Below are 40,601 nucleotides of genomic sequence, written 5' to 3' on the forward strand. Positions count from 1 at the left end.
AAGCCAGAGCGGAGAACCGTCGGAAGGCGGCGTACAAGGCAAAGTTGACGCGGTCGCTGAAGAAGGCCGGAAAGACGAAGAAGGACAAGGAAGAGAAATCGGACGAGCCCGCTTCGAACCTTCGCGGTTGGGAAGAGTTCGACATCGACCCTGGCCGAAACCATGTTGGACAATGCCATTTTTGAAGGATGTCGCCCTCAAAAAAATGGTGACGCCCGATGTGAAGCGGGACGCTGTGGCTCATGCCTGCAAGCAGCATAGGGTGAGCCAGCGTCGGGCGTGCGAGGTTTTGTCCATCGACCGGTCGAGCGTGCGATACCTCAGCGTCCGGCCTGATGACGCTGATATCCGTGAGGCTATGAAGGCGGTCGCATCCAACGATGACGGGGAAAAAGTGCCCATCGGTATCATGAACGCGAAGCAGCCGTTGTCGCTTCCGGAAGACATGGACGTTTCAGTTTCCCATCCCGATCACGATCTTGGACCAACCGACGAGTTTATCGGGCGGGATGAGTTGAGAACACTGACGGAACCCTGGATAGAGCCAGTCCGCATAATCTTCCCGCACCCATCAGTGAACACACTTCTGTCCGTTTGGATGAGGCGAAGGCCTCGGCTGGAGGAAATAATGGCATCTGCCATCGAGGCCGGCTGGGCGACGAGGGAAGTCGCGATCGCTCTCATCGCAGCAGCCAATTCGTTGAACCATGCCAATGGGGCCGACCCGGATCCAGCAGACGATCCTAACCTCATCGACGCGAGAAAAGTGTCGAGCCATAACGCATTGGTTGCAGACATTCGGAGCGAGTGATCGCGAAAGCGCGTCGGAAAAGGGCGGCGGCCAGTTCCCCTCCGTTGGCGGTCGAACTAAATGGAAGCCGGTGTCAGTTGCCTTGGATCACAAAGCAATCGTGGTGAAGCGGTGTTTGAAAGATCGAGTTGCTGCCAAGGGACAGCCAGCACCTCGCCCGAGCGGAAGCCGATGGACTCGAGAACGACACGGGCGAATGAAGAAGACGCCAGGCTCTCCAGATACGCAAAGATCCCGACGCGAAATTCGACAATTAAAAGCTCGTCGCCCTGCGCTTCCGCAATGACTTCCTCGATCCGCCCCACCACCTCGTTCTGCGGTCCAAGCACGCGTGTACCCAGCAGATCCTGGAGATACAGCCCGCTCATGATAGCCCTCCGGGGATCCATCGCAGCACCCTTTGACGAAGCCACTGCTGCCACCGCTCCAATGGCAAGTCTCGACGATCGACGTCGACGGTTATATCGACGCCGACTTGGCCGACCTGAGACCAGGCGATGTGATATCCATGGGCTCGATCGCGAGCGAGTCTGCGAAGACCTACGCCTGTCCACAACCGCCTGACGAGCGTCGACTTGCCGAGTTCGATCGCTACGACTTTGGGAGGCCCCGGCATGTCGAGGCGCAGCACGACGCCGTCAACTCTTCCGACCCGGATCCTGTCCTTGTCGACAAGCTGCTTGTCGAGAACGTCTCGTACTAGGTGCATGTCAGCCTCCCCAGATTTGCAGCGGTACCGTGACGATCGCGAGAACGAAGGCGAGTCCGATGATGAAGAGGACGACCGCGTTCCCAATCCAGCCATTGGTGTGTTCGCCAACGTAAGCCTTGTCGTTCATAAGAAACAAAAACGGGACGACGCCGAGCGGAAGGCTCAAGGCGGTGATTGCCATCGAGAATATGGTGACTCGCAACGGATCGAGACCGGCGGCGATGGGAATGACGGCTAGCACGATCGCGACGGTGTAGACGAGGCTGAAGGCGGGATCGGTCTTCGGTTTTGCGTCTTCTGACCAGTTCCACCCGAACCCCTGGGCGGTGATGTATGCCTGCGCCAGACTGAGCTCCAGTGCGGCGCCGAAGCAAGTGATCAGAAGCGAAAGGGAAAAGATGTAGATGCCCCAGCCGCCGAAGGCCGGTGTCAGAATCATGGCGATCTGCTCGTAGCCTTCGATGTCCGCGATGCCGCGGGGAGGGTAGGTCATGGCGGCGACGACGATGATGGCGACGGAGAGCGTCGCCCCAAACGTCATGCCGAGGGTCGCGGTGATCCTGTTGATTCCGAAATACGATTTGTCCCATTTTTCTTCGATCGTTCCGGATGAGTAAAAGAAGAACAGATAGTTGGAAATCGTGGCCCCGAGTATGCTTACGGCCATGAAGGCGTAATGAAGTCCGTCCCTGTCCGGTAGCGATGGCAGTGCGCCCCATGCTACCTCGCGCCACGGCGGTCCCATGACGAACATCGCGACGACGAACGACAACGCGATCAGCCCGAGGGCGGACACGCCCTTCTCGATCGTTCCGAAGGTGCCGCGCCATAGCAGCAGCCAGACGCCGAAGGCGACCGGCAGCGCCCACCATTGAAAGCTCCAGCCGGTCAGAAACTGCAGGCCCAGCGCGACGCCGCCGATCTCGGCGGCCAGCACCATAAGGTTTACGAGCGAGATCACCACGAAGACGAGGAGGAACAGATTGGAGCCGAAGCGGTCGCGGATGCCGTCGGCAATCGTGTAGTGACTGGCAATGGCGAAACGCCCGGACATTTCCACCAGAAAGATCAGACAGCCGGTTCCAAGAACGACGGCCCAGATGAGAGCGAAACCGTAGGTCGCACCTGCCTGTGCGGAGGTCGCGATCGACCCCGTCTCCAGAAAACCGCCGACGCTGGTAACGACGCCAAGCGAAACTTCGAGCAGCTTCTTCATGGCGTCTCCGTGGCGCGATCAAGATCGCCCCGTGCGCGTTGGAGCGCCGAGACGACACGTGCGGTTCGCGTACGATCTCTGCTAAAGGCGGCGTCCGCAGCTTCTGCGAGAAGCGATGGAAGTTCGGCCATGGCCCCGGATTGGGTCGCCGACAGTTCGGTTTTGTTCAGTTGCTTTGCTAGAGTCGCGATCTCGCGGCGGCATCGCTCCAGCGCCGGGCCGCTGAACACATCGGGAACAAGCCCTACCGCACGGGCGTCGGCGAGCATCTCCGTGCTTGCGATCCAAGACGTCATCTGCTGAAGAAGCCGCCTTTGTTGCTCGGCCTCGCTTGAACATGAAGCGAGCCATACGGCCGTCACAAGCAAGCAGGCCCTACGCACCGAGAACTGCAGGGGAACCTCCTCCGGTAGTTCGGCTCGCGCTGATCACGCGTCCGGTTCTAAGGAGGAAAGCCACTGCAAACGGCAGGCTGGCTGGAACCCAAACGAGAAGTCCCGCCAGTTGCTGGTCTTGCAAGGCCGACAGGCCGTACAGTTCTGTTGTTGCGAAATGTGGCGCGAAGATTGGATGGGGTGCGAAGGTCAGCCATGCGCCGAGCACGGTCATCTGCAGCATGGTTGCGAGGCACAGCACCAGCGCGGCCCCCGCAGGCCTGTCCGGATCGAGAATTTCCCGCCAAAGCCACAGGGCGGAAAGTAAAAGCGGGATCTCCATAGTCCAATATTGCACGCTACCCGACAGCGCGAACGAATAGACGACGGGAACGTGCCACAACCAGAGTGCGCTCGTGTGAGCCGCGAAAGGTAGAATGGCAGGGCAGCGATTCAACCATCCAACCTTCATCACCTGCCATATCAGCGGGGCGGCCAGCGAGGTCAACAGGAGATGATGTACTGCCCTTGCGCTGAAGAGGGCGGAACTCAATGCACACAGGGGCGAGAAGAAGCATGCTGCCAAAATCGCGACTCCTGCAATACGGCAACGCATCTCACTGCTAGTGCCGGAGCGACGCATCGCCCATAGCGCGCAAATTCCAAACACCCCGAGGAGCCATGGATCAAAGTTCCAGGCATGGACAAGACCTGCCGGGGATGGAGCGTGACCGCAATATGGATCAAGGCGAAAGAGCATCAGGCGTTCCCGTCCTTTCCAGTGAAGATGGCGCCCGGCCCGGACAAATCAACACAGTCAGGCAGCTACAGGTGCGAGCCTTAACGCTCAACATGGCGGTGAGCGGCATATGCCGCCCACGTCATGGAACCGCGCGTCATTTCCGTGGTTTCCCATTCAGCACATCAGGAGATCACTCATGTCGAATGTTAGCCGCGTCGGCGATAGCCCGAGCAACAACGCTACCAGCAACACCCAGTTTGGCAAATCCGTCGAAAGCCAAGCTCAGATTTCGGATGCAGCGGTAATGGCCTCAGGTGGTCCGACAGGAGAACCTTTGAACGTTTATCGGCTCGAGCCAATTGCTTCAGACAACGATCCGCGTTGGGATAACGACCCTAGCCATGGCGTCGTGGTCGTAGCGGCGCGCACCGCCGGAGACGCACGCATCGTCGCCGCCGGCCGCGAACTCGATTTCATGGAAATTGACGCGGCGCCCGCCGAAGGCGTCACGACTTCGAACGCCAGCGCCTTTAGGGACGACAAGCTCTACACCGTCGTCGAGATTGAGCACGGACGGCTGGATCTGTCGCGGAACGTTCTTGAGGGCGACATTCTGTAGCCACCGAAAAGCCGAAGAAGTCTGAGGGCTGCGGCGACAGTTCACGATCGGAGCAAGCAATGGACGACCTAAAGACCGAAGCCGCGAAACTCGCTGAAGAATACGTGCGTCTCGGCGGCACGCGGCGCGCCAAGATTGATGACAACATCGTCAGCATCAGGAAATGGCAGGAGGAGCCCCCTGAAGCGCAGGTGTTCTGGAATGAGAAGATCGCGCCGCTTTCCAAGAAGCGCCAAGAGGAACTCGTGACCCTTCTTCCAACCATCAATTCGGTCTGAGCCCAGGCACGTGTCGTTCAGGGAGCGGGTTCTTCGGCCATCCCTCGAAAGCGGGGCTTCAAAGGTGAGGTGGATTGCAAGTCTTATAGCCGGCACCGTGGTCCTTGCGATTGCCGTCGTATGGTGGGCGACGACAGCTCGCGCGCCTTTTCCTCCTGGCGATCCATCGTTGGCTGCGGCCGGCGATGCCCAACGGGGCAGAGTCATATTTGCGGCCGGCGACTGTTCGTCCTGCCACGCGACTCCAGGCCAATCAGACAGACTGCGCCTCGGCGGAGGGCTTGCGCTGGCCTCTCCCTTCGGCACCTTCCGACCGCCGAACATCTCGTCCGATCCGAAGGATGGGATCGGTTCATGGACCGTCGCGGACCTGGCCAACGCCCTGATCGGCGGTGTTTCCCCTCGCGCCCAACATTACTATCCGGTCTTTCCCTATCCGAGCTACACCGCGATGAACCTTGAGGACGTGGAGGATCTGTTCGCTTTCCTGCGGACGTTGCCTGCTGTCGAGGGGAGGCCGCCGCCGCACGACATCCCACTCGTCTTCAGGGTGCGGCGTTTCCTTGGGTTCTGGAAGCTCCTGTTTTTTCGCCAGGGCAGGTTTGATGGGGCTTTGACGGTTGATGCAACTCACGACCGCGGCGCCTACCTTGTCGAGGCCGTAGGACATTGCGCAGAGTGCCATTCGTCGCGAAATCTTCTAGGCGCCGTCATTCCGGAGACCCGCTTCGCCGGCGGTCCGGATCCAGAAGGCACGGGCTTCGTCCCCAACATCACCCCGGCGCGCATCGGCGGATGGACCCCGGCCGAGGTGGCGGAAGTTCTGAAGAGCGGCAACACGCCAAATCATGGACGTGTTGGCTCCTCGATGGCCGATGTGGTCTCGAATACCGCCATGCTGCCGCAGTCTGACCGGGACGCGATCGCCGCCTATGTGACGTCGCTGCCGGCGCGTCCAACGCCCCATCCCTGATGCTATCAATGGGCATAGAGATAGGCGGCGACGTCGCGAGCCTCAGTCTTCGATATACCCGTCTCGGGCATCGCCGTCCCGGCCGAAAATGTCGGGGGCGAGGCGATCCATCGAGCGAGGTTGTCAGGGGTGTTATTCAGAACGCCCGCCACGTAGACACGCCGCCGCAGACCGGAGAGCGATCCGCCGACCTTACCGTCGGCGCCCGAAACACCCGGTATCGTGTGGCAACCTGCGCAACCGTATGTGCGCATCACGGCAGGCGCGCGCTCCGGATCGCCCCCGGTCAGGAGCCGCGCCGTCTCCGTTCGGGTTATGCGCTCTTTCACCATCTGTGTGGCGACGAGGGCCGCGAGCATACTCGAAACGATGATCGCGGCTCCCGCAACAATCCATTTGAGTTCCGGCTGGGTGGACCGACGTTCGAGCGGCAGGGCGGTTTCAGTTTCCTGTCGGGGGATCATAAGCGTGGAACCCAGTAGAGGCAGAGATAGAGGGGAAGCCAGGTGATGACCACAAAGTTCCAATACATCGCATTGTCCTGGACGTCCCCGTAGCGCCGGGCGTTGTCGGCGTGGCGGCTGAACATCAACGCTGTGAGAACAAGCGTGTCGACGACGTCGGTGATAATATGAGTCGTGTGCAGTCCCAATAGCACCCAGACGATCGAGCCGTAGGCGTTCGTATCCCAGCGCACGTGCGTGGCAGGAAATTCGAAGACCCTCGCCACCAGCGGAAGAAGCCCTGCCACCGACATCACGACCATGCCAACTCGGACACGAGCCAAGCTCTTCTGCCGTGCCCATCGGGACACGATGATGTTTGGGATCACGCTTGCGATGAGAATTGCGGTCAGAACGGTGCCCGGCAGAAGATCCGGCGGTGGCGCGTCCGTCGGCCAATGCTGCGCGACGCTCGCCAAATAGAGGTAGACCGCTATTCCCAGCGCGAAGCCGGACCCTTCTATCAGCATGAACGCCAAGGTCCCCCACCAGCTCAGGCTTGCGGTTCCGAGACCATGCAGGGGCAGGTGGGAGACGTCGAGGGCAGGGCGTGTCGTCATGCTTCGTCCTCCGCGTCGCCTTTCGGCCAGAACCATCCGATCAGGGTGACTGCAATAGGAATCGATCCCCACACGACGGCCCAGGGCGAGAATATCGACCAGATCAACATCGCCGACGTCGCGAGCGCGGCCAGCAGCGGCCATATGGAATTCGTGGGCGAGGATTCGCGGGCTTCCGGGGTGCCTTCGACAACGGTGGTGACCAGAAGTTCACGACGGTCGGTGCGCATGCCCGTCACGACCGGCAGATCCAAGGTTTGCCGCCAAAGTGGCTCGCGGGAATCTACCACCGGAATTCTGCGGAAGTTGTATGACGCCGGGGGCGACGACGTCGCCCATTCGAGAGTGAAACCGTTCCAAGGATTCGGCTCCGCCAATCGACCGTTATGCGCGCTGCGCAGAGCGTCGAGGAAGAACAGCAGGAAGCCGCTGGCCAATATGACCGAGCTGGCGCTTACGAAAAGATTGAGCGTCCCCCACGGCATCTCCGGCTGATATGTGTAGATGCGCCGGGGCATCCCGATTAGCCCGAGGATATGCATGGGAAAAAACGTGAGATGAAAACCGCAAAACACCAGTCCGAACACCCAACGCCCTAAGCGTTCGCTCATCATTCGGCCGGTCATCTTCGGGAACCAGTAGTAGATCGCGCCCATCAAGGGAAAGACGGCGCCGCCGATCAGCACGTAGTGAAAGTGGGCGACGACAAAATACGTGTCATGAACCTGCGTGTCGAACGGCACCGAGGCCACCATGACGCCCGTCAGGCCGCCCATTACGAAGGTGATAATGAAGCCGATAACGAAGAGCATCGGCGTTGCCAGACGAGGCTTTCCGTCCCAGATCGTGGCGAGCCAGCAAAATATCTGCACCCCTGCGGGAATGGCGATCGCCATGCTTGAGGCGGTGAAGAAGCTTTCTCCGAGGTTAGGCAGCCCGACGACGAACATGTGATGCACCCAAAGTCCGAACGCCAGAATGCCGGTCGCGACCAGCGCCAGCACCAGCGGGATGTAGCCGAAGACCGGCCGTCCGGTGAAGGTCGAGACGATCGTCGAGACCATGCCGACGGCCGGGAGAAAAACGATGTAGACCTCAGGATGGCCGAAGAACCAAAACAGATGCTGCCACAATAGTACGTCGCCGCCCTTCGCGGGATTGAAGAAATGGGTTCCGACCAGCCGGTCGAGGATCAGCGATGAGCTCGCGAACATTATGGCCGGCATCGCCAGCATGACCAGGAAGGACGTCACCAGCATCGACCACACGAACAGCGGAATGCGGTCCAAGGTCATTCCCGGCGCCCGCTGCTTAAAGACCGTCACGACGATCTCCACGGAAATGGCGAGTGCAGAAACCTCCGTGAATGTGATCATCTGGGCCCAGACGTCCGCTCTCTTTCCCGCTCCGTACTGTGGCCCGGACAACGGAACGTAGGCGAACCAACCGACGTCGGGCCCAACGTCCAGTGCAAAGGACACCCACAGCAGAATCCCACCTCCGAGGAAGATCCAATACGAGAAGGCGTTGAGCCGCGGAAACGCGATGTTGCGGGTCCCTACCATGAGGGGCACCAGATAGACTCCCATTGCCTCCATCACCGGGACGGCGAACAGGAACATCATATTCGACCCGTGCATGGTGAAGATCTGGTTGAAGCGATCGGGGGATATCAACCGCGCTTCAGGAGTTGCGAGTTGCGCCCGCATGGCGAGCGCGAGGACGCCGCCCATGGCCATGTAGATGAAGGCGGTGACAATGTAGCGGCGGCCAATGATTTTGTGATCGACTGTCGAAAGGGCCTTCCAAAGGCCGGACCCCGTGCTCCACGTGCGGTCCAGGCGCGCATCGAGATCGTGGTCGTCGAGCCCTGCATCTGAACTTGGAAAAGAGCTGTTGGTCATTTTAGCTCCGTCAGATAGGCGGACACCTGCTGCAACTCGTCGCTGGAAAGCGGCACGACGGGCATGTTGTTTCCCGGTTTCAGCGTCTGGGGATCGGCGATCCAGGCCGCGGCGCTCCCCCGTGTGTTCGGTAGAATGTCGGCGGCGATGGCTGCGCGGCTTCCGAAATGCGTCAGGTCGGGACCCGATTTCCCGGATGCTGCCGTTCCCCGGATGGTATGGCATGCCGCGCACGGCTTGCTCTGAAACACGGTCTCGCCCTTGGCGGATACGGCGTCCTGCGGTGGTCTTCTATCGAGCTTCTGAGCTTCGAACCAGCGTTCATAGTCCGCCTGGTTTTCGGCGACCACCAAGAGTGCCATATGGCCATGCTGGAGACCGCAGAATTCCGCGCATTGACCCCGATAGACGCCTGGGCGATCGGCGTGGATCGTGAGATAGTTCGTGCGACCGGGGATCAGATCCTTCTTCCCGGCAAGGCTAGGCACCCAGAATGAATGAATGACGTCCGGGCTTTGAAGTTGCAGCCTGACGTCCCGCCCGACCGGCAGATGAAGCTCATTCGCCGCCTCGAACGACGATCCGGACTTTGGATCTTCGTAGGTGAATCTCCACCACCATTGCTCACCCTGCACCCGAATAGTCGGCGCTTCTTCCGACGCGCTAGGCAGACGCCATTCGGCCAGAAAGCTCATGGCCGTAAGCACCGCAATAACCAGCACCGTTGCCGTCGAAGCGATCATGACGATGCCGCCGATCCGCCGTTCGGAGCCGGCATCGCCAACTGGACGCTCGCGCCAGAGAAGCGAAAGAAAGAGAAACCCAATCACGAGCAGCCAGACCGCTGTGCAGACGCCGACCATGATCAGAATAAGGTCATTCAGGACAGACGCCGACAGTCCCTCTGGATGCAGCGCCGACTGTGAGCCCGTATAGCCGGAAATCTCGAGTTCGGCGCCGAGCAGCGTGAGGGCGGTGGGGGGACTCATGGACTGGGTCCTTGATCCGGCCGCATCCCAGCCGGTCCTTCATCGAAAAGTATGGCAGCCGGAGCGCGGTTCTCCGCCGGCCGGGACGTTGCATCGTCGTTCCGGGAGGGAGCGGTCGAAGCGGCCGAAAGAGCACCGATGGTCCTTACGTATCCGGCAAGCTGCCAGATCTCGTCGATGGTCATCCGGTCGCGAAAGGCCGGCATTCCATGGGGGCGGCCGTCTCTGATCGATGCGACGATAGAAACCATCTCGGGGCCGTAGAACCACCAGCCATCCATGAACGACGGGCCGGCGCCGCCCCTACCGTCGCCGTGGCAAGCGACGCAGCCGAACCACGCATACAGTCGCTTGCCCTGGCTGAGGTCGAAAGCCGTCCTCTCGTATGGTTTCCCGATCGCGAAGTAGACTTCCGGGGGCGCGCCGCCGATCCCGTTCGGCATCAGCCGAATTTCCTCGAGCCCGGCCGCAATGGGCGGATCGAGGCGGTAGGTCCGGCCCTCTCGGACCCAGCCGACGAACGCTCCAGAGGCGACCGCCACGCCGGCGGCAGCGGCCGATGTCAGGACAACTGCCAAATCACGGCGTTTCCCCCAAACCCAAGTCACATCCTAGTCTCCCTAGTCGATCGGCCGATGTTGCGAACGAGTGACGAAAACGGGCAGAAGCTTGTAGGAGGGTGTCTTCGACTTTTCGTCATGATGGTTCAGTGGAAACAGTGGATTGCATTCTGGATAGTAAGCGGCGCAGCATCCTGTCGGAATGCCGTACTCAACGATGCGGAGGCCGAGGACGCTGCGCTCAGTCGCTTGATCTATCGCCGTGATAAGGTCCGCGACGTCGCCGTCGACGAAATCCAGGCGCTGCATGTCCTCGGCGTTCATGAAGAGCACTTTTCGTGTACCCTCGACGCCGCGAAATCGGTCGCTGTAGCCATAGATGGTAGTATTGAACTGGTCATTGGAACGCAGCGTCGACAGATGTAGGATGCGGCTTGTGTCGCCTTCTACATGAAACTCTGGAAACAGTCGCGACGGAGTGATGAAATTAGCCTTGCCGGAGGGCGTGACCCACTTCCGCTCGCGAGCGGGCAACGGGCGCGCGAAGCCTCCAGGCTGAAACAGCCGCTTGTTGAAGTCCTTGAATGTCTCCGGATAGGTGCTCTCGATAGCGTTCCGGATCTCTTCGTAGTCCGAAACCCAGCGGTCCCACGGGACAGCAACCGTTCTAAGAGCTGCTTTTGCCATCCCGGCGATGATCGCGGGTTCTGAAAGTAGGTGAGGGCTCGCCGGCTTGGCCCGGCCCTTCGAGCCATGGAAATGCGCGATCGACGTCTCGATCGATACGGCCTGTGGGCCTGTATCCTGTTCGTCGATCTCCGTTCGCCCAAGGCAGGGAAGAAGATACGCGACCTCGCCATGGACGACATGGGTCCGATTGAGTTTCGTCGCCACTTGGACAGTCAATCGTAGCTTTTTCCAAGCAGCTTCCATGGCCTGGGTTTCCGGCACCGCCCGAAGGAAGTTGCCGCCGAGACCTATGAACGCCCGGCATTCTCCGTTCATGATGGCTTCGCACGTCTCCACGGTGGAATGTCCCGTCCATTTCGGAGGGTCGAATGAATAGAGCTTTGCAAGCTTGTCGAGCGGCGCGAGGCCCGGCTTCTCGGTGATGCCGACCGTTCTCTGTCCCTGCACGTTCGAGTGTCCGCGCACGGAGCATATGTTCGCTCCCGGCTTTCCAATGTTGCCTCGCAACAGGGCCAGATTGGCGATCATGTGAACGTTGTCGACGCCCATTAGATGCTGGGTCACTCCCATGCCATAGGCGATGACCACGGCCTGCGCGTTTGCATAGGTGCGCGCAGCCTGCTCCATGTCCCGGCGACTGAGACCGGACACACGTTCGAGTTCGGGCCACGCATGGGCTCTGGCAACCGAGGCGAATTCCTCGAATCCTTTGGTGTGATCGCTGATGAAGTCGTGATCCAGCACGTGTTTCTTGTCGGCGGCCGCCATCGAGGCGGCGAAGGCGACCTCCCCGGCGTTGGAAAGGTCCAACGGTTCGTCGTCCTTTCCGGAGACCTTGCTTGCGCCCGTCAGCGTGAGCGCGTCGTCGGTCTCGATCAGCGCCTTGCAGATGCCGAAGAGGGCGGCGACGTCCCCGCCGCTTTTCACCTGGTAGTATTCGGTGGAAATCTTGGTTTCATTGCCCGACAGCATCTCGCTCGGCGATTGCGGGTTCTTGAAGCGTTCGAGGCCCCGCTCATGCAGCAAATTGATGGAGACGATCGGAACGCCGCGGGCTGCGGCGTCCTGCAGGTCGTGCAGGAGGCGAGGGGAGGACGTGCCAACGTTCTGCGCAATGTAGAAGATACAGTCGCAGTTTTGAAAATCTGAGAGGATCGCGGTTCCGACGGCAGCGCCGATGCTTTCGGGAAGGCCGACAGAGGTGCTTTCGTGGCACATATTCGAACAGTCTGGCAGATGGTTGCTGCCATACATGCGGGCGAAGAGCTGGTACATGTAGGCAGCTTCCAGCGACGCCCGGCCCGAGGTATAGAAGTCGACCTGTTGAGGGGAAAGAGACTTAAGTTCGCTGCCGATGTCCGCGAATGCCTGCTCCCATTCGACGGGTTCATATCTGTCGGTCGCCGAATTCCAACGCATCGGCTGGGTCAGGCGCCCCTGTTCTTCCAGATCGTGGTCCCTCCACAGCTCCAGCTCGGACAAAGTGTGGCTCGCGAAGAACGCGGCGTCCGCCTTTCGGTCGGTGATCTCCCAAGCGGTCGCCTTGGCGCCGTTCTCGCAGAATTCGAGGGGGCGAGGTTTCGCCGGCTTGGCCCATGCGCAACTGACGCACATGAAGCCGTCGGGCTTGTTTTGATGCGCGAGAAGCGAAGGGCCTTCGACCGGAACATGCTCTCGCAGGAGAACCTGCCCCACCGACTTGGCAGATCCCCAACCACCTGCCGGCCCAGAATATTTCCCTATCGCCGGGTGCTGCTTTGGTTTTCCAGACATGACGCCTCGCGAAACGTTCAATAGCGCTCCTGGGATTTGGTTCCCCGTGCCGCTCAGCCCGACCCGGCCACAAGGGCTGGATCGGGATGATGGTGCGCCAGAGACTGAGCGGCGCCTGATCAACTGGCGGACTACGAGAAAGTTCCGGCAGCTCGTGCCTAGTACCCGCCTACGATAGGCAGGATCTCACCGGTGATGTAGCTGTACGTCTGCGGTGACGCCAAGAACACATACGCCGGCGCAATCTCTTAAGGTTGGGCGGCTCGATTCACTGGCGTTTGCGATCCGAATTTCGGCCACGTCTTCGGCTTGCTTGTCGGAAGGATTGAGCGGCGTCCACACCGGTCCTGGCGTTGAAGCGAATGTCCTTCGCCGGCGAGGGCTCGCGTGAAGGCATGGATGCCACCCTTCGTTATTGAATAGTCAAGCAGTTCCTTCGACCCCTCAAGACCTGTGACGGACCGGTGTTGGTGATGGCCGATCCGTTCTTCAGATTCGGAACGGCCACCTTTCGCCACATAAATCCTTCCAAAGAATCCGCCGGTACTTCTTGATGTCGCTATGGCATTGGGAATCTCCCTGAAATCCGGAACTCATCTTCCGCCAACGGGCGCGATCCCGATCGCCGTGCGCACGAAACAAAAGTGTGCGGCGCGCAGTTAACAAGGCAGCGCTTAGCGGCATAAGCCGATTCACGTGAGGGCCAAAATGCCAATTCTTGAGAACATCAAGGAGTTTATCGAACGCGGTACCGGATTGGCCGTCCTGGCGGACAGAAGGCGACGCAACTTGGGCGCACCAGAAAACCGCGCGCAGTGCTGTTCACCGACGACGGCCTTGTACCGAACCATCCGCGATGGCCGCTGATCATCTACCGAGCCGCAGTCGAATTTGAGGGCCGGCTCGATCCCGCAGCCGTAATGGAGGATCTGTTCGAGGCTAACGGCTGGGGCGACACCTGGCGCGACGGGATCTACGACTATGTGCACTACCACTCTCGGATCCACGAAGCGCTTGGCGTCGTGCGAGGAACGGCGCGCGTCCGGTTCGGCGGTAGCAAAGGCCCGATCTTCAAACTGAAGGCCGGGGACGTCGCAATACTCCAGACGGGAACAGGCCATCAGCGCCTATCCGCGGACGACCCGTTCCTGGTTGTCGGCGCCTATCCGGCGACGGGCAAGTATGACGAATGCACGGGCGTAGAGGAGCGCTCGCGGGCCCTGAAGACCATTCCAAAAGTGCCTCGGCCGCGAAAGGATCCGGTCTACGGGTCAAGCGGCCCTCTACGCTCTCTCTGGTCGAACGATAAGTGATGGGTCTGCCAAAAGGACGCAGCCCTTGACGCCGCCGAAGTTCGCGGCGCAACTCCTCGACATTGCGGTAGAGACAAATACAGCGCAGGCGCTGCAGCCGCACCCAAACTATCGAACCCTTGACGGGTCGCTCCTGCAAAAATACGCAGTGGCCGCGACACGGTCGCGCCAAACACGATTGCCGAATGAGTTCACACGGAGACAACCGTCGAGATTTGCTTCAGATCCTCGATGAATAGTCTCTTGTTGAGTTGGGCCTCCTCTCTGTCCCGTATCCGAAGCAAGTATGAAGGATGGATTGTGATCAGGACCGGAAGGCCGCTCGGCGAATCCAGTGTTCTTCCTCGCTCTTTCTTCAATCCGATCGAGCTGCCTAACAAGGATTGCAGCGCAGTGGCTCCGAGCGCAACGATAAGTTCGGGCTTCAGCACGTCGATCTCGCCGCCCAACCACCATGCACATCGCTGGATTTCGCCGGCGTTCGGCTTCGCGTGAAGACGACGTTTGCCGCGCTGTTCAAACTTGAAATGCTTGACTGTGTTCGTCACGTAGCAAAGCGAGCGATCGACGCCCGCCGCGGCCAGGCACTCATCCAGGATCGTGCCTGCGGGTCCGACGAATGGTCTGCCTGCAATATCCTCTTTGTCCCCAGGCTGCTCGCCCACGAGCATCACCTTCGCTTGAGCGTCCCCCTCTCCAAACACGGTTTGCGTTGCGTTCCTATAAAGATCGCAGCGTTCGCAAGACTCCGCCTGATGGCGCAGGTCCAAGAGGGAGCGGCCTTCCGCGTGCGATTCCTGGAAGGCTACCGGATAAGCTGCCTGTGTCGGCATGAGGGGTTACTCCGTCAATCCTGGGAGCGAAAACCTCTGCGCGAAAGGAATGTTCCCCGCAGCGGATCGTCTGAATTTGTCGATGTGGCCTCTCGCGGAAGTCGCATTGACGCATCGAGGGGCCGAGCTCGCGTTTCGGCGCGCGGCCATGGGAACATCTGAGCGCAATCGCAGTTTTGTTTTCTTCACGAGATTAAAAGGAGACTATCGATGCCCCAAGGTGACAAGTCCGCTTACACCGATAAACAAAAACGCAAGGCCGAGCATATCGAGGAAGGATATGAGCATCGCGGCGTCGGCGAAAAGGAAGCCGAGCGCCGTGCCTGGGCAACGGTCAATAAGGAACGGCGGAGGCAAGAAGTCCGGCTCGGGCCGTGGCCACGCTGAAAACCATTCATCCTCCGAAAAAGGCGGCCGGAAGGGTGGTGCTGCTGCATCACGATCGAAGGAGGAGCGATCCGCCTCTGGCAAGAAAGGCGCCGCGACAAGGAAACGCAACGAGCAGCGAGCTCATCACTGACAGTGTAACCACGGGTTTTAGGGCCGGTGGCTGACGGCGCTTCCCTGATGCTCCGAGGAGTAATCTTTGGAAGGGAAGTGAAGACATCGCTGGGAAGGGACCCTCAACGCTATGGGGTGGTTTCGAGCAAGCCGGCTTCGGGCCGCTGAAAACACTCGGACCTACTTCTTGTAGGGCAGAACCGCGCTGATCAACTGTCGGATAGTGCCGCGAATGACACCGCGGCCGGCCGGGTCCCCCTTTGCCAGAGCAGCAGTGAGGTTTTTGACTTGATCGAACGTAAGATGAGGTGGCAGCGGCGGCACCTCCGGATCAGTCTTAACTTCCAACACCACTGGGCGGCTGGCTGCCAAGGCTTCGTCCCAGGCGGCGCCCAGGTCCTCCGGGTTGTCTACGTAGATGCCTTGAAGGCCGATCAATTCTGCGAAGCGGTGGTATGGGACGTTTGGAATTTGTTGAGACGCGTCGAACTTCGGATCGCCCTCCATCACCCGCTGCTCCCAGGTGACCTGGTTCAGATCCTCGTTATTGAACACGCAGATCACAAAGCGCTTGTCCTCCCAGCGGTGCCAGTACTTCGCCACCGTGATCAGTTCGGCCATGTTGTTCATCTGCATGGCGCCGTCGCCTACCAGACCGATCACCGGTCTTTCGGGATGTGCAAACTTCGCCGCGATCGCGTAGGGGACCGCTGCGCCCATCGAGGCGAGCCCGCCAGAAAGCGATGCCATCATCCCGGCTCGAATCTTGATATCGCGCGCATACCAGTTGGCGCATGACCCCGAATCGCTCGTCAATATCGCATTGCTGGAGAGCCGAGGCGAAAGCTCCCACGCGACGCGTTGTGGATTGACGGGACAGGCAGCGACGCCAGCCCGCTCCTCCAATAGCTGCCACCATTCTGAGACACCCTTCGCGATCGTTTCCCGCCACTTGCCGCCCTTCTTCTGCTCAAGCAGCGGCAGAAGAGCCTTGAGCGTTTCCGCGGCCTCTCCTACCAAGTCCACGTCCATAGGATATCGTAGGGAAAGCATGCCAGGGTCGATATCGATCTGTACGGCTTTCGCCTGTCCTTCCTCGGGCAGGAATTCGGAGTAGGGGAAACCCGAACCGATCATCAACAGCGTGTCGCACTCGTTCATGAGATCCCAGGAAGGTTTTGTTCCAAGAAGGCCGATGGAACCGGTGACCCAGGGCAGTTCGTCGGGGAGAGCGGCCTTGCCGAGTAGAGCTTTTGCGGCTCCCGCGCCCAGCTTGTCGGCAACCGCAATCAATTCGTCGGTAGCGTTCAACGCGCCGGCGCCGACGAGCATCGCCACGCGGTCGCCGGCGTTCAGAATATCTGCTGCCGCTCGCAGGTCTTCGGCGTGCGGCACGACGCGCGGGGCACGGTAGCCAGGCCCGGAATGAAGCGTTCCATGCGAGCGCGTTGGCTCCTCGTAGGGCATCTCTTGAAGGTCGTTAGGGAGAATGAGAGCCGTAACGGTTCGTTTCGCGATCGCGATGCGAGCCGCCCGGTCGATGAGATGGCGAACCTGCGCCGGCGTCCCTGCCTGAAATGCGAATTCGCGTGCCACGTCCTTGAACAGAGCGGCGAGATCAACTTCCTGCTGATAGTGCCCGCCAAGAGCATCCCGAGCCTGTTGACCCACGATCGCGAGAACGGGTTGATGGTCGGCGCGGGCGTCGTAGAGTCCCGTGATCAGATGCGTGGCGCCTGGTCCGGAGGTCGCAATGCACACTCCGAGCTTTCCGGAGAACTTCGCATAGGCGCAGGCCATGAAGGCCGCCATTTCCTCATGGCGAGCCTGGAGGAAATCGATGTTGTCGCTGGCCCGATTCAGCGCACCGAAGACGCCATTTATTCCATCGCCAGGATACCCGAAGATGTGACGCACGCCCCATTCGTAGAGGCGCGCGATAATGAAATCTCCGACGGTCCTTGTCATTGGACATACCCTCCTCGCGGTTCATTGCTCAAACCCGCTATTAGAGAGCTAGTTCCACCCAGCTTCTAATCGTTACCGGGATAGGCCTGCTCGTCGAGCAGTGTCGCTAGGTGCACCGCATTGCGAGCGAGCATCTCTATCGACTGGGTCACAACGTCGGGGACCTTCTTCAGGTCGGCAAAGTTGACGCTGCCCATGGCTTCGCCAACCCAATAGGCGACCGCATTGGCGGCGATGGTAAAGCCGACGTCATTCAGTGCCTGGTAGAGTTCAGCAGAGACATGGTGCGCGCCATCCTCGTTTCCGACGACCGCAACGGCGGCTACCCGTCCATAGGATACCATTCGGCCCTCGTCGTCCGTCTCTTCAAGAAATGCATCCATCCGCTCGAGCGCACGCTTTGCGACGCTTGAGGGCTGCCCCAGCCAGATCGGTGTGCCGAGGACCAGAATGTTCGCGTCGAGGATCTTCTTGCGAATGCCGGGCCACTCGTCTTTAGGGCCTTCGTTGGATTTGACCCCCGGTAAGACATTGAAATCCGCCAAGCGGATGATTTCCGTCTTCACGCCCTGGCTCTTTAACCCAGTTGCGATCAAATCGAGCAACCGCTCTGTCGAGGAGACTTCGCCGCGAGTTGTCTTGAGGGTGCCGTTAAGGGCAATCGCTTTAAGAGCCGTCATGAATTTCTCCTATCGGTCAGGTCGACTTCGTGAGCTGACCTAGCGCGTGCCAGGCCGCTATGCCCGAACGCGCAAACCGCTTCGATGTTCGCCTGCACAGCGACGGAAGCCGCATGCCAGAAAGGCGTCTAAAACACACCGTCGTTGATGATCTGGGACGTGTTCCGCTGGAGCAAACAGCACGCGCCGAGATTTCTCAGCGGCAAGTAACTGAGGAAATCCAATGAAAAAGCTTCTGATCTGCGGCGTTTCAACCTTGGTGGCGAAGGCACCCGGCTAGATCGGAAAACGCACCCCAGGATTCCGTCGACGTAAAAGAATGGGAGCGCGGGTTGCATCCACTGCCGGCTCAGGAAACAAACTTAGCCAACCCTCAGAGGGAGAAGACAGTCCTAGCGAGCTGTCTAGCTGTTACTTCACTCTCGCCTGTCTGAGGCGGGATCCAGCCGCTACCTGTCGGCCTTCCCGCTTTGCCAGGACGCTCTCGTGCAATGTCCGGGCGGCGTTCCGGACTTCCTGCTGGATCGCTTCGTCCCTCTCGAAAGCCGGATGGTTGGTGGCATACGGCTCCCAATATCCGATATAGCGATCGACCTCTGCCAAGGCCCCGGCCGGGAGGAGTTCCATGGACTTTAGCCAATCGGAGACGCCACGCCGGACATTCTCCACGCCCTCGGTGTCTCCATGGACGATCACCGAAAAGAGCCGACCTTCGAGATGTTTTGGATATTCCCATCCCTTCATCTCGATTTCTTTTGCTTCCTTCGCATGCTTGCCATGGGTGCTGCTCGGATCCGGATTGCCGCCGTCGGCGCAGACTAGCCGATCGATCATCAGCTTCAGTGATGAAGATGTCTGGTACCAGTTCACCGGCGTCACGATCATAATGCCATGGGATTCCACCCACATCGGATAGATATCGTTCATCCAGTCGTGGATCTGGCCGAGTGAATGGTTTGGGTAGCACGAGCAGGGCCAATGACAGAGTGCGGCGGAAGTCGAAAAGCACGCTTTGCAAGGATGAATATGGCGACCGTATTCCGAAGCAATCCGACTGAGGTCCAGGACATTGACGCTTGTTCCAGGATCCTGTTCGAGCACCTGCCTTGCGATCTCGACCATCCGATAGCTTTTCGATAGTTCGCCGGGGCAGGTGTGCTCACTGCGCGACGATCCGTTGATCAGCAGGAACCGAAAAGGACCGTTCTTATCTTCGTGCCTTGCCTGCGCTTCGTTGATCGCTTGTCGCGCAGCCAGCCAGTCACTCGACAGCGCGTACTCTGGGTCCGCAAAGCCGGGGCCTGCCCTTCGGGTCTGCGGGCTTTTGCGGGAGTGGGCATACGCATCCCAGGCCGCGTCGGCTACCTTCTCAAGTTCGACCTTGAGAGGTTCATATGCGGGGTCTCGAAACTGATTGAGGAACCTCTTTCTGAACTCAGCCTCCTCCAATCGGGGACTCGGGCTACCTTTTCTCGGCTCAAGATCGCTGTTTGGCTCGTTCGACATCGGCGTCATTCCGCGAAATATAGTGGCAGGAACAAACTGCCCGACCTATGTCAAAGCGCGGGCGGCTAAAACATGTAAAGGCCTCCAACCCGAACGAAGTTCCGAGTTGTCAGTCGCCATGCCCAGTAACGTGGCTCGTGCTCTCATCTTCGCATTGCTATCGAACCGATTCGGCGTTTGGAGCTGACGCCGTTTCCAGTCGATTGCGAGAGGGTCTGGAACGGTGCAAGGAGCAATTGCGCGGCCTTTGGAGCAGGAGACCTTCGTCTACGAACTTGGTTTCGGCATCGAGGACGAAGAAACCCCATCAGAGATAGACTGGTCGAAATCACGCGCGGATCGAGAATGACTGTCTGGATGATGGATTTCGCGCACCCGCAGACGCCGGCCAACGGCAGGCGGTTCGTCGTCATCTCCGGGTCCTTCGGCTCGCGCTATTGCCTTGGCGGGCTCGCTAATCTTGGATGGTGGATCATCGTCTTCTCTAATGTTTGCAACACAGGGAGCTCGCGAAGGATTTGGCGACGATTTGGGCTGATGAAAATTCACGCTTCCCTTCTTTCCTGTATCGCCGCTAGCAAAGGGCCGAAAGCCGCTCGCTCAGAGCCGCTGGTTTCGGCGGAAAGTAGCCCGTTCGAACACGGCCGGTTGTCGTCCCAGCCGGGATGGTTCACGATCGGATACAGACATAGCCCTTCCAGAGGCACTCCACGACGCATCGCTTCTATGGCCTGTTCGTTTACATACTTGAACCACGAGGCGCGTCGATCGCCCTCGATTCCAGTTTCCGAAATTAATATTGGCTTGCCGTATAGCGCAAAAGTCTCAACCAGAATTCTGCTGAGTGGCTTGTAAAGCGGATGACCGACATCGATGGTCGGTCCCCCATGAATCCATTGGTTATTAAAATAGTAGTTCACGCCGACGATATCGAGAAAACGTTCGTTGCCGCCGATTTGGGGCCACATCCTCCCCGCGATTAGGTCCCACGCCTGATATTGCGACAGGCGGTGTCCCTGGGCAATTACCGTGTCTTCGGGCCGCGAAGGATCGGCAATGACATTTATCGCCGGCTCGCAGTGCACGAACCGTGCCCTTGCATCCACGGAAAGCACGGCATCCATGGCTGCTATAGCGGCACGGGCAAGCTGCACCTTGAGCTCGAATCCACGCCCCCTGGCGAACGGATTGACATAGCCAGCATCGCCTCCAGCCCACGAGAAAAACGAAATCTCGTTCACCGGGCAGTAAAATGGAATGTCGTCGGACTCCTCGCGCACTAGCTTGGCGGATGCACGGGCGAACCGAGCGAAACGATCAACAAAGCATGGCGACCAGATGTCGAGAGCGTCTGGCCAGCCATAATGCATCAGGTCCCAGACAACCTGCGTCTTTGCTGCCGCGGCTGCCCGGATCATCGGGCGAACGCTTGACCAGTCGTAGTCGCCTGACTTTTCAATCAGGTGCCATCGAAATCCGTCGCGGACAGTGCGTATGCCGAGGCCTTGAAGTTGACGATAGTCCTCCTCGGCATGGAGATCGTGTCGAGTGGCGGCGATCAAATCCAAGCGACGTCCCTCCGTCTCACCTTCCCTCGGCCGCAGACGGTGGGTCGAACATTCGAAACCGCCCTGTATAAACGACCGAAACACCCCGGTCGCATGAGCCTCCTTGGGCTCTTGAAGGACGTCCGTTAACAGCCGTTCCCATTGGGGCAAAACCGCATCAACGGAATATGTTTTCTCGACCTTGCGCCGCAATTCCTGGCCAAGTGCCTTCCTACGCAGCGGAGCGTCGATCAGCGACACCAACTGCTCGGCTACGGTAATAGCATCGCCGTGGGGGACGAAGATTCCTGAGACCATGTTTTCTATCTGCTGCAGCGCGCCATTGTCGGGCGTCGCAATCACAGGCAGAGCGGCTGCGCCGGCCTCTGCTATAACATGGGGCATACCCTCTCCTCGCGAAAGCCAGACAAAGATGTCAAGCGCGGCCAATAGGGCGGGGACATCCTTGCGATCACCTAGAAATCGAAGCACGTCGCCCAGCCCGAGCCCTTTGCTCAGAACTTTGAGCTGCTCCGCATACTCGGGCAGAAAGGCGTCCGGCCCCCCGACAATCAGGAACCGCGCATTCTTCCTGCTAGCGCGCACGATCGAGGCAGCCTTTATAAAATCTTCCACGTTCTTCTTAGGGTCGAGCCGACCAACCCAGCCAATTAGGGTTTGATCTTCGGTAATGCCGAGAGCCGCTCGTGTTGGCCCCCGCTGGTTCGGGTTAAACGCAGATAGATCAACCATGGAAGGGATCTCAAGCGAGTGGTCCTCGCGGCCGGGCATAAGCGATGCGGCGGCGTCACGGATGGAACGGCAAACTCCGACGTAACGCCTCGTCAAGTGCTTGGGACCCGCAAGCGCTTCCTGAACAAGGCCGCCATGCTCAATAAGGGGAGGGCGAAGATGCAGCCGCTCCAGGGCAGGATAGATGTCCGCAACGTTCTGGCAGGAGATTATAACGTCGTAGATTGGAATTTTCCCCATCAGATACTGGACAGTGTCTTCGAACGACAGTTCGTATGGGGTTGTATCTACGTCGATTCCTAACGAACGAAGCTGCTCGTGTGTCTGCTCAGGCATTCCGGCCTTTTTGAAGCAAACGACGACCTCGATACGATAGCGTCGCCGGTCGAGATTTTCAGCGAGCAGACGCACCTCGGTTTCCTCGCCGCCAACGACAAGCCACGCAAATACAAAAAGGATTCGGACTGGCGATTCTTCGATCGTCATTCGCGCACCTTGAACACCACCTGCAGGAAGTCGGGTCGATTTTCGATCAGATTGGCAAGAAAAGATGGCGCCTCCTCCATCGGGACGATGTGTGTGATCATCTGCTCGCGGATCTGAGCACCCTCTGCGGCGAGTAGAACCATCGTCGCATCGGCAAGCCTTCGCCTATTCCAGCGGGCGGCGAGTTCTCGTGGGACGCGATTGATCTGGGCACAGCGAATATTGAGGCCGTTATGATGAAATTCCTCACCTAGCCGCAATGCATCGGCGCCCTCCTGATAGAAGGCAAGGTCGATCACCGTGCCCTGCGGTCTTAGAGCCTTAAGCGCCGCGTGAAGGCTACTAGCGTATGCACGCGTCTGGAAGGCGAGGTCGGCGCCGCGATCCGTCGCACCGTCATGCCAACGCGCCTTGACGTGCTGCCAGGCCTGATCCTCCGTCATCGCGCAAAAGCCCATGGCCTCTGCCTTACCGCGTCGAAACGCCGACGGATCGGCGATCAGCACATCTGGCGCCCCGAGCGATCGTGCAAACAGCGCCGTCATCAGGCCCACGGTTCCTGCACCCAGGACAACAATTCGCCGGTCGGCGACGCCCGCTCCGAGCGCGGAGACATTTGCCCCAAATGCTTCGGCGTCGGCGTGGAGGATACCGTTAGCGGCAATCGGTCCCATCTGGGCGACAAATATGCCGAGGAGCGGGTCCATTTCCTCGGGAATTGGGATCAGTAAATCCTTAGAGGGATCCGCTGTATGGCCGGTCTTGTGGGCGTAGGTGGTCGCCAGAACCGCGCCTTCGGCAAAACCAGGCGCGCGGGACTCTGATACCCGTGCGACCTCCATGTAGCCAAGGAAAGGAACCGGGTAAGTCAAATCTGGCTCATTTCCTATAAAGACGCCGCGCGAGGCGTCGAACCGAGATCTGAAGTAAGGATTGGTGTTCTTAAAGAACGTAAGCTCCGTGCCGGCGGACAGCCCCGTGAACAGCGTGTCCAATCGCAATTGTCCTTCCTCTGGAGGACCCTCGTCATACTCGAAAAAGTAGGCGCGGCCGGGCGCCTCGATGCCGAGCGATCGTACCTTGCGATAGCCGGGCGCGGGCTCTTCGGTACCGGGAAGGTAGGGCTGGATCTGCAAGGGTGCGGGCTCGGCTCGTCTCAAGTCGGTTGGCTCGAGGTGGACCGCCGCTCCACTGCGGGCAGAAGCTACCACAGCTAAGGCAACCCGGTGCGTAGCAAGGGCATCATTGTAGGGACACCGAATCCGATTTTCGTTTCCTCGTACCGCATCAATAAAATCGCGATCCTCCCGCCAGACAGGGTCGCCTTCTGCCCTACGAACAGGCCTTCCCCGACCAACATCGACCATGATGTCACGGTCGGTTAGCTCGATCGCAAGGCGATCGGCAAAGATGTGTAATCCGACGCGGTGGTTCCAGCCGAGAAGGCATGTCGAGGCGATGTTGGCAACCGCTCCTGTTTCAAAGGTAAGACTTGCGGTTGTGACTGTCGGCACGTCAAGCCCAGGATATTCTGGTCTATCCTTGTGGCCTTTGCGACCGTAAACCTCCGCTACCTCTCCGACTAGGAACCGCGCGAGGTCAACGAGATGGGTAGCCTGCTCGACCATCTGCCCGCCCGATTTGTCCGCCTTCCACCACCATTCCGGTGGGGGCGTCGAGTCCAACCAGTATCCCGATAGTAACTGTGCCGGATTGACGGCGAGCAGGGCGCGCGCCTCGTCTACTATGTCGAGATAGCGCCAGTGATATCCGACACCAGTGATGAGTTTGGCCTTCGAAACCGCTGCAGCGATTTCTTCCGCCACATCAAGTCCGAGTGAAACAGGTTTTTCCACGAAGAAGGGAATTCCGCGTCGGATAAGATCAAGCTCTGGTTCCCCGTGCGCGAATGGGGGTATGCATACGTACACAGCATCGAGCTGCTGCGTCTCGAGCATTTCCTGGTGATGAGCGAAGGATTTCGCTCCGAAGCGCGTCGCGGCCTCATCAGCGCGGCGAAGATCGGGATCGGCAAATGCCGTGAGCTCGACGTCTTCGAAGTCAGCGAGAATGTCCAAATGCCGGCGGGCGATGCCGCCGACGCCGATGAAGCCCAGCCGTGTTTTCTGCATGGAACCAGTCCTTTGAATTTTTGACACGGCCAAGAACCGCTCATAAACGGCCCCAGTCTCCGCGGCCATCCGATCGGCGGAAAAGTTGAGTTCGAAACGGCCAAGGGCGACGCTTGCCGCTGCCATCAGTTGGCGGGGGTCCCTCAACGCCAAGTCGACAATAGAGGCCATCGAGGCCGGATTGCCGGGTTCGGCAAAGTACAGATAGTCTTCCCCGAGCGCATCCACCGCTCCACCAATCCGTGTTGCGACAACAGGAAGACCTAGCGACATTGCTTCCAAAACAGCCAGCGGTAGCCCTTCAAAAAGCGATGGAAGGACGAAGAGATCCGCGACACGCATGAGTTCCGCTACATCGCTGCGCTGTCCTAAGAACCGAACCTGTTTGAGCACGCCCAAATTCGACGCCAGATCGCGAACGTGCTCTTCCTCCGGACCTGAACCAACAAAAACCAAAACAACTAGGGGATATAAATTCAGAATATCCGGCAAAGCGCGGATCAAGGAGGCGTGGTCCTTTTGCTCAGTGAAACGGGCGACTGTGAGCAAGATGGTTTTTGCCGCCAGTCCGAGTTCCTGCCTTAGGGCAGGAGCAGATCCGATCGGTCGATGCGGCAGGATGCCATTTCGTATGACCGTCAGGCCCGACGCAGCAACACCCGCTTCCAAGTAGGTTCTCAAGGAGGATTCAGAAACGACTATGATGTGCGCCAGCCTGCGCGTCTCCCGCCGATAGTCGTCGATCTGCTCCGGGTCTGTAAGAAGATAGGGAAGGTGCTCGGTACGTATGATCGGGACACCACTCGCATCGGCGGCGGCCGCCGCCAGTTCGTGTCCTTCCCACCCGATTCCCGCATGGATGTGCACTATATCGAGGTCGGACTTTGACACCCAATGGCCAAACTCGCGGGCGTTTTCGCTCAGCTTAGCTCGAAAGCCCAACCGCGCGGCACGCGAAAGCAAGCCGGCTCGATCATCGGAGGACGCGATCGTGACATCCCAATGTTCGCTTAGTCCTCGCCCGAGAATGAGCATGTGCTCGCCCATGCCGGATGGATCCGCGCTATCGGTCGCCAAAACGACACGCCGCTTCTCACTCATTGGGAATCCAGGCCCTATTTGCGGCCTTTTTTTGCGTGTCCCGTAGGCGCCGGTACGTAGCCAGTGCCTGAGCCACGACTTGATCCATGTTGTAATATTTATAGGTGCCAAGCCGCCCCACGAACGTTACATCGTCACGCTGGCGACTAAGCAACTCATACCTCTTATAGAGTGCTTGGTTCTCGGCACGCGGAATCGGATAATATGGCTCTCCCTCAGCCCGTGCATACTCGAAGCTTATGCTAGTTTTTGGATGCACCTGTCCGGTCAGATGCTTGTATTCCGTCACGCGGGTATAGGGGACATCGATCGAAGGGTAGTTGATGACCCCCACTGGCAGCCGTCGACGGGAATCGTGGGTCTCGTGGCGAAACTCAAGACTCCGATACGGGAGGCGGCCGAAGCAATAGTCGAAGTATTCATCGATCGGCCCCGTGAAGATCGTATGCCTTGCCAGGCCCTCATGCCGGAGGTCAGCGAAATCGGTGTCGAGCATCACGGTGATGTTGTCGTGATCCAGCATCCGTTCAAACATGCGGGCATATCCATCGCGCGGCATGGCTTGAAAGCTATCCAGGAAGTAGCGGTCGTCGGTATTGGTTCGAGTGGGAATACGGGCAGTCACCGATCTATCAAGTTGAGATGGATCAAGTCCCCACTGCTTGCAGGTGTAGCCTTCGAAGAACATTCGATAGAGCTCAGTACCGACTTGCGAAACAACCGCGTCTCGCGCGGTCGTGACCCGGCCGCAAGGCTCCGCACGGGCGGCAAGGAAATGCCCGGCGTCGTCGTCCGTGGTGAGGTCAAGGTCATAAAGTAGGTTTAAGGTTGTGCGATTGATCGGTATGGGGACTTGCCGCGCGCCAACTTGCGCGAGGACTCGATGCTCATAGGGGCGCCATGTCGTGAACCGGGAAAGATAGGAAACGACGGCCTCACTGTTGGTATGGAAAATGTGCGGGCCGTATTTATGTACAAGTATCCCTGCGTCATTGTAGTGGTCGTACGCGTTCCCGCCGATATGTGCTCTCCGGTCGCAGATGAGAACCGTCTTGCCGCCATCTGCAGCGAGTCGTTCGGCAAGCACAGATCCAGCAAAACCCGCGCCGACGATCAGATAGTCGTAGTTTGCCGACGACCTCGTTGTCCCCAAGCGAAATTTCCCCGGCAGTTCGGTAGGAACGAGTTTTTGCGTCGTGGCCGCTTGCTCGACGAGCGCAGACATTCCGCGGAAGATTACGTCCCACGACGACTGCATAAGCCGCACGTCAACTAGCTTCAGCCAATCCCCGTCCCCGCGAAACATGGCTAAAGCGGCGTCGCAGGCTTCTGCGAAGGCCTGAGGGCCGTTGGCCAGAAAGACGCCGGGTAGGTCACCGTAGCTTTGGACAACGTCGGCGATGTGTGTTGTCACGACGGGGCGACCAGCAGCCAGGTATTCGGGTGTCTTGGTCGGGCTGATAAAGCGCGTTGCAGCATTTTGGGCGAATGGCATTAATGTGCCGACCCAACTCGACAGATATGCCGGTAGATCCCCGTAGGCCTTTTGACCTAGATAGTGAATATTGGCCGCTCGCGGCAATTCGTCTGGCGAAATCTTTACTACGGGCCCGACCAGGACAAAGGAAAAATTCGGCCGGGCCTCGGCGACGTCCCGAATGAGGTCCAGATCAAGCCTCTCGTCAATGACACCACAATAGCCAAACCGAGGCGGGCAAATGGCCGCCTGGTCCTGCGGTTCCGGCATTGGGCTGCGGGCCTTTCGAAAATGATCTGCATCGACACCGGAGGGGAATGCATGGATATTGTCGTGCTGCCGACGTTTGGCCTCATAGAGGCTATGGCCGCCGGTAAACACGACGTCTGCGCGGGCCATCAAGGCTTGCTCCGACGTCGCGAGGGAGGCCGGCGCAAATTTGAAGTTTGCTAGTTCATCCATACAGTCATAGACAACCGCCATGGCGTCGACATGCCGGGCGAATGAAAACATTTGGGGAGTGTAGAACCAAAGTATGGGCCGCTTCGCCCCATGCAGCGCAATCAATTCGTCAAGCAGCAAGCGAAGCGCGGCCTCTCGCTCGGCCTCTTTCCACCAGTGCGGAATGCGCGGGCGAATGGCCTTGACGCGAGTCCCAAAAAAAGGATGGATTTCAAGGTAAGCGAGATGGTGATCGGTAGGGATGAACTCTTCAAAATAGAAAATTTGGCGATCTCGCGAAAAACGCTCCATCAAATGCTGCGGCCTCTGCAGCACGAAATCCCACCGGAGATGGGAAAAGCATATTATGGGAGCTTCGTTGTATTCGCTGGTGTCGGAGAACTGAGGAAGGGTGTTAAGAAGATTCATCGTTACCTCGCGATCATCTTCTGCAAACCTGCCGCGACGATGAATGTTCCTCTGGTTTTTTTGTCTCACGATCGGCCGATGATAGAGGCAAGCCTCCCTACAGTGTGAGGCCAGGTCCAGTTGTCAAGGACTACCGGACGCGGATTGAACGTCGGAAGGTTCGCCATAACCTCGCGGAGACCCTCGGCAAACTGGCTTCCCGAAGCGACGCGTCCGGTTTGCGGCGTAATATATTGCAACCCACAGCTTAGTTGACTGTTCGCCAAGACGGGGATCCCCGCGAGCATGTACTCTGTAAGAATGGCAGGTGCGCCGTCGTTAATTCCGCAAACGACACCAATACGCGCTTGGTTTATCAGCCGGTTCACGTCGTCAAACGAGACTCCCGGAGGCCCGATAAAATCGACATTGATGGCGAGTTCTTTGACTTGCTGACGGAGAGTGTCGCCCATCTCGCCATAGCCGCAGACGCAGAGCGCCCGAAAGGTCCGGGGCAGTTTATTGAGAGCCTCAAAGAGTATGTCATGTCGCTTATATGGCTGCGCAGCCGCGACATAGACGATGTCGTAGACCTTAGGCAGGTTCAGCGGTCTAAAGGTAAGTTCGGATGCAAACTCCGGTCCAATTGGCATGATCGAAGTGCGCATGTTGGGATGTCGCTCGTGCACCGCCGCGGACTGCCACGCGGCACCGGTCAGAATCAGATCAAAATGGCGGCTCACGCTAACGGGCACCCGTAAAGCAGGTGCGTCGATCGAGTTGTAGATCTTGTAGCTGTCACGGCACGCAAGCAATATATCTTCGCTGACCCCAAGGCCCCACACACACAGGATCGAAGGCGGCCCGAATGCTAAGATGTGTCCGAGCATGTCATTTGATGCAAAGGGTGCTTCAGGCCCGTTCATCTGAAACACGCGCCGCGTTAGAAATGGGTCCCCATCGCCTGCTATCAATGGTGCCGCGCCGAAGCGATGCGTCCAGATCTCAGCACACTCGGCAAGGCCGCTCTTAAGAAGGGCAAGCGGCAGCCGTTCCAGGTAACCACCCCGCACCTCGATATATTGGTTGCGATTGGCCGCTCGGGGAGCTGGGCCACGTTTTCCGAGAAGCCATTGTGCGCGAAACCAAGAGACGGATTCAAACCTTGCGCCTTGGCCATCACCTTCTTGGAAATCGCTGATAACGACTATTCGTCGCAATGCTCTCTTCATGGGTCCAACCGGGTTCGGGCGAGGAGATGGGTTGTGCGAGAAAGGATAAAAGGTCGGTAGTCGGGTCCTGAGAGCGTCCGAGCCTTGCCATGCCTAGATCATGATTTCACCACCGGTCACCGGAACCACCGCTCCCGTCATGTAGCTGCCGAGTTCCGAAGCAAGGAGCACGTACGCGCCAGCAAGTTCGGCGGGTTGGCCAGGGCGGCCGATCAATGTCTGCTGGCCAAACTTGGTTACTTTTTCCGCTGGCATCGTTGATGGGATGAGTGGCGTCCAGATGGGGCCGGGCGCGACAGCATTCACCCGAATGCCTTTCTTGGCCAACATCTCCGCCAGCCCCGCCGTGAAGTTCGATATGGCGCCCTTCGTGGATGCGTAGGCGAGAAGATGAGAGGATGGCTGCCGGGACTGGATGGACGTCGTGTTGATGATCGCGCTTCCGGGCTTCATGTGGGGAACTGCCGCCTTCGCCAGGTAGAAGGGCGCGTAGATATTGGTCCTGAATGTTTCGTCCCACTCGTCTCCAGAGATGTCTGCTATGTGCGCATAGGTCCTCTGAAACGCGGCATTGTTGACCAGAACGTCAAGGCTGCCGAGTTCGCTCACCGTCCATTCGACTAGCGCGTTGCAGTGTTCCTCGGACTTGATGTCGCCTGGTATCACGATCGCCGCTCGGCCTGCCTCCTTCACCCATTTCGCCGTGTCCTCGGCATCGGCGTCCTCGTTTAGATAGGAGATCGCTATGTCGGCGCCTTCGCGCGCGAAGGCGATCGCCACCGCCTTTCCAATTCCGGAGTCGGCGCCGGTGATCAGGGCGACCTTTCCCTCAAGTCTACCAGCCCCCTTGTAGCTGTATTCCCCGTGATCTGGGACCGGGTTCATTTCGATCGTCGCTCCCGGTGGTTGCAGGCGCTGTTCCGGAAAAGGGGGCTCAGGTCGGCGTGCTTCATCGGTCATGGCGCTTGCTCCTTGTGAAATCACTCGGAGTCAAACACAGCGGAGCGTCCACAGTTCCCACGGTGACCGCGGACTGTTGGAGATAGTGCTCCTGAGCCCACGCCGTCGGCTGACCAGAAGGTAGGTGCGATCGCTTTCTTTGCACGGAACAAACCCTCCGATTGCCAGTTGGGTGTCGTGAACACCTACCGACAAATACCCATGGAGGTTTACATGGCGAACGAGTTTTCAGATGGCAGAGTAGAACCTGCCAGGGAGGAAATTCTCCCTAGAACCCCCTCGGTCCTGGGGAGCGAGGGAACACAATTGGCAGACCTGAAGGAGAAGGTTGTCGAAGACTTTAACGCGGCAACCACAACCGCCAAGGAGGGCGCCGCAGCCGCGATGGTCAAGGCTAAGGACGTCGTCTCCGAGCAAGCTAATTTTGCCGCTCGCCAGATAGGCGGGATCGCAACCGCACTTAAAAAGGTTGGCTCGGAACTGGAAGGATCCGATCAATCCGAAATTGGTCGTTATGCCGGTCAGATCGGCAGCACTGTTGAAAATTTCGCAAAGCGGATTGAAGGACGCGACCTTGGCGAAGTCGCAACGATGGCTGAAGACTTCGGACGCAAGCAGCCATTGGCGTTCCTCGGCATCGCGGCACTTGCTGGCTTAGCGGCCAGCCGTTTTCTGACGGCCTCGGCTACGCGGCCTGCGAATGAAAAATCCCGCGAGACGCCTGAGGCTGCGAAGTTTGACGTGTTGAAGAGCGGAGGGAATGCAAATGGCTAGCTCGTCCGAAAACATTCCGCTCTCTGAACTGGTGGGCGGCCTGGTGGCCGACGTCACCGGGCTACTCCGTAAAGAAATCGACCTTGCCAAGACTGAAGCCTCCGAGAAGCTCTCACAAGCACTCAACGGTGTTGAGATTCTCATCGTCGGAGTGGTTCTCGCTATCGGCTCCATTGGCGTTCTGCTGAGTGCACTCGTGGGCGGCGTTGCATCTTTTCTGGTCGGCCAAGGCATGACGCAACCGAACGCGAACGCGTTAGCCGCTCTTATAGTCGGTCTCGTCGTTGCAGCGATCTCTTGGGCGATGGTTTCACGAGGCTTGAGCGCACTGCGGGGAAGCAACTTGAAGCTTGATCGTACGACGAAATCGTTGCGTCGCGACGTCGACGCAGTGAAGGAGAAGATCTGATGGCCGATTTGATTGAAAAGACATCCTTCGACCTCCAGCGAGAAATAGAGGCCGACCGCCAGCGTCTTGGCGATCGAATAGAGGCCATCCAAGAAAGGATGTCGCCTGGACAACTCGTCGACGAAGTCTTGGCATATGCTAAAGGCGGCGGAGTAGGTGAATACGCCAGAAATCTTGGGCAGTCCTTGAAGGACAACCCCATACCGGTCGCCTTGATGGGCGTCAGCCTCGCTTGGCTTATTGCAAAGCAGCAGACCGGGCCTTTGCCTACCACACAGTCATCGACCGCGGATTTGTATGCCGACTTTCCACTCTATCCCGCCACGGGAGACGTGCGACGCATCGGCCCACCAGAAATCGATAACGGTGTTCGCTATAGCCATTTCGTCGATGCCTCAGGGAAGCGGCTGAAAGCCCTTACCGACGAGGCCGGACGTCGCGCCGGGCATTTCCTGGACGAGGCGGGAAAGACCTACCGGGGGTTTGCCGATGCCACCGGGAAACAAATCGAGCAGATCTCGGACGAGACCGGGGCAATGTTGGACACGGCGTCGGGATGGGCCTCAAACACTTGGGCTCAAGTTAAGGATGAAGCAAGCGATTTAGGATCTCGTGCATCGGATACAGCGTCATCGATTTCCCAACGCTCCTCTGCCGCCGGAGCGAACATGCAAGAGCAAGCTGGTAAATTAAACGCGGCAATTCTCACTCACTTCCGGGAACAGCCGCTCGTTGGCGGCGCTCTTGCATTCGCTGTGGGCGCGGCGATTGGTGCGGCTCTGCCTCATACTGAAGCTGAAGACTCGTATCTCGGCGAAGCCGCTGACTCGACAAAAGATACGGTTTCGGCTCAGGCCGCGTCGTTAGTCGATCAAGGGGCCGAGATCGCATCCGACGCCTATGACAAGGCGGTTGCCGTTGCATCGGACGTTCACGATGCAGCAAAGGATCGGGTGGTGCAGGAGGTCGACGCTTTCAAGTCGGGAGTGCTTGGAGGTGAACGTGGCTGACGCAACGAGAAAGGTCAGCGCGGTCTCGCTGCGACCGTTTTAACGTCCTCCGTAGAAGCGCGGAAGGAAAGCGATCTTGCGCACTGGGCTTCTCCTGAACTCCGCCCTGCGCGGTGTTCGAGAGCGCGTCTGATAAATTTCTTCGCCGCCGGTTCTCGCTAGTGGGAGATAACTGGCGCGAAGGCCGTTGCGTAAGACGAGTGCCGCTACTGTGCGGCGTGGCGCACACACCGAACACGGTGGAGATCTCCACAACCGTGATCTTTCCCGATAGAGGTTACGGGGAATCAAATTCGCTACGAAGAGTGCCGGACGGTACCAGAAATCAAGAAAATGAAAATGCCTTTCGCACGCTTCCATTCGAGCGGCCGCATCTCAAGTGGCGTCACCGCCGTCGTAAGATGTTGGCTGCTTTGAAGTCTTATTTCCATCCTTCTCGCGGTCTTTGATGCGTCTGTTGTCGGCTTTTTTGTCCTCATTGGTCTTGGCGCCGTCGTTGGATTGCTTTTGCATTGCCGTCTCCTTTAAAAAAAGGCCTAAATTCATCATCGCTTCCGGCTGCAGTAGGAGGCCCGATTGCACTAGCCGAGCTTAGCGCGTCCAGATGGTCGATGGGCTCCTTAACTTGGCCACGGGCCAACTTGGCGACGCTGAGATATTCGCGGTTCTGGCCAACCTTGAGATAGTCCTCCTGAATTTCTCAGAAGTTTTTTGCCCCCGAGCTGGGCGGTGACATATGCCTTGTTGAACTCGGCAGCGGACACTCTGAACTTATCGAGTGCGGCCTTGCATCGGCGTCGAGGGCTGCCTCGACCTCGGCCTCGGTCGGCGGCTTCAGGGCGCCCTCCGCTTTTGGCGTCGGTCTGCATTGACTTCAGAATATCGGCGACAGTTTCTTGTTCACCCCGTTTGGCGAATTCCTTCACCATCGTTGGCCTTTTCTAGCGCCATGCGGCTAGTTGCAAGAGAAAGCGAACCGACCACCTTTTTGCTCGGGGCGCTTTTATTCGGCCTCGCCCGGCGGCGGTGACGTTGTTTGAGCGAATGCCGAGACATAGCAAAGAAGGGCGGGGGGCTGCAGCAGCGGCTGTTTGCCGTCAGGATTGAACGACGTCTCATCGGAAACTCCACGGTGTTGGCTGCTGCATGAACCACTTGCAAGACTCGTTGTTCCGTCGGGAGTGCTTAGGCTGGGCTTCTCCAAAAGGCTTGAGGCATAAATCCCGCGATATGTGGCCCTGCCGATGGCCGATGTAATTGAAGGCGGGAAACTTGAACGGACCCGTTTAACACGGGTCCGGTGGTGACGATTTAGGCAAAGCGACGCCTGCCCCGTTACCATTGGGCCGTCATCCGATCGGCGGAGACGCCTTGCCGAGCTTGACCGATGGCTCGCGGCCCCAGACCCGCAGCTTGCCAAGCTCCTTCACAAAGGCGGCAAGGCCGTCATCTCCAGGCAGCGCGAAAACCCCTTCGTCAAGAGCGTCAGCGATCCCTGCCTTTTCAAGCAGCGGTAGCGCCGACGGGTCGTAGCCGATGAACTTGCAGTGCTGGAAAGCGTCGGCGACGAAATCTCGTGCCGCTGCCTCCTTTACCAAGTCATCGATGGCGACTGCCGAGGTGAGCAGAGCCACGGCGTCAAAGAGGACTGACGGTCCGCCGTCGATCATATGGTGGGCCGGGATCCAGCTCCCGTCAGATGCCGTCACGCCGCCCACCTTCGGCGCGATAAGCTCGAAGACAGCCTTCTCCTTGGTCACGGCGTCCCCAAGGGCCTTGAGCAGCTTGGCGTCGACGCCGTCGGTTACGAGGATGCCGAGTTTCCGTCCTTCGAAGCGTTTGGGACCACGCTCGACGATGCTGAGGGCCGGCGACGGTTTGAGGTCTTGGCGGGTGGGCATCGCCGCGTCGGCGGGCTCCGGCATGGATTGGAAACCGAGCTTCTGGGCGACGGTGGATGCAAGCGTCTCGTCTATGTTCAGGAGATGAGACACCATCCGCTCGCGGATCGCGGACGTCTCGACCTTGCTGAGCTCGAACGTCAACGCCGCTGCGATGTGGCGCTGTTCAGGCGGGGTCTGGCTGATGTAGAACTGCCGGGCCTGGCTATAGTGATCGGCGAAGCTTTCCGGTCGTAGCCGCACCTTCTCGCCTTGCTCCTCCGCCGGGAAGTGACGGTAGCCTTGTACCGAGGACTCCCTCGGCCCCTCGCTGAACGAGTTCGGCTGGTAATTCGCACGCCCGACGGGATTACGCATCGCCATATGGCCGTCCTGCTGGAAAGTGTGGAAGGGACACTTCGGCGCGTTTATCGGCAGATGCGTGAAGTTCGGCCCGCCCAGCCGCTTGAGCTGGGTGTCGAGGTAGGAGAAGTTGCGCCCTTGCAGGAGCGGATCGTTGCTGAAGTCGATGCCCGGCGGGACGTTCTGGGTCATGAAGGCGACCTGCTCTGTCTCCGCAAAGAAATTATCCGGCATGCGATCGAGAACAAGGCGACCGACTGCCTGCGGCGGCAGGATTTCCTCCGGAATGATTTTCGTCGGATCGAGGACGTCAAAGTCGAAGCTGTCGGCAAAGTCCTGATCGAAGAGCTGTACCTGCAATTCCCATTCCGGGAAATTGCCGGATTGGATCGACTGCCACAGATCGCGGCGATGGAAGTCCGGGTCGGCGCCATTGATCTTAACGGCTTCATTCCACGCCACCGACTGCAGCCCGAGCTTTGGCTTCCAGTGGAACTTGACGAACGTTGACTCCTCCTTGGCGTTGACGAACCGGAAGGTGTGGACGCCAAATCCTTCCATGAAGCGCAGAGAGCGCGGGATCGCCCGGTCCGACATCACCCACATGATCATGTGCATGCTTTCCGGCGTCAGACCGATGAAGTCCCAGAACGTGTCGTGAGCCGACTGCGCCTGCGGGAAGTCACGGTCCGGCTCGGGTTTGACGGAGTGGATGAGGTCGGGGAACTTGATGGCGTCCTGGATGAAGAAGACGGGGATGTTGTTGCCGACGAGATCCCAGTTGCCCTCCTTGGTGTACATCTTCACTGCGAAGCCGCGAACGTCGCGGGCGAGATCGGCCGATCCCTTGCTGCCCGCGACGGTCGAGAACCGGACAAAGACCGGGGTCTTTTCCCCGGCCCGCTGAAACAGGTCGGCGCGGGTGTAGGCGGCCAAAGATTCGTAGGTCTCGAAGAAGCCGTGCGCACCATAGCCGCGGGCATGAACGACGCGCTCGGGAATCCTTTCATGGTCGAAGTGAAAGATCTTTTCACGGAAATGGAAGTCGTCGACGAGGAGCGGACCGCGGGCGCCGACACGAAGCGAATTCTGGTCGTCGGCAACCGGGCCTCCTTGTGCTGTCGTCAGGATTGGCTGGCCGTCTTCGGCGAACTGGTGTAGCTCCCCACCGTCGCCGCGATGGAGCTTCTGACCGTGGATGGCGATAGTGCTCGACTGCGCAGGCTTGGGCTTCGAGGGTCTTTTGGCCATGTTTGTCCCCTGTCTATTTGAGATTGCGAAAAAGAGAAGGCCACCGAGGGTGGCCTTCTCTTTGGCGTCTACGCTGCCTTCGTGGCCTTGGCGTTGGCCTGCGCCTTTGCGAGCTGCGTCAGCTTCTTGTCCGTAGCCACCTCTTCGGCAAGGGTTGCCTGCAGAAGCGGAACGGCATCCTTCAGACCGAGCTGGCCGGCCCACGCGATCAGCGTGCCGTAGCGCGCGATCTCGTAGTGCTCCACCGCCTGCGCCGACGAAATCAGGCCGGCGTCCAGCGCCGACGACCCCTTGAAATCCTCGATGATTTCCTCGCCCTCGGAAATGATGCCCTGGATCGCTTCGCAGGTCTTGCCACGGACCGGCTTGCCTAACAGTTCGAACACCTGCTCCAGTCGTTCAACGTGGCCTTGCGTCTCGTCCCGATGCTGCAGAAAGCCAGCTTTGCCTTCCTCGGACTGCGCGGCGCGTGCCATCTTCGGCAATGCCTTGAGAATCTGCTTCTCCGCGAAATAGATGTCCTTCAGCGTATCGAGGAACAGATCGTTCAATGTCTTTTCGGTAGCCATGTTGTCCTCCTATGGCGTGAGAATGTGCGAGCCCTAAACTCCCCCGATCAGTTGATGTTCCTATAAAGGGGCGCTGCTAGGTTCATCCTCAGGTCAGAGGGAGATGACTTCGCAGCGTACCCACCTCGCGCATCGGATTTTCCGTACGCCCTTCGCTTTCTCGCCAACCCGCGCGAGAGATGTTCAGGAAGGCGAGGTCCGGCGGAACCACCGCGCAAATCTGGAGTTTTGACAAATTTATGAAATGAGGCGGGACATGCTCGGAAAGTGGATTCATTTGTGCATCGACATGCAGAGGATGTTCGCAGACGACACCCCTTGGCACGTCTCATGGATGCGCGAGGTCTCGCCCCAGATCGAGGAACTGGTCAAGCGCTATTCCGATCGGACCGTTTTCACGAGGTTCATCACGCCCGAGAGCAAACATGAACTCCCCGGCATGTGGCGGGCTTACTACGAAAAATGGAATATGATGACACGTGAACATCTTGATCCTGCCTTCTTCGACCTCGTGCCTTCGCTAAAGCGGTTCGTTCCTCCGGCACGGTGCTTCGACAAGATGACCTACTCTCCCTGGACGAGCGGCGAACTGCACCGTGTGCTGTCGGGCGAGGGCGTGGCGACGGTGGTCCTCACGGGAGGGGAGACTGACGTCTGCGTGCTGGCGGCGGCGCTCGGGGCGATCGATCTTGGCTATCGCGTGCTTGTGCTTAGGGATGCTGTGTGCAGCGGCACCGACGAAACTCACGAAGCCGCACTCGAACTCCTGAGCGAGCGCTTCTCAGTTCAGCTCGATCTCGTCGAAACTGAAGACTTTCTCAGAAGCCGCTAGGAACGCTGCGTCGTGTGGGGCGCCTTCCCAAGAGCCGCTTCCCATCTGCCTGCTCCGATGTGTAAGGATTGAGCATCGACGCATTTTAGCTACGCGCCGATTCAATTTCCCTCACGGCGGCTACGAACTCGCCCCTAGCCTGTTCAGCATCCATGCGTCCGGCAATGGCAGCACGACAGGCGGTAAGCGCTTTCACGAAACACGGTCCCCGACGGTTTGGCCATTGTGTGATAAGGCACGAAACCGCCTCATCCGGGCTGTTGACTAGGCGAAATTCGAGTTGGCCAAAAGTGAGCCTCACAGGCTCTTGCCAAGGTACGCTAGGCATATCGGCGGCCTCCGCTTTAACTTCAAGAATGCTGCGTGAACGACGAAAGTTCCTTGAGGTCGCCGCCTCATCCACGGAAAGTCCACGTTGGCGGCCAAGAGGGAACAGCGGCGGCCCTCGGCATGACGCCCGCAAAGACGGCGGCAGCCTTTGCGTGTTGATTCGGGTCTTGGCGCCGGTCGCAAACTGGAACTTACATCTGCCCGGCCGCGTTTCGTTTCGCCCAAGGCTGCTACGGAGTGCTAAATGTCCAAAATCTTCGCCAAATTCGCAACCATCATTGCAGACATGTCTGGCAAGCCCGCGACCTTCGTGATGGCTCTCGCCCTCGTCATTGTTTGGGCGGTATCCGGTCCTTATTTCGGATACTCCGAGACTTGGCAGCTCGTCATCAATACAGGCACTACGATAATAACGTTCCTTATGGTCTTCGTACTGCAGAACTCGCAAAACCGGGACGGCAAGGCGTTACAAGCCAAGCTCGACGAACTGATCCTGACGTCGCAGGCTCAGAACAAGTTCGTGGGGATCGAGAAGCTAGATGAGCAGGAGCTTCGAGACATGAGCAAAACGCTAGCCGAAAAGGCGGAATGCGCAGAAGAGGTCGCCGACGAGAAGGCTTCGAAGTTGCGGCCGCTCAGGCCTGAGGCTGCGCGTGCCTGACGACAGCAGCCGCGTCGTCCTCCTCGAGTTCATGCAAGCCGATGAGATGATTTCCGGCATCGCTCGATCGGATGAGTTCGTCCACTTTTATCTGTAGCGCCTTCATTTCGCGATTCTGGGAGTGCTGCATTAGAAGCAGGATGAGAACCGTCACCAGAGTCCCGATCATGTTGGCGTAGTTAAACCACCACATCGGAAATCCGGCCGCCACACCGATGGCCGTCCAACCCGCTGCAATCGTCCCGACGACTCCGAGGGCCCCGCCCTGACCCGCGATCGTTACCGCGGCGTCGGAAAGTCTGGGAAAGTGTTCGTCGAGCAACCGCATCGCCTTCTCCGCGGACATAAATGCGCGAACAAGTCAAGAGTTCCCAAGGCGTCTGAGCAACGCTCGACGACGCGCAGAAGCTCGTCCGGAAGACTGGCTTGCACACACCATCAATTCCGAGCGGGAGCATTGCCGAACCATCCTCGTTCCAGCCGTTATCCAGCGGTGCAAAACTATTGATCGGCATGACCAGGTATCTTTGCGAAGGGCCAGTGCTTTTGCGGCTCCATTAAAGCGGAGATGGCCGCCAAACCGTTCTGGTTAGCTTCGGTCACGACGACTGTTGTCGCGTGATCCATGCAATGTCGGCGAGGCGTTGGCGAGGATCTCGTGTAGCGAGGCATGCTTCCCGAGCTTTTTTGGAGCTGGCGCTCCGTCGCGTTGCAAATCGACCGACCGCTCTATCGAAGGGCCTTCGACGCGATTTGTCTTGAGGGTGCCATGAAGGGCAATCGCTTAACGGCCGCCATGAAATTTTCCTATTCGGATAGAGCTTTCGGGAGCTGGACGTAGCTGGTGCCAAGCCGCTATCGCCGAACGGGCAATCGCTTCGATGTTCGCCTGGAAGATGACAGAAGCCGCGTGCAAGTAAGTGGTCACAAATATTCGCCGTGTACGCGATCTGGGGAGCGCCCCCGTCGGAACAAACAGAACGCAACGCGGTTTCTCCGCGGTAGGAAACTGAGGAAATCCAATGAAAAAACTTCTGATCGGCGGCGTTGCGGTGCTTCTGGCGACGACCACTTCGTTCGCCCAAAGCCAGACCCCCACAACGTCGCAAACAACCCCCGCCATCAACACAGAAAACAATCCCGCAGCCCCCGTGGCCGGCAAGAACAGCTTCACCGAGGCGCAAGCAAAATCGCGGCTAGAAGATGCCGGCTACCAGAATATCTCGGGGCTCAAGCTCGACGATCAGGGCGTGTGGCGCGCCACCGCTGACAAGGACGGCAAGCAGACCAACGTTTCCCTGGACTTCCAGGGGAACATCACGATGGCCAAGTAACAAGAAGAAGGAATTTAACGATGAGAACCATCAGCGCTCTCTATGACACCTACGATGAGGCCCGGGCAGCCGTTGCGGCACTTGAAAACGCCGGCGTCCCCTCCGAGGAGATCAGTATCGTTTCTCATAAGACCGACGGCGCCGATGTCGAGGGCCAAGGCGATCGCGCGGCGGAAGGCGCTGGAACCGGCGCTGGAATCGGAGCGGTTGCCGGCGGCGCTGGCGGGCTGCTCGCTGGTCTCGGCCTCATGGCAATTCCGGGAGTCGGGCCTGTAGTCGCCGCCGGCTGGCTTGCCGCCACCGCGGCGGGCGCTGCGGCAGGTGCCGTGGTCGGCGGAGCCGCAGGCGGGCTAGTAGGTGCGATGGTCGAGTCCGGCGTCTCTGAGGAGGAGGCGAACGTCTACGCCGAGGGTGTCCGCCGCGGCGGATCGGTCGTGACTGCACGCGTCGACGACGCAACTCTGGCGGAGGCGCAAGCTGTTCTGGATCGCTCCCGACCGGTCGATGTTGGGCAACGCCGAACGGCATATGTCGAGCAGGGCTGGCAGCGTTTTGATGAGGCGGCGAATCCTTACACGCCCGAACAGATCGCGATTGAACGTGAGCGCTATCGCAGGGCATAGAAGAACGCTTCCCTGCTAGCGGAGATGCCGCGCGTGAGCTAGCCTCGCGTGGCATCTCGATTTCGTCGAAATGGCGTCAGCCAATAGGCGTTGCACGCGAACCTCCCGCCCTACAGCGAGCTTTCGTATCAGAACGCTTCTAAGCGCCGCAGGTCATCTGCTATTTTCTCTGAAATGAACATAACCCCGCCGATCACGCACTGCGGTCAGGGAATATCGTTCCCACCTTGGCCGTGTAATTTCAAAGTCGACGGGACATCGTCACAGCCCCCGCTGCATCCTTTGAGGAAGATGCGCGTTTACTCCGCGATGGAGCGGAGTGTCGGCGATGCAGACAGGCTTCCTGCAAAGGTTTTCGACGGTAATCGTCGTCATGGCAATGAGTGTCGGCGCGCTCTCACTGATGCGAACAAGGCATGGCGTCGGGTTCGATCGGTCGTTGCGGAATGAAGATCTGGGCGATGCTCGCGGCAGGACCGCAGGCGTTCCGGAAGACATACCCGTCAAAGGCCTTCGTGATGTC

At 58.9% G+C, this 40,601-nt stretch carries 37 protein-coding genes and 4 pseudogenes; 16 read left to right on the forward strand and 25 right to left on the reverse strand.

Features of this window, described 5'->3' with window-relative positions; genetic code table 11:
- Together AB4048_RS24775 and AB4048_RS24780 are read left to right on the forward strand one after the other, a co-directional pair.
- Positions 1-185: pseudogene (locus AB4048_RS24775) on the forward strand (hypothetical protein); the annotation flags it as partial.
- Positions 182-811: a hypothetical protein gene (locus AB4048_RS24780; protein WP_442204651.1), complete on the forward strand. Its 630-nt coding sequence runs from the start codon at positions 182-184 to the stop codon at positions 809-811. The pseudogene AB4048_RS24775 and the gene AB4048_RS24780, both read left to right, overlap by 4 nt.
- Positions 812-867: 56 nt before the next feature.
- On the opposite strand, the gene AB4048_RS24785 is transcribed toward AB4048_RS24780, so the two are convergent.
- Positions 868-1,179, reverse strand: a complete 312-nt coding sequence (locus AB4048_RS24785; RefSeq protein ID WP_442204652.1) for a hypothetical protein — start codon at positions 1,177-1,179, stop codon at positions 868-870.
- A gap of 32 nt (positions 1,180-1,211) precedes the next feature.
- Between AB4048_RS24785 and AB4048_RS24790 the strand changes: the two genes are divergently transcribed.
- A complete protein-coding gene (locus AB4048_RS24790; RefSeq protein ID WP_442204653.1) occupies positions 1,212-1,514 on the forward strand; it encodes a hypothetical protein in 303 nt (100 codons plus the stop codon).
- A 7-nt stretch (positions 1,515-1,521) separates the two neighbouring features.
- On the opposite strand, the gene AB4048_RS24795 is transcribed toward AB4048_RS24790, so the two are convergent.
- The 3 genes from AB4048_RS24795 to AB4048_RS24805 form a co-directional block, all read right to left on the reverse strand.
- Positions 1,522-2,739: an Nramp family divalent metal transporter gene (locus AB4048_RS24795; RefSeq protein ID WP_442204654.1), complete on the reverse strand. Its 1,218-nt coding sequence runs from the start codon at positions 2,737-2,739 to the stop codon at positions 1,522-1,524.
- A complete protein-coding gene (locus tag AB4048_RS24800) occupies positions 2,736-3,035 on the reverse strand; it encodes a hypothetical protein (RefSeq protein ID WP_442204655.1) in 300 nt (99 codons plus the stop codon). Before AB4048_RS24800 ends, AB4048_RS24795 begins: the two co-directional genes overlap by 4 nt.
- A 79-nt stretch (positions 3,036-3,114) precedes the next feature.
- Positions 3,115-3,873, reverse strand: a complete 759-nt coding sequence (locus tag AB4048_RS24805) for a cytochrome c oxidase assembly protein (protein WP_442204656.1) — start codon at positions 3,871-3,873, stop codon at positions 3,115-3,117.
- A gap of 178 nt (positions 3,874-4,051) precedes the next feature.
- On the opposite strand from AB4048_RS24805, the gene AB4048_RS24810 reads away from it, so the two are divergent.
- The 3 genes from AB4048_RS24810 (at position 4,052) to AB4048_RS24820 (ending at position 5,725) form a co-directional block, all read left to right on the forward strand.
- Complete coding sequence (locus AB4048_RS24810) at positions 4,052-4,474, forward strand: hypothetical protein (RefSeq protein WP_442204657.1); 423 nt, start codon at positions 4,052-4,054, stop codon at positions 4,472-4,474.
- A gap of 59 nt (positions 4,475-4,533) precedes the next feature.
- A complete protein-coding gene (locus tag AB4048_RS24815) occupies positions 4,534-4,752 on the forward strand; it encodes a hypothetical protein (protein WP_442204658.1) in 219 nt (72 codons plus the stop codon).
- A gap of 64 nt (positions 4,753-4,816) precedes the next feature.
- Complete coding sequence (locus tag AB4048_RS24820) at positions 4,817-5,725, forward strand: c-type cytochrome (RefSeq protein WP_442204659.1); 909 nt, start codon at positions 4,817-4,819, stop codon at positions 5,723-5,725.
- 5 nt (positions 5,726-5,730) lie between these two features.
- Here AB4048_RS24820 and AB4048_RS24825 read toward each other — a convergent pair whose 3' ends face one another.
- The 7 genes and pseudogenes from AB4048_RS24825 to AB4048_RS24855 all read right to left on the reverse strand — a co-directional run.
- A complete protein-coding gene (locus AB4048_RS24825; protein ID WP_442204660.1) occupies positions 5,731-6,189 on the reverse strand; it encodes a c-type cytochrome in 459 nt (152 codons plus the stop codon).
- Positions 6,186-6,788 (reverse strand): cytochrome c oxidase subunit 3, encoded by a 603-nt coding sequence (locus tag AB4048_RS24830; protein WP_442204661.1) that lies wholly within the window; start codon positions 6,786-6,788, stop codon positions 6,186-6,188. Before AB4048_RS24830 ends, AB4048_RS24825 begins: the two co-directional genes overlap by 4 nt.
- On the reverse strand, positions 6,785-8,692 hold the full coding sequence (gene ctaD, locus AB4048_RS24835) for a cytochrome c oxidase subunit I (RefSeq protein WP_442204662.1): 1,908 nt from the start codon (positions 8,690-8,692) through the stop codon (positions 6,785-6,787). Before ctaD ends, AB4048_RS24830 begins: the two co-directional genes overlap by 4 nt.
- On the reverse strand, positions 8,689-9,681 hold the full coding sequence (gene coxB, locus AB4048_RS24840) for a cytochrome c oxidase subunit II (RefSeq protein ID WP_442204663.1): 993 nt from the start codon (positions 9,679-9,681) through the stop codon (positions 8,689-8,691). Before coxB ends, ctaD begins: the two co-directional genes overlap by 4 nt.
- Positions 9,678-10,259 (reverse strand): c-type cytochrome, encoded by a 582-nt coding sequence (locus AB4048_RS24845; protein ID WP_442204664.1) that lies wholly within the window; start codon positions 10,257-10,259, stop codon positions 9,678-9,680. The genes coxB and AB4048_RS24845 overlap by 4 nt, the downstream gene beginning before the upstream one ends.
- Before the next feature lie 42 nt (positions 10,260-10,301).
- Positions 10,302-12,704 carry an FdhF/YdeP family oxidoreductase gene (locus AB4048_RS24850; RefSeq protein WP_442204665.1) on the reverse strand — a complete coding sequence of 801 codons (2,403 nt, stop codon included), beginning with the start codon at positions 12,702-12,704 and terminating at the stop codon, positions 10,302-10,304.
- A gap of 158 nt (positions 12,705-12,862) precedes the next feature.
- Positions 12,863-13,227: pseudogene (locus tag AB4048_RS24855) on the reverse strand (SDR family oxidoreductase); the annotation flags it as partial.
- Between the two features lie 292 nt (positions 13,228-13,519).
- Here AB4048_RS24855 and AB4048_RS24860 point away from each other — a divergent pair.
- Positions 13,520-14,017 (forward strand): cupin, encoded by a 498-nt coding sequence (locus tag AB4048_RS24860; RefSeq protein ID WP_442204666.1) that lies wholly within the window; start codon positions 13,520-13,522, stop codon positions 14,015-14,017.
- 191 nt (positions 14,018-14,208) lie between these two features.
- Here the strand turns inward: AB4048_RS24860 and AB4048_RS24865 are convergent, their stop codons facing one another.
- On the reverse strand, positions 14,209-14,850 hold the full coding sequence (locus AB4048_RS24865; RefSeq protein ID WP_442204667.1) for a UdgX family uracil-DNA binding protein: 642 nt from the start codon (positions 14,848-14,850) through the stop codon (positions 14,209-14,211).
- Between the two features lie 210 nt (positions 14,851-15,060).
- On the opposite strand from AB4048_RS24865, the pseudogene AB4048_RS24870 reads away from it, so the two are divergent.
- Positions 15,061-15,370 (forward strand): annotated as a pseudogene (locus tag AB4048_RS24870) (plasmid stabilization protein).
- 161 nt (positions 15,371-15,531) lie between these two features.
- Here the strand turns inward: AB4048_RS24870 and AB4048_RS24875 are convergent.
- The 8 genes from AB4048_RS24875 to AB4048_RS24910 form a co-directional block, all read right to left on the reverse strand.
- Complete coding sequence (locus AB4048_RS24875) at positions 15,532-17,319, reverse strand: thiamine pyrophosphate-requiring protein (RefSeq protein WP_442204668.1); 1,788 nt, start codon at positions 17,317-17,319, stop codon at positions 15,532-15,534.
- A 65-nt stretch (positions 17,320-17,384) separates the two neighbouring features.
- On the reverse strand, positions 17,385-17,999 hold the full coding sequence (locus AB4048_RS24880) for a flavodoxin family protein (RefSeq protein WP_442204669.1): 615 nt from the start codon (positions 17,997-17,999) through the stop codon (positions 17,385-17,387).
- 411 nt (positions 18,000-18,410) lie between these two features.
- Positions 18,411-19,505: a flavodoxin family protein gene (locus AB4048_RS24885; RefSeq protein ID WP_442204670.1), complete on the reverse strand. Its 1,095-nt coding sequence runs from the start codon at positions 19,503-19,505 to the stop codon at positions 18,411-18,413.
- 545 nt (positions 19,506-20,050) lie between these two features.
- Entirely contained in the window at positions 20,051-22,291 is a 2,241-nt protein-coding gene (locus AB4048_RS24890) for a glycosyltransferase (protein ID WP_442204671.1), read from the reverse strand.
- Positions 22,288-25,524, reverse strand: a complete 3,237-nt coding sequence (locus tag AB4048_RS24895; protein ID WP_442204672.1) for a glycosyltransferase — start codon at positions 25,522-25,524, stop codon at positions 22,288-22,290. The genes AB4048_RS24890 and AB4048_RS24895 overlap by 4 nt, the downstream gene beginning before the upstream one ends.
- Positions 25,517-27,871, reverse strand: a complete 2,355-nt coding sequence (gene glf, locus AB4048_RS24900) for a UDP-galactopyranose mutase (protein ID WP_442204673.1) — start codon at positions 27,869-27,871, stop codon at positions 25,517-25,519. Before glf ends, AB4048_RS24895 begins: the two co-directional genes overlap by 8 nt.
- 65 nt (positions 27,872-27,936) lie before the next feature.
- Positions 27,937-29,082, reverse strand: a complete 1,146-nt coding sequence (locus AB4048_RS24905; RefSeq protein ID WP_442204674.1) for a glycosyltransferase — start codon at positions 29,080-29,082, stop codon at positions 27,937-27,939.
- A gap of 93 nt (positions 29,083-29,175) precedes the next feature.
- Positions 29,176-30,042 carry an SDR family oxidoreductase gene (locus AB4048_RS24910; RefSeq protein ID WP_442204675.1) on the reverse strand — a complete coding sequence of 289 codons (867 nt, stop codon included), beginning with the start codon at positions 30,040-30,042 and terminating at the stop codon, positions 29,176-29,178.
- 213 nt (positions 30,043-30,255) lie between these two features.
- Between AB4048_RS24910 and AB4048_RS24915 the strand changes: the two genes are divergently transcribed.
- Genes AB4048_RS24915 through AB4048_RS24925 form a run of 3 tightly spaced genes read left to right on the forward strand, consistent with a single transcriptional unit; the run spans position 30,256 to position 32,235 of the window.
- A complete protein-coding gene (locus tag AB4048_RS24915; RefSeq protein WP_442204676.1) occupies positions 30,256-30,816 on the forward strand; it encodes a nutrient deprivation-induced protein in 561 nt (186 codons plus the stop codon).
- Positions 30,809-31,225, forward strand: coding sequence for a phage holin family protein (locus AB4048_RS24920; RefSeq protein ID WP_442204677.1), 417 nt, complete (start codon positions 30,809-30,811; stop codon positions 31,223-31,225). The genes AB4048_RS24915 and AB4048_RS24920 overlap by 8 nt, the downstream gene beginning before the upstream one ends.
- Positions 31,225-32,235, forward strand: a complete 1,011-nt coding sequence (locus AB4048_RS24925) for a DUF3618 domain-containing protein (protein WP_442204678.1) — start codon at positions 31,225-31,227, stop codon at positions 32,233-32,235. Before AB4048_RS24920 ends, AB4048_RS24925 begins: the two co-directional genes overlap by 1 nt.
- A gap of 375 nt (positions 32,236-32,610) precedes the next feature.
- On the opposite strand, the gene AB4048_RS24930 is transcribed toward AB4048_RS24925, so the two are convergent.
- The 3 genes from AB4048_RS24930 to AB4048_RS24940 form a co-directional block, all read right to left on the reverse strand.
- On the reverse strand, positions 32,611-32,748 hold the full coding sequence (locus tag AB4048_RS24930; RefSeq protein ID WP_442204679.1) for a hypothetical protein: 138 nt from the start codon (positions 32,746-32,748) through the stop codon (positions 32,611-32,613).
- Between the two features lie 836 nt (positions 32,749-33,584).
- Positions 33,585-35,729, reverse strand: coding sequence for a catalase C (gene catE, locus AB4048_RS24935; protein WP_442204680.1), 2,145 nt, complete (start codon positions 35,727-35,729; stop codon positions 33,585-33,587).
- A 68-nt stretch (positions 35,730-35,797) separates the two neighbouring features.
- Positions 35,798-36,298, reverse strand: a complete 501-nt coding sequence (locus AB4048_RS24940; protein ID WP_442204681.1) for a YciE/YciF ferroxidase family protein — start codon at positions 36,296-36,298, stop codon at positions 35,798-35,800.
- Positions 36,299-36,554: 256 nt separating this feature from the next.
- Here AB4048_RS24940 and AB4048_RS24945 point away from each other — a divergent pair, with 256 nt between their 5' ends.
- On the forward strand, positions 36,555-37,130 hold the full coding sequence (locus AB4048_RS24945; RefSeq protein WP_442204682.1) for a cysteine hydrolase family protein: 576 nt from the start codon (positions 36,555-36,557) through the stop codon (positions 37,128-37,130).
- Between the two features lie 85 nt (positions 37,131-37,215).
- Here AB4048_RS24945 and AB4048_RS24950 read toward each other — a convergent pair whose 3' ends face one another.
- Positions 37,216-37,458 (reverse strand): DUF982 domain-containing protein, encoded by a 243-nt coding sequence (locus tag AB4048_RS24950; protein ID WP_442204687.1) that lies wholly within the window; start codon positions 37,456-37,458, stop codon positions 37,216-37,218.
- Positions 37,459-37,704: 246 nt separating this feature from the next.
- Between AB4048_RS24950 and AB4048_RS24955 the strand changes: the two genes are divergently transcribed.
- Positions 37,705-38,121, forward strand: a complete 417-nt coding sequence (locus AB4048_RS24955; protein ID WP_442204683.1) for a low affinity iron permease family protein — start codon at positions 37,705-37,707, stop codon at positions 38,119-38,121.
- Here AB4048_RS24955 and AB4048_RS24960 read toward each other — a convergent pair.
- Complete coding sequence (locus AB4048_RS24960) at positions 38,096-38,449, reverse strand: low affinity iron permease family protein (RefSeq protein ID WP_442204684.1); 354 nt, start codon at positions 38,447-38,449, stop codon at positions 38,096-38,098. The two genes, AB4048_RS24955 and AB4048_RS24960, sit on opposite strands and share 26 nt — an antisense overlap.
- Positions 38,450-39,143: 694 nt before the next feature.
- Here AB4048_RS24960 and AB4048_RS24965 point away from each other — a divergent pair.
- From AB4048_RS24965 to AB4048_RS24975, 3 genes and pseudogenes are all read left to right on the forward strand, one after another.
- A complete protein-coding gene (locus AB4048_RS24965; RefSeq protein WP_442204685.1) occupies positions 39,144-39,455 on the forward strand; it encodes a PepSY domain-containing protein in 312 nt (103 codons plus the stop codon).
- Positions 39,456-39,475: 20 nt separating this feature from the next.
- On the forward strand, positions 39,476-40,078 hold the full coding sequence (locus AB4048_RS24970; RefSeq protein WP_442204686.1) for a general stress protein: 603 nt from the start codon (positions 39,476-39,478) through the stop codon (positions 40,076-40,078).
- A 328-nt stretch (positions 40,079-40,406) separates the two neighbouring features.
- Positions 40,407-40,601 (forward strand): annotated as a pseudogene (locus AB4048_RS24975) (ribonuclease); the annotation flags it as partial.

This window comes from Rhizobium sp. RAF56, assembly GCF_052113965.1.
Classification (GTDB): domain Bacteria; phylum Pseudomonadota; class Alphaproteobacteria; order Rhizobiales; family Rhizobiaceae; genus Rhizobium.

What these genes read in the sequence shown, in the direction of transcription:
- AB4048_RS24960 (WP_442204684.1), bottom strand. Translation starts at nt 38,449, where the DNA reads ATGCGGTTGCTCGACGAACACTTTCCCAGACTTTCCGACGCCGCGGTA.
- AB4048_RS24815 (WP_442204658.1), top strand. Translation starts at nt 4,534, where the DNA reads ATGGACGACCTAAAGACCGAAGCCGCGAAACTCGCTGAAGAATACGTG.
- AB4048_RS24940 (WP_442204681.1), bottom strand. Translation starts at nt 36,298, where the DNA reads ATGGCTACCGAAAAGACATTGAACGATCTGTTCCTCGATACGCTGAAG.
- AB4048_RS24810 (WP_442204657.1), top strand. Translation starts at nt 4,052, where the DNA reads ATGTCGAATGTTAGCCGCGTCGGCGATAGCCCGAGCAACAACGCTACC.
- glf (WP_442204673.1), bottom strand. Translation starts at nt 27,871, where the DNA reads ATGAATCTTCTTAACACCCTTCCTCAGTTCTCCGACACCAGCGAATAC.
- AB4048_RS24915 (WP_442204676.1), top strand. Translation starts at nt 30,256, where the DNA reads ATGGCGAACGAGTTTTCAGATGGCAGAGTAGAACCTGCCAGGGAGGAA.
- coxB (WP_442204663.1), bottom strand. Translation starts at nt 9,681, where the DNA reads ATGAGTCCCCCCACCGCCCTCACGCTGCTCGGCGCCGAACTCGAGATT.
- ctaD (WP_442204662.1), bottom strand. Translation starts at nt 8,692, where the DNA reads ATGACCAACAGCTCTTTTCCAAGTTCAGATGCAGGGCTCGACGACCAC.
- AB4048_RS24880 (WP_442204669.1), bottom strand. Translation starts at nt 17,999, where the DNA reads ATGACGGCTCTTAAAGCGATTGCCCTTAACGGCACCCTCAAGACAACT.
- catE (WP_442204680.1), bottom strand. Translation starts at nt 35,729, where the DNA reads ATGGCCAAAAGACCCTCGAAGCCCAAGCCTGCGCAGTCGAGCACTATC.
- AB4048_RS24850 (WP_442204665.1), bottom strand. Translation starts at nt 12,704, where the DNA reads ATGTCTGGAAAACCAAAGCAGCACCCGGCGATAGGGAAATATTCTGGG.
- AB4048_RS24965 (WP_442204685.1), top strand. Translation starts at nt 39,144, where the DNA reads ATGAAAAAACTTCTGATCGGCGGCGTTGCGGTGCTTCTGGCGACGACC.
- AB4048_RS24905 (WP_442204674.1), bottom strand. Translation starts at nt 29,082, where the DNA reads ATGAAGAGAGCATTGCGACGAATAGTCGTTATCAGCGATTTCCAAGAA.
- AB4048_RS24805 (WP_442204656.1), bottom strand. Translation starts at nt 3,873, where the DNA reads ATGCTCTTTCGCCTTGATCCATATTGCGGTCACGCTCCATCCCCGGCA.
- AB4048_RS24800 (WP_442204655.1), bottom strand. Translation starts at nt 3,035, where the DNA reads ATGACGTCTTGGATCGCAAGCACGGAGATGCTCGCCGACGCCCGTGCG.
- AB4048_RS24875 (WP_442204668.1), bottom strand. Translation starts at nt 17,319, where the DNA reads ATGACAAGGACCGTCGGAGATTTCATTATCGCGCGCCTCTACGAATGG.
- AB4048_RS24865 (WP_442204667.1), bottom strand. Translation starts at nt 14,850, where the DNA reads ATGCCGACACAGGCAGCTTATCCGGTAGCCTTCCAGGAATCGCACGCG.
- AB4048_RS24970 (WP_442204686.1), top strand. Translation starts at nt 39,476, where the DNA reads ATGAGAACCATCAGCGCTCTCTATGACACCTACGATGAGGCCCGGGCA.
- AB4048_RS24825 (WP_442204660.1), bottom strand. Translation starts at nt 6,189, where the DNA reads ATGATCCCCCGACAGGAAACTGAAACCGCCCTGCCGCTCGAACGTCGG.
- AB4048_RS24785 (WP_442204652.1), bottom strand. Translation starts at nt 1,179, where the DNA reads ATGAGCGGGCTGTATCTCCAGGATCTGCTGGGTACACGCGTGCTTGGA.
- AB4048_RS24890 (WP_442204671.1), bottom strand. Translation starts at nt 22,291, where the DNA reads ATGACGATCGAAGAATCGCCAGTCCGAATCCTTTTTGTATTTGCGTGG.
- AB4048_RS24885 (WP_442204670.1), bottom strand. Translation starts at nt 19,505, where the DNA reads ATGTCGAACGAGCCAAACAGCGATCTTGAGCCGAGAAAAGGTAGCCCG.
- AB4048_RS24920 (WP_442204677.1), top strand. Translation starts at nt 30,809, where the DNA reads ATGGCTAGCTCGTCCGAAAACATTCCGCTCTCTGAACTGGTGGGCGGC.
- AB4048_RS24930 (WP_442204679.1), bottom strand. Translation starts at nt 32,748, where the DNA reads ATGCAAAAGCAATCCAACGACGGCGCCAAGACCAATGAGGACAAAAAA.
- AB4048_RS24910 (WP_442204675.1), bottom strand. Translation starts at nt 30,042, where the DNA reads ATGACCGATGAAGCACGCCGACCTGAGCCCCCTTTTCCGGAACAGCGC.
- AB4048_RS24795 (WP_442204654.1), bottom strand. Translation starts at nt 2,739, where the DNA reads ATGAAGAAGCTGCTCGAAGTTTCGCTTGGCGTCGTTACCAGCGTCGGC.
- AB4048_RS24895 (WP_442204672.1), bottom strand. Translation starts at nt 25,524, where the DNA reads ATGAGTGAGAAGCGGCGTGTCGTTTTGGCGACCGATAGCGCGGATCCA.
- AB4048_RS24830 (WP_442204661.1), bottom strand. Translation starts at nt 6,788, where the DNA reads ATGACGACACGCCCTGCCCTCGACGTCTCCCACCTGCCCCTGCATGGT.
- AB4048_RS24945 (WP_442204682.1), top strand. Translation starts at nt 36,555, where the DNA reads ATGCTCGGAAAGTGGATTCATTTGTGCATCGACATGCAGAGGATGTTC.
- AB4048_RS24925 (WP_442204678.1), top strand. Translation starts at nt 31,225, where the DNA reads ATGGCCGATTTGATTGAAAAGACATCCTTCGACCTCCAGCGAGAAATA.
- AB4048_RS24950 (WP_442204687.1), bottom strand. Translation starts at nt 37,458, where the DNA reads ATGCCTAGCGTACCTTGGCAAGAGCCTGTGAGGCTCACTTTTGGCCAA.
- AB4048_RS24955 (WP_442204683.1), top strand. Translation starts at nt 37,705, where the DNA reads ATGTCCAAAATCTTCGCCAAATTCGCAACCATCATTGCAGACATGTCT.